Source organism: Nonomuraea turcica, from assembly GCF_030718205.1.
Classification (GTDB): domain Bacteria; phylum Actinomycetota; class Actinomycetes; order Streptosporangiales; family Streptosporangiaceae; genus Nonomuraea.
In genome coordinates this window covers 168,407-212,971 of the sequence record NZ_JAUZQF010000022.1, presented here as the reverse complement: position 1 = coordinate 212,971, position 44,565 = coordinate 168,407, and the positions used below count along the sequence as shown (strand labels likewise).

Genomic DNA, 44,565 nt, shown 5'->3' with positions numbered 1-44,565 from the left:
CCCGGCCCAGGACGTCCACCCGGGATCCCCAATCGCCGGCCCGCACCCCGCTACGACGTTGGCAAGACCGTCAAACGCGGCCGCACTCTCGCAGCCCTACAACAATCCGGAGGATAAAGAACAAGCTCAGCCTCGCCCGTCGAATCACCGAGCATCCGATACAAGTGCGTCGCACGCTCGAACAGCGCCAGCTCACGCGGATCCTCGCGCCGATCATTGAGAAACCGCGCGTGCAAGATCCGGCCCCGAGCCAAAACGAGATCAGCTTCGACCTTGTCCAGTTCCCGCTCCGCTTGCCCCAGCTCACCGACATCGCCGACGTAAACAGCGCGCTCATAGGACAGCTTGGCCTGCTCGATACGTCTCTCTATGCCTATCCCGCTCACCTCGTCCAGCCCTCCGGGCTCAGCGATGCCCTCGGTATGCGGTCCATGACACCGTACGCCAGCGATCTCAACAAGCTCTCGGGGCCGCCCAACCTTCGAGGGCACGAGCTCGAGGTTCGTTGTCATCGGGCAACCGGCGACCTTAAAACGCAAGCCTGCCACAGTCGAGATGTCTCGAATGTACGCCCGGACACATCTCCTCCCCGAGCTAGGCAAACGGAAGCTTCGGGATCTCTCCGTCGAAGACGTGGATCAGTGGTTGCAGCGCAAGACGAACGATCTCAGCACACGTTCCCTTAAGATCCTTCAGGGATGGCGATCAGTGGCCGAGATCGGTTGGGACCACAACGAGTTCGCCCTGCACGTCTGGCGTTCGGTGCGCAAGAAGGGCAGACCAAAACCCCGAAGTCCCGACGCAGCCTCGCTCTGCCCAAACGCTGCGTGGACGCACTCAAAGTCCTCAAGGAAACTCGGTCGTCACGGAGACGGTCTACCGGCAGTAGATACGGCCGATGATCCAAGAAGGCGCGACCGCGATGGACCGCATTTTCCCCAGGGCTGATGAGGCATAGCCGTGCAGCATGTCACTCAGTTTGTCACTCACGCCCCGTTTCCAAGATCGGAGACGGGGCGTTTTCGCAGGTGGGCGGTACTGGGTTCGAACCAGTGACCCCTCGCTTGTAAGGCGAGTGCTCTACCGCTGAGCTAACCGCCCCTGATCGGCACTACACCTTACGACACCAGGGGGGCCGATCGCACATCCACCGTCCAGTCAGGCCCCAGCTCGGGACGGCCGGCGGCGCGCCAGCCCAGGAGGGCGGCGCCGAGCATGCCGGCGTCCACACCCAGCGCGGCCGGGATCAGCGGGGGCGCCTCGCGGAAGGCCAGGCGCTTGACCAGGCGGGTGCGTACGGGGTCGAAGAGGGCGGGGCCGGCCTCGGCGAGGCCGCCGCCCAGGACGATGACCGAGGGGTCGAGCAGCAGCGTGTACGTGGCCAGGGCCAAGGACAGGGCCTCCACGGCCTCGTCCCATACCTCGATGGCGATGGGGTCGTCCGAGGTGACCACCTGCTCGGCCTTGACGCCTTCGACGCCCGCCCGCTGGCTGTAGCGGCGGCCCACCGAGGCGGCCGAGGCGTACGTCTCCAGGCAGCCGAACTGGCCGCAGGCGCACTGTTCGCCGTCAGGGAAGACGGGGGTGTGGCCGATCTCGCCGGCCCAGCCGGAAGAGCCGCCGTACGGTTCGCCGCGGATGATGGAGGCCCCGGCGATGCCCGTGCCGATGGGGAGGAAGAGGAAGTCGGACAGGCCGCGGCCGGCGCCCAGGATGCTTTCGGCGAGTCCGCCGGTGCGGACGTCGTGTCCCAGCATTACCGGAATGTCCAGGGTGGTGAAGTCGGTGGCGGGGACGTCGCGCCAGCCCAGGTTGGCCGCGTAGAGGGCGGCGTCTTCGGACACCAGGCCGGGCACGGCCAGGCCCACGCCGGCCGGGTCGCCGTCGCCTGCGGCGGCCAGGTGGCTGATGAAGTCGGAGATGGCGGTGACGACCGCCTCCGGGCCGTCCGCTCGCGGGGTGGGGCGCCGCTCACTCAGCAGCACCGCGCCGGAGTCGTTGACCAGGCCGCCCTTCATGGACGTGCCGCCGACGTCGAGCGCGACAACGAACGCACTGCTCGTAGTACCACTGCTACTGGTGCTGCTCACTACGGACACGGTAGGAGACGATAGCGCAGGTCAGCAGATGCCTGGAATGCACGATACGGCCGCACGCTTCCCCGTCCTCCCGGCGTCAGGGGCCGCGTCCTGTCCACGACGTCATGGGCTCGTGGCTCGGGGTCATGATGGGCGGCTTGGCTTGACGGCACCTGGCCACCTGTCCAGGACCCCGTGGCGGGTCAACGCACCATGGTCCCGCACATCTCGCGAGGCCTTCAGAGGCCCTCAGGCGCGTCCCAGCACCCGGTTGAGTGCCGCCTCCACCTCCGCCGACAACCCCGGCGGCGGCGGGGCCGTGGAGCCGGAGAGCGGGGTGTCCGAACGCGCCATCCACACGGCCCCGCAGGACCGGCACTCCACCTCGCCCAGCCGGCAGATCAGCGCCGTGGACCCACAGGTGCCGCAGGCGTCCAGGTCGAGGTCGTGCAGCCGTTGACAGTCCGGGCAGATCAGAACCTGGGACTCCTTGCGCACCCCGCGCTGCCACGGGCTGGCGCCGCGGACCGGGTCCGTCTGCCGGGCCCCGCACCGGTAGCAGGGCATCCTTCCCTCCGAAGTCAGTGAATGTCGGCGAGTGCCTTGACGTAGTCGGCGACGTCGCGTGCCGAAGAGATCGGATTGACCACCGACCACCGGATCACGCCCTCGCCGTCGATGATGAAGGTCCCCCGAAGCGCGAGCCCCTTCGCCTCATCGAACACACCGTACGCCTGCGCGACCTGTCCGTGTGGCCAGAAATCAGAGAGCAGAGGAAACGTGTAACCCTCGCGTTCCGCCCACGCACGGTGCGTGAACACCGAATCCACCGAAACCGTCAGCACTTGGGCGTCGTCGAACGGATGATCGCGCAGCGCGGACAGCTCGCTGTTGCAGACGCCGGTGAAGGCGAGCGGATAGAAGACCAGCACGACCTTCCTGCCCCGGAACTGGGACAGGCGCACCGGAGTGCCGTGCTGGTCCTGCAGCTCGAAATCCGGAGCCAGGGCGCCGACCTCGGCAGGATGTGCGTTCACGGGCATCATCCTGCCGCATGGCAGGCGCTCGGGCTCCCTACGGTCGGCCCATGTGCGACCCGATCTGCCGTCGACCCATGTGCGGCCCGATCTACCGTTTGCCCTTGGGCGTCACGAGCCTGGTCCCAGACCAGTCGGGCGCGGCGGAGATGCTGCTGGTCTGCGAGAGACCCGCAGTGGCGGCATCCTCCCCGATGTCGCTCGGCTCCACGTGGCCATCGCGTCCGGCCTTGGGAGTCAGCAGCCAGATCTGGCCGCCGTCGGCGAGTGCTCGCATGGCGTCGCTGAGAGCGTCGAAGAGGTCGCCGTCCCCGTCGCGCCACCACAGCAGCACCACGTCCACGACGTCGTCGCTCTCCTCGTCCAGCAGTTCGTTGCCGGTCAGTTCCTCGATGGAGTCGCGGAGCTCGTCGTCGACGTCCTCGTCCCAACCGATCTCCTGCACCACCTGACCCGGCTTGAGGCCGAGTCGTTCGGCCAGGCCGCGCTCGCTCTGCGCCTGACCCGCGGTCGCGCTCACGTTTATCCCTCCTGCTTGAGTGGCCGCATATGCGGTTTATCGCTTCGGCACAGTCCACACGCTGTGACCCTCAGTCGTCAACGGTCGCCACGGGTACGGCCCTAGTCGGCCATAATCAATCAGACAAAAACGACAGTCGAACCTGGCGTTGCGGGTTGTCGACGTTCAGATCCACGAGCGCCACCGACTGCCAGGTGCCCAGCGCCATCCGTCCATCCAGCACCGGGATGGTGGCGTACGGCGGGATCAGCGCAGGCATGACGTGCGACCTGCCGTGGCCGCGCGAGCCGTGGGCGTGACGCCACCGGTCGTCGGCGGGCAGAACGTCGCGCAAGGCGGCGAGCAGGTCGTCGTCACTGCCCGAGCCCAGCTCGAGCAAGGCGACGCCGGCGGTGGCATGCGGCACGAAAATGTGCAGCAACCCGTCCTCGCCTTCGCCTTGAGCGCGCACGAAATCGGCGCATTCGCCCGTGATGTCGTGCACCCTCTCTCGCGAACCCGTGGCCACAGAGATGATTTCAGATCTCACAAGGAAATCTTACTTATGCACCACCACGGCATCAGGGCCGGGAAACACCAGCCCGGTGTGCCCGTCGTCGAACCGCACCATGTAGGGAGGCTCGCCGTCAGGGCCCTTGACCTCCACGATTTCGCCTCCATGGTCCCTTTCACCCACGGTGCTCCCGTGCACCAGGAGGCGGTCGCCCACCGTCGCGTTCATATCTCCCACACTGGTACGCGGAATGCCCTACGAGAAGAGCGAATCCCGAGATCGGATGAATTTTGCCTCCCTCTTTCGGGGGAGGTCAGAAACATGACCAAAACGTTACGCGGCTCAGATGCGGCGTTTCGGGCTGCGTGGCCCCGATGGCGGCCTCGTACGTGCTGGTCACCGCCACAGCGGTGCTGCTGGTCGAGGCCGTGCTCGTGGCGGTCGTCCTGGTGCCGCCGGCCGATAGCTCGGACCTCGCGTCCCGCATAGCTCGGACCTGGCGTCCCGCGCGCCATCGCCTCGCAGACGCCGATCTCTCCGAGCAGCAGTGGCGCGACGGGCGGTTGCGGCAGGCGATCAGCGACCTGATCGACCTCGCCAACCAGCACGGCTGCGTCGGGATCGCGAACGGCTGCGGAGGATGGCGGCGCGGAGAGCTACCGGCCAGACCGCATCCCGCCCGCCGGCGCACGGGAGGTGAACCCGCCCAGGACCGCAGGCACGCCCCCGCGCGCGGCAAGACCCGCCGGAGCCCAGGCGACCGGCTCACGCTGTTCCCGCACCCAACACCGTTCGGGGTGCACCCGGACCCACCCCGGGCCCGGCTCATGGCGATTCGCTAATATCGGCAGCTCGCCAGGAGCGGTGATGATCTCCCCTCTTCGGGGATGCCATGGGTAGCCATCGGACACAGCGAGCGCAGCACGTAAAATTTCGTTCGTTTTCCCGTCTTGTTAAATTGGATCGGGGATGTAACCTGTGATGCGATTCGTCCTACCATCGGTGGTCTAGGCCATCGAAGATGGCCCTGCCAGCAGGGACACTCTGGTTACCAGCCAGTAGAGATGCGTTTTCTACGGCTAGCGACCAGGATGGAAGGCGACCCAGACCAGACATCAGTCATCCTCGGAAGGCGAGACCCAGTGGCTTCCGGACGCCAGCGATTCTCGATCATCAGCGACGGCCTACCCAGCCAGCTGCCTGATGTCGACCCCAGCGAGACCAACGAGTGGCTCGAGTCTCTCGACAACGTCGTCAAGACCGAAGGCCGCACCAGAGCCCGCTACCTCATGCTGCGCATGCTGGAGCGGGCCCGCGAGCATCAGGTCGGCGTGCCGGGCCTGCGCAGCACCGACTACATCAACACGATCCCGCCGGAGCGCGAGCCCTGGTTCCCCGGTGACGAGCACGTCGAGCGCCGCATCCGCGCCTACATCCGCTGGAACGCGGCGATCATGGTGTCGAGGGCCAACGCCCGCACCAACGTGGGCGGCCACATCGCCACCTACGCCTCGGCGGCCTCGCTCTACGAGGTGGGCTTCAACCACTTCTTCCGCGGCAAGGATCACGGCGAGTCGGGCGACCAGGTCTTCTTCCAGGGGCACGCGGCGCCGGGCATCTACGCCCGGGCCTTCCTCGAGGGGCGGCTCAACGAGAGCCAGCTCGACGCGTTCCGCCAGGAGCTGTCGCACGGCTTCCGCGGCCTGCCCTCCTACCCGCACCCGCGGCTCATGCCGGACTTCTGGGAGTTCCCCACGGTCTCCATGGGTCTGGGCCCGATCGGCGCGATCTATCAGGCGCGGTTCAACCGCTACCTGCTCAACCGCCAGATCAAGGACACCAGCCGCAGCCACGTATGGGCGTTCCTGGGCGACGGCGAGATGGACGAGCCCGAGTCGCTCGGCGCGATCGGCCTGGCCGCTCGTGAGGAGCTCGACAACCTCACGTTCGTGATCAACTGCAACCTGCAGCGGCTCGACGGCCCGGTACGCGGCAACGGCAAGATCATCCAGGAGCTGGAGTCGTACTTCCGCGGCGCCGGCTGGAACGTGATCAAGGTCGTGTGGGGCCGTGACTGGGACCCGCTGCTGGCGGCCGACGTGGACGGCGTGCTCGTCAACCAGATGAACACCACGCCGGACGGTCAGTTCCAGACCTACTCGGTCGAGTCGGGCGCCTACATCCGCGAGCACTTCTTCGGCTCCGACCCGCGCCTGCGCAAGATGGTCGAGCACCTGACCGACGACGACATCCGCAAGCTGTCGCGCGGCGGCCACGACTACCGCAAGGTCTTCGCGGCGTTCAAGGCGGCCCGCGAGCACGTCGGCCAGCCGACCGTGATCCTCGCCCAGACCATCAAGGGCTGGACGCTCGGCAAGGACTTCGAGGCGCGCAACGCCACGCACCAGATGAAGAAGCTCACCAAGGCCGAGCTGAAGGAGTTCCGCGACCGGCTCTACCTGCCGATCCCGGACTCGGCGCTGGAGGGCGACCTGCCGCCCTACTTCCACCCGGGCGAGAACGACCCCGAGATTCAATACATGAAGGAGCGCCGCGCCGCGCTCGGCGGCGTGCTGCCCAAGCGGGTCCTGCGCGCCAAGCAGATCAAGCTGCCGGGCGACGAGGTCTACGGCGGCTTCGCCAAGGGCTCGGGCAAGCAGCAGGTCGCCACCACGATGGCGTTCGTGCGGCTGCTCAAGGACCTCATGCGGGACAAGGAGATCGGGCACCGGTTCGTGCCGGTCATCCCGGACGAGGCCCGCACGTTCGGTCTGGACGCCATGTTCCCGACGGCGAAGATCTACTCGCCGCACGGCCAGACGTACGAGGCCGTCGACCGGGAGCTGCTGCTGTCGTACAAGGAGGCCGTGCAGGGGCAGATCCTGCACGAGGGCATCAGCGAGTCGGGATCCATGGCCTCGACCATCGCCGCCGGCACCTCCTACGCCACGCACGGCGAGCACATGATCCCGATCTACATCTTCTACTCGATGTTCGGCTGGCAGCGCACGGGCGACTCGATGTGGCAGATGGGCGACCAGATGGGCCGCGGCTTCCTGATCGGCGCCACCGCGGGCCGCACCACGCTCAACGGCGAGGGCCTGCAGCACGAGGACGGCCACACGCCGCTCATCGCCTCGACCAACCCGGCCGCGATCTCCTACGACCCGTCCTGGGCGTTCGAGGTGGCCTACATCGTCAAGGACGGCCTCAGGAGGATGTACGGCGACCAGCCGGAGAACGTCTTCTACTACCTGACCGTCTACAACGAGCCCTACCTGCAGCCGGCCCAGCCGGCGAACCTCGACGTGCAGGGCCTGCTCAAGGGCCTGTACAAGTTCGCCGACGGGCCGCAGACGCAGGGCCCGAAGGCCAACATCCTGTCCTCCGGCGTGGCGGGCCCGTGGGCGATGGAGGCGCAGCGGCTGCTGGCCGAGGACTGGGGCGTGTCGGCCGACGTGTGGTCGGCGACGTCATGGTCCGAGCTGCGCCGCGAGGCGCTGGCGTGCGACGAGCACAACCTGCTCAACCCCGACACCGAGCCGCGTGTCCCCTACGTCACCCAGGCGCTCTCCCAGGCCCAGGGGCCGATCGTGGGCGTCAGCGACTACATGAAGGCCGTGCAGGACCAGATCGCGCAGTGGGTGCCGGGCGACTGGTCCTCGCTGGGCACCGACGGGTTCGGCCTGTCCGACACCCGCTCGGCGCTGCGCCGCCACTTCCACGTGGACGCAGCCTCGATCACGCTGGCCGTGCTCACCCAGCTCGTCAAGCGCGGTGAGCTCGACGGCGAGGTGCTGCGCGAGGCCATCGCCCGCTACCACCTCAAGAACGGCGTCACCGAGGCCGGCGGCGCGGAGAGCAACGACACCCAGTCCATGGGAGTCTGACGTCGGCGCTGGTGAGGCGGCAGGTTACGTGCCGCCTCACCCTGTTTATGTGCGCCGTCGCGTATTGTGGGCACTACTTCCCCCCGGAGAGACTGAGGGGAAGTTTTGTGCCAATGCGACGCGTTCTAGCCGCCACCCTGCTCCTGGCGGCCGCCGGCTGTTCCAGTGTGCCCGCCGCCGAGCCCGCCACGGAGTCCGGCGGTGGGAGCCTTGCCCCTGTCGAGTGGGGGCCGTGCACCGACATCAAGCGCCCTGACGGCGAGCCGCCGGCCCGCCAGGACGCCTCGGTGCGCTGCGGGAAGCTCGAGGTGCCCCTCGACTACGCCCAGCCGGCCGGGGAGACGATCGACCTGGCGCTGATCAAGCTGCCGGCCACGGGCCAGCGGCTCGGGTCGGTGGTGTTCAACTTCGGCGGCCCGGGCGCCTCCGGGGTGGACACGCTCGATCAGGCCGCCAAGGCGCTCACCACACTGCGGGCCCGTTACGACCTGATCAGCTTCGACCCGCGCGGCGTCGAGCGCAGCTCCGGGGTGCGCTGCGGCAGCGGGGCCGATATGGACCGATTCACCTCGCTTGACACGCTGCCGCCCAACGAGGAGACGCACCAGCAGAGCGAAGCGGCCAACAAGGAGTTCGCCGCGCTCTGCCAGAAGAACTCCGGCAAGATCCTGCCGTACGTCGGCACCGTGAACGCCGCCCGCGACCTGGACCGCATCCGCGCCGCCCTGGGCGAGGCCAAGCTCAACTACGTCGGCATGTCGTACGGCACCCAGCTCGGCGGCGTCTACGCCACCCAGTTCCCCCAGAAGGTGGGCCGTATGGTGCTCGACGCGCCGCTCGACCCGACCGTCACGTTCGAGCAGCGGACGCTGGCCCAGACGCGTGGCTTTCAGCAGGCGTACGAGAGCTTCCTCAAGGCGTGCGTCAAGAACTCATGCACGATCGGCAAAGACCAGGCCACGGCCAACGCCAACGTCGAGAACCTGATGAACGAGCTGACGGCCAAACCGCTGAAGGTCGGCAACCGCGACCTCACTCAGGGGCTGGCCTCGACCGGCGTGGCCGCCGCGCTGTACTCGGAGATGACCTGGCCGTTCCTGGAGCAGGCGCTGAGCGATGCGCTCAAGGGCAAGGGCGGCGCGCTGATGTACTTGGCCGACTCCTACACCGGACGCAAACCGGACGGCACCTACTCGACGCAGATGACCAGCTTCCCGGCGATCACCTGCGTCGACACCGCCGAGCGGCCGACCCCGGCCGAATTGCGGCGCACCGAGCAGGCCGCGCTCAGGATCTCGCCGCTGTTCGGCAGCGAGGGCTCGGGCGGGCTGTGCCGGGTGTGGCCGGCACAGGGCAGCGACCAGGCGCGGCACGTGAACGCCACCGGGTCGGCGCCGATCCTGGTGGTGGGCGGCAAGGGCGACCCGGCCACGCCGTACGAGTGGGCGCCCAGGCTCACGGCCCAGCTCAAGACCGCCACGCTGGTCACGTACATGGGCGAAGGGCACGGGGCGTACCTGTCGGGCAGCAAATGCGTGCAGGGCCTCGTGGACGCGTACATGATCGACGGCAAGGTGCCGGAGAAGGGCGCCACGTGCCCGGCGGCCTAGTGTGTGGCGGGTGAAGGACTACGAGTCAGAGATCGAGACGGAGGCGGCACGCCTCGCGGAGTTGTCGGGCGACCTCTCGGTCCCGGTGCCCACGTGCCCAGGCTGGACGCTCGCCGAGCTGGTCACACACGTCGGCCAAACCCATCGGTGGGCGGTGCACGTGCTGCGCAACCGGGTGCAGGAGCGGGTCTGGTCGCGTCAGGTGCCCAGCGGGCTTGCCGAGGGTCAGAGCGGCGACGCCGCGTGGCTGCTGGCCGGAGCCGCGGAGCTGCTGCGAACCCTGCGCGAGACCGACCCGGAGCTGGCGGTGTGGACCTGGGGTCCCGACAAGCGGGCGTCCTGGTGGCCGCGGCGGATGGTGTTCGACCCGGTGATCCCGGCGGCGACCGCGGTGGACGGCATCGAGGAGTTCCTGCACAACCTGCCGTCCGCTGCCTGGGTCACCCGGGCCCTGGGCGAGCTCGGCGCGGAGGGGGCCACGATCCACCTCCACGCGAACGACGCCGAGGGCGAGTGGACGATCACGCAGGGACCCGCCGGGACGATCGCATGGGCCCGTGGCCACGCCAAGGGCGACACCGCCGTCCAGGGGCCGGTGCGCGACCTGCTCCTCATGCTGTACGGGCGGCGCTCCCCCGAAGCGCTCACCGTGTACGGCGACCACACGTTGCTGGAGCGCTGGCTGACCGCTGCCGCGTTCTGACCGGCGCCTGATCCCGAGCGGACCGGCGTCGGAGGCCGTCGCCTTGGATCGGGCCGGTTTCGCCGGCCGGAGCTGCCGGTCGTCGAGGCCCTGGGCGCGCCGCCGCTCGGCGATCGGCGGCGTGCCCAGGGCGAGGGGTGAACCGCTTCTGGGAAGCGGGCCCATGGCCTGCCGGGGTCGGCGGGGAAGGCGCTCTCCCCGGCCCGGCCACGGGTCATCACCTGCGGTGGAAGATCCCGAAGACACTGCCGGACGTGTCACGCAGATAGGCGAAGTCCGTGCCCGCGCCGTCGTCGATCACCTTCGTGATCACTTTGCCGCCGAGCGCCTCGCTCTGGGCGCAGGTCGCCTCGACGTCGGCCACGTGCACGTGGAAGATCGCGTGGTTGGGGAACTCGCCCTTGGTGTTGTAGAGCCCGCCCACCGGCTGCTCAACGCCCGGATGGCCGATCAGCCGATAGTCGATCGGGCCCTCGTCGCGCATGAACGTCCAGCCGAACAGCCCTCCATAGAACGTCTGAGCACCCTCGGGGTCGTCGGTCGCGACCTCGAACCACGTCACCGTGTTGTCCATCATTGTCTCCTTGCTTTCTCGAACAAGACAACGATGTAGCGTGTTGGCGACAACCCTATGTCGGTGTTTTCGATTGATTAATCGAGCACAGTGCCGTGCACGATCATCTCGGGCAGGTCGGTGGCGAAGCCCTCCAGCGGCCGGTCGGGGCAGCGCTCGGCGGTGACGGTGGCGGCCGCGATGCGGTCGAGGCGGAAGACGCGTACGTCGTCGCGCAGCCTGCACCACGCCACGAGATACCAGAAACCGCCGCGGCCACCCAGGAACACCCCTGGCTCGACATCGCGTGAGGTGAGGGCCCCCTTGGCGTCGGCGTATTCGAGCCTGAGCACCCGGCGGCGCAGCAACGCCTCCTCGATGGCCCGGGAGATGCCCTCGCCGCCGAGCGGCTGGATCGCGCTGCCCGGCTCCTCGGGCAGCCGCATGAGCTGCACCCGGCGGGCCAGCTCCCTGGCCAGATCGCCCTCGGGACCCGGCATGGCGGCGACCACCTTGCGTAAGGCGCTGCGGGCCTGCCGGCCGAACGGCTGGTCACCGGCCCGGCTGAGCGCCACCGCGATGGCCACCGCCTCGGCGGGCGTGAAGTTGAGGGGCGGCAGGGACATCTTCTTGTCGATGGCGTAACCGCCTTTGCGTCCCGGCTCGGCGTAGATCGGCACGCCCGACTCCTGCAGCGCGGTGATGTCGCGCTCGATCGTGCGCACGCTGACCTCGAACCGCTGAGCCAGCTCCCGCGCGGAACGGCGGCGGGGGGCGATGGCACGCAGGTCCTCGACGAGTGCGTAGAGCCGGTCGGTACGATTCACAGCCGTGACGCTACGCCGTGCCACCGACAATCGCCGGGGGCCCCGGCAGCCCCGAGATACCCTCCTCACTGCCGGGTCACACGGCTATCACGGTTTCGGCCAGTGTCCTGACGCCCCTGTGGCGCATCTCACACCGCCGCCTGAGCCCCGGACGGCGGAGCCCGCTTTCACGCCCGGCAAACGATCGCAGGTTTTTCCGCCGGTGATGTCAAAGAGGCCGCGCCGGCTCCGACCCGCTGACGACAGCATCCGAAAGAGGCAGGAGACCATGAAGTACATGATCATCATCTACGGCAACCAGGAACTGTGGGAGTCGTTCTCGGCTGAGGAGACGCAGAAGCACATCGCCGAGCAGGACGCGTTCAACCGCAAGTACGCCGAGACAGGCGAGCTGCTGGGCGCGTACGGCACCGCCGACGCCGTCCAGGCCAAGACCGTGCGGGTGCGCAACGGCCTGCCCGCCGTCACCGACGGCCCCTACCTGGAGTCGAAGGAATATCTGGCCAGCTGGTATCTGGTGGAGGTCGACGACGAGCAACGCGCTCTCGACCTCGCCGCCGAGCTGCCCTTCGCCTCGGTCGGCGCGGTCGAGGTCTGGCCGGTCCCGCACGAGGCCCCGGGCAACAAGATCTAGGCGCCGGCCCAGTCGAGCAGGCGGTCCAGCGGCCAGGTGTTGACGATGCGCTCGGCCTCGATGCCGCACCTGGCCGCCCGCTCGCACCCGTACCGCTGCCAGTCGAGCTGCCCGGGCGCGTGCGCGTCGGAGTCGATCGCGAACACGCAGCCCATCTCGTACGCCAGCCGCATCAGCCGCTTCGGCGGGTCGAGCCGATCGGGCCGGGAGTTGATCTCGACCGCCACCCCGAACCGCCGGCAGGCCTCGAAGACCAGCTCGGCCTCGAACTCCGACTCCGGCCGCTTGACGCCCCGCTTGCCGCCCGCCTGCACGACCCGCCCGGTGCAGTGCCCGAGCACGTCCACCAGCGGGTTGGCGATCGCGGTGACCATCCGCCGCGTCATCTCCTCCCCGCCCATGCGCAGCTTGGAGTGCACGCTGGCGACCACGACGTCCAGCCGCTCCAGCAACGCGGGATCCTGGTCGAGCGTGCCGTCCGTGTTGATGTCCACCTCGATGCCGGTGAGGATCCTGAACGGCGCCAGCCGCTCGTTGAGCTTCGCCACCACCTCCAGCTGCCGCTCCAGCCGCTCCGCCGACAGGCCCTTGGCCACGGTCAGCCGCGGCGAGTGGTCGGTCACCGCCACGTAGTCGTGACCGAGGCCGATGGCCGCCTCGGCCATCTCCTCGATCGGAGAGCCGCCGTCCGACCAGTCCGAGTGGCTGTGCAGGTCGCCTTTCAACGCGGCCCGCAACACGGCGGTCTCGGCGTCCAGCTCGACCTCGGCAGTGGCCCGCATCCTTCTCAAGTACGTAGGAACCTGGCCGTCCAGGCTTTCGTTCACAACAAGAGCGGTGACTTTCCCGATGCCGGGCAGGTCGCCGAGTCCGCCGGTGCGGGCCAACCGCACGAGCTCGTCCTGGGGGAGGTCGGCGACCACGGCGGCGGCGCGACGGAAGGCACGCACGCGGTAGGTGGGCTCGCCGGCGCGCTCCAGCAGGAAGGCGATCTCACGCAGCGCCTCAGTCGGTTCCATGCGTTAAGTCATACCCAAGCCAACGGCAATCGCGGGCCGCTACACATTGATCAGCGACGCGGGCCACCGCTAGGCTGATCGGCCCAGGAAAGCAGGAGTTGATGGCAAAACCGCCGCAGGCGCCCACGGGGCAGCCGCGCAAATCGTCGAAGGTCGTTCCACTGGTCGTCCTCGGGGTCCTATCCGTGATGGTGGTCGGATACTGCTCCGCTGTGCAGGACGACGACGAGGTCGCCGCGGACTGCGTCGTCCAGCTTGCGGACGGCACCTACGAGGTCGTCGACGACGACTACTGCGAGGACGACGACGGCCGCACGCACTATTACGGCGGCTCCCGCGGGGCGTACATCTGGTATTACGGCGGCCGCAGGGTGGGCAACCGGGTCGAGGGCGGCACCACCTACCGGCCCTCTGACGTCAACATCACCTCTCGTAACGGCAAGTCGATCCAGCGGGGCGGGTTCGGCAACAGCTGGAGCGGCGGGAGCTGAGACGTGCGCCGCGAACATGGAACTCCCAGGGACGACTGGGAGAAGACGATCGAAAGCCACGGCCTGGCCTACCACCGGGCCGCGCACCCCGAGGGCCTGAGCCGGCCCTACTGGGACGAGTCCGTGCACTACGTCTTCTCGATGGACGAGGTCGAGGCGCTGGAGGAGCAGGTCGAAGAGCTCCACGGCATGTGCCTGCGCACCGTCGAGCACGTGATCTCCACCGGGCGCTTCGCCGACTTCGCCATCCCCGAGTGGGCGTGGGAGGAAGTGGCGCGCTCGTGGGAGCGCCGCGATCCGCACCTGTACGGCCGCTTCGACCTGCGCTACGACGGCACCGGCCCGGCCAAGCTGCTGGAGTACAACGCCGACACGCCGACCTCGCTCGTGGAGTCGTCCGTCGTGCAGTGGTTCTGGCTGCAGGACACGCACCCGGACGACGACCAGTGGAACTCCGTGCACGAGCGGCTCATCGACCGCTGGCGCGAGTTGCGACTGCCGCCGGGGCCGGTGCACTTCTCGTTCACGAACGCGGACGAGACCGGCGAGGAGGCCATGACGGTGGCCTACCTGCAGGAGACCGCCGAACAGGCGGGACTGCAGACGGTCGCCATCGCCATGGAGGACATCGGCTGGGACTCGCTCAACATGCGCTTCGTCGACCTCGACGAGCAGATGATCCGCTCGGTGTTCAAGCTCTACCCCTGGGAGTGGATGCTGAGCGACGAGTTCGGCCGGCACGCGGTGCGGCACGCCACCTGGATCGAGCCGCTGTGGAAGGCGCTGCTGTCCAACAAGGCCCTGCTGGCCGTGTTGTGGGAGCTCTACCCGGGGCATCCCTCGCTGCTGCCCGCCTACCTGGACGGCCCGCGCGAGCTGACCTCCTACATCGCCAAGCCGTTGCTCGGCAGGGAGGGCGCCTCCATGCGGATCGTCACCCCGGAGGGCACTCAGGAGACGCCCGGCAGATACGGCCAGGAAGGTTACGTCTTCCAGGGCTTCGAGGCACTGCCCGTGTTCGAGGGGCAGCGGCCGGTGCTCGGCGCCTGGATGGTCGCCGACGAGTCCGCCGGGCTCGGCATCAGGGAGACGACCGGCCTGATCACCGACGACACCTCCTCCTTCGTCCCGCATCGCATCGCGGGCTGACACCCTCCACGTGATAGGAACTGACGTGACCCTTCTCGAAACCCTCGCCCGCGGCGCGGGTGCCATCGCTTCATACGCCGCCGTCGGCGTGATCCTGATGATCGTCGGCTTCTACGTGATCGACTGGGCCACCCCTGGCAAGCTGAGCGAGATCATCCGCAGCGAGCGCAATCCGAATGCCACCCTGCTGGCCACGTCCGCCCTGGCCGCCGTCGGCCTGATCGTGGCCGCCTCCATCTGGTCCTCCGGCGGCCGGCTCGCCGAGGGTCTGGCGGGCACGGCGGTGTTCGGCCTGGTCGGGATCGTGGTGCAGACCGTGGCGATGCTCATCTTCGACAAGATCGTCGGGATCTCGGTACGCGACCTGATCAAGGAGCAGCAGTTGCAGCCGGGCGCGCGGCTGCTGGCCGTGACGCATGTGGCGATCGGCCTGATCACCGCTGTCGCGGTCATCTGACGGGCGTCGCGTTCACCTGGGCCGAACTGGCACTCTAGAAGACGTGACAGACCGGACCCGGGAGGACACCACGCGCAGGCTCGAGCGGGCCATGGGCTCGCTCGGCACCGCGGCGATGGCACGCATGGACGACCAGTTGCCGTGGTTCCGCGCACTCAGCGCCGAGGACCGGTCATGGGTGGGGCTCGTGGCCCAGGCCGGCATCGCGGCGTTCGTGGAGTGGTTCTCGACCGCCGGGGAGGACCCGCCCACGCCGAGCATCGAGTTCTTCGGCACCGCCCCGCGCGAGCTGAAGCGCTCCATCTCGCTCCAGCAGACCGTCGACATCGTCAGGGTCGTGGTCGAGATCGTCGAGGCCCGCACCCACGAGCTTGCCTCCCCCGGCGGCGAGGACCAGCTGCAGCAGGCCATGCTCCGCTACACCCGGGACGTCGCCTTCGCCGCCGCCCACGTCTACGCCCGCGAGGCCGAGGCCAGGGGCTCGTGGGACGCCCGGCTTGAGGCGCTGATCGTGGACGCCCTCGTGCGCGGCGAGGTGGACGACGGGCTGCACTCGTGGGCCGCCGCGCTCGGCTGGACCTCCTCCCCCGTGGTCGTCATCGCCGGCCACGCCCCCGAAGGCGACCCCCGCTCCGTGATCGACGGCCTGCGGGAGAAGGGCCGGCGCATCGGCATGGACCTGCTGGCCGGCGTGCAGGCCGACCGGCTGATCGTGATCGTCGGCGGCGCGCAGAGCGTTGACGACGCTGCCAAACAGGTCGTGGCCCGCTTCGGCATCGGGCCCATCGTGATCGGCCCCGAGGTCCCCGACCTGCACGCGGCCGCCAGGTCGGCCAGGGCCGCGCTGGCCGGGCTGAAGGCGTCCGCCGGGTGGCCGGACGCGCCCCGCCCGGTGCACGCCGAGGACCTCCTGGCCGAGCGAGCGCTCGACGGCGACGACGACGCCAGGCAGCAGCTCATCGAGCACGTCTACCTGCCGCTCGCCGGAACTCCGCTGCTCGACACGCTGGCGACGTACCTGGAGCAGGGCACCTCGCTGGAGGCGACGGCACGGCTGCTGTTCGTCCACCCCAACACCGTCCGCTACCGGCTCAAGAAGATCACCGAGCTCACCGGATACCTGCCGACGGAAGGCCGGTCCGCCTTCACGCTCCAGGTCGGCCTGATTTTGGGCAGGCTCGCGGAGAGCGCCGTAACTTGGCGGCCCTAACGTAATGGCGCCGAAATCCCCACTGTAGGCTTCCTACAAATCGCCGTGGACAAAGTTCGTACGGATCTCTATCCGCGTGTCGGAGTTCTACAGGGCAAGGTGGATTTCGTGCTTGTAGTCGTCGCTCCGGGCCAAGGTGCCCAAACCCCAGGCTTCCTGACCCCGTGGCTCGAGCTGCCCGGTCTCGCTGACCGGCTCGGCGCCTGGTCCGAGGTCGCCGGGATCGACCTGATCGCCTACGGGACCACCGCCGACGCCGACGAGATCCGCGACACCGCCGTCGCCCAGCCGCTGCTCGTGGCCGCCGCCCTGGCCTCCGCCGAGGCGCTCGGTGTGGCCCCCGACGTGCTCGCGGGCCACAGCGTGGGCGAGTTCGCCGCGGCCGCGCTGGCCGGGGTGCTCACCCCGGAGCAGGCGCTCACCCTCGTACGCGAGCGCGCCCAGGCCATGGCCAAGGCCGCCGCCATCACCGCGACCGGCATGACCGCCGTGCTCGGCGGCGTGGAGGACGAGGTGCTCGCCGCCATCGAGCGGCACGGCCTGACGCCCGCCAACATCAACGGCGCCGGCCAGATCGTGGCCGGCGGCACGACGGAGCAGCTGGCCGCGTTCAAGGACGACGCGCCGGCCCGCGCCCGGCTCATCCCGCTGTCGGTGGCGGGCGCGTTCCACACGCACCACATGGCACCGGCCGTGGAGAGCCTGCGCGAGGCCGCCAGGGCCATCGTGCCCGGCGACCCGCGGGTCACGCTGCTGTCCAACTCCGACGGCAAGCCCGTCGCCACCGGCGCCGAGTTCGTGGAGCGGCTGGTCAAGCAGGTCAGCAGCCCCGTCAGATGGGACGCCTGCGCGGAGACCATGGCCGCGCTCGGGGTCACCACGATGATCGAGCTACTACCCGGCGGCACGCTGACCGGCCTGGCCAGGCGTGGCCTGCGCGGCGTGCAGACCGTGGCGCTGAAGACTCCGGACGACCTCGACGCGGCCAGGGAGCTGATCAAATGAGGATCCCCGACATCGCCCCCGGCGGCAGGGTGCTGGCGCTCGGCCACTACCAGCCGGCCAACGTCGTCACCAACGACGACCTGGCCAAGACCATGGACACCAACGACGAGTGGATCCAGTCGCGCGTCGGCATCAAAGAGCGTAGGGTCGCTCCCGACAGCGAGTCGCTCGAGGACATGGCCACCATGGCCGGTGGCAAGGCGCTGGCCGCGAGCGGCCTGTCGCCCGAGGACATCGACCTGGTCATCGTCGCCACCTGCACGCTCGAGTCGCAGATCCCCAACGCCTCCGCCATCGTGGCACACCGCCTCGGCATCAAGGCGCCGGGCGCGTTCGACGTCAACGCCGCCTGCGCCGGCTTCTGCTACGCGCTCGGCACCGCCGACGCCGCCGTACGCGCGGGCTCGGCCAAGCACGTGCTGGTCATCGGCGCGGAGAAGTTGTCGCAGTGGGTCGACTGGACCGACCGGGCCACCGCCGTGATCTTCGCCGACGGCGCCGGAGCCGCGGTGGTGGGCCCCTCCGACACACCCGGCATCGGGCCCGTCGTCTGGGGCAGCGCCGGCGACAAGGCCGAGGCCATCCGCATCGACGACCGCACGACGTTCCTGCACCAGGAGGGGCAGACCGTCTTCCGCTGGGCCACCACCGCGCTCTATCCGGTGGCACTGGAAGCCTGCTCCCGAGCGGGGGTGGACCCGGCCGAGTTGGCGGCGTTCATCCCCCACCAGGCCAACCTGCGCATCATCGAGGCCATCGCCCGCAAGCTGGGCGCCGACAAGGCCGTCGTGGCGCGTGACATCGTCACCGCCGGCAACACCTCCGCCGCGTCCATCCCGCTCGCGCTGTCGCGCATGCTGGAGCGCGGCGAGGTCCGCTCGGGCGGCCTCGCGCTCATGCTCGGTTTCGGCGCGGGGCTCACCTACGCGGGCCAAGTGATCGAGATTCCGTAGGATCTCGCCCGTACCACTCACAGGCTTGTGCGGCGCGGCCGCACAGAACCCAGGAAACCAAAGGAGAACCAATAACATGGCAGCCAGCGAGCAGGAGATCCTCGAAGGCCTCGGCAAGATCATCAACGAGATCACCGGCATTCCGGCCTCCGACGTGACGCCCGAGAAGAGCTTCGTGGACGACCTCGACATCGACTCCCTGTCCATGGTCGAGATCGCCGTGGCCGCCCAGGACGAGTTCGGCGTCGAGATTCCCGACGACCAGCTCAAGAACCTGAAGACGGTCAAGGACGTTCTCACCTTCATCCAGGCCTAGAGATCACCCTTTCTGACTAGCAAGGAGCGCGAAACGTGAGTGCGAACCGGGTACGTGTCGTCGTCACCGGGCTTGGAGCGACGACGCCCGTCGGTGGAGACGTCACCTCGACCTGGACGGCGCTCCTCGCCGGTCAGTCGGGTGTCGAGACGCTCACCGCGGACTGGATCGACACCGTCCCCGTGAAGTTCGCGGGGACGGCCGCGGTGGATCCGGCAGAGGTGCTGCCGCGGCCCGAGGCCCGCAGGCTCGACCGCAGCGAGCAGTTCGCGATGGTCGCCTCCCGGGAGGCCTGGCAGGACGCCGGCGCCCCCGAGGTGGCGCCCGAGCGGCTCGGCGTGGTGGTCTCCAGCGGCATCGGCGGCATCAACACCACGCTGGCCGCCTACGACACCTACCGGGAGCGCGGCTGGAACCGGCTGTCGCCCTTCACGGTGCCGATGCTCATGCCCAACGGCCCGGCCGCCTGGATCGGCCTCGACCGGGGCGCCCAGGCAGGCGTGCACGCCACCGTGTCGGCCTGCGCGTCCGGGGCCGAGGCCATCGGCTACGCCATGGACATGATCAGGGCAGGGCGCGCCGACGTGGTGGTCGCCGGCGGCACGGAGGCGGCGATCCACGGGCTCAACTTGGCGGCCTTCGCCGCCGCGCGGGCCATGTCCACCCGCAACGACGACCCTGCGGGCGCGTCCCGGCCGTGGGACCGCGACCGTGACGGGTTCGTGCTCGGCGAGGGCGCCGGGATCGTCGTACTGGAGTCGGAGGAGCACGCCAAGGCGCGCGGCGCCCGGATCTACGCCTACTGCGCCGGCGTGGGCTACTCCGCCGACGCCCACCACATCACCCAGCCTGAGCCCGAGGGCCGGGGCATCATCATGGCGATGACCCACGCGCTCAACGACGCGGGCATCACCGGCCTCGACGTCAAGCACGTCAACGCACACGCCACCTCGACCCCCGCGGGCGACGTCGGCGAGGTCCAGGCGGTGGCGAAGGCCATCGGCACCCACCCGCTGGTGACCTCCACCAAGTCCATGACCGGGCACCTGCTCGGCGGCGCGGGCGGCATCGAGTCCGTCTTCACGATCAAGGCGCTGCAGGAGCGGATCGTCCCCGCCACCATCAACCTCGACAACATCGACGACGGCATCGAGGTGGACCTCGTCTACGGCAAGAACCGTACGCTGCCGCAAGGCGATATCGCCGCCGTCAACAACTCGTTCGGATTCGGCGGGCACAACGTGTCCGTCGTGTTCAAGGGAGCCTGAATGAACGTGCTCGGCAACCGGGGGTGACGCCCGGCTCCGATCAGGAGCCGACCGATCCCCGCGATCCTGCCGTCCGCCTGGCCGCGATGGGCCGCCTCGAAGGCGCGCCAGCCATCGTCCAAGGCGGCGGGCAGTGAGGGTTGCGAGCACAGCGTCCACGTGTATGACGTGGTCGTCCGTGAACGGGTGCCGGCCATCAGGATCCGGCACTCCGGCGGTGCGCGACTCGCCGAAGGCGTCGAGTCGCCGCACGCCGACGTCAAGGCGCTGCACGCCGCCGTCGAGGCGCGCCAGTTCGCCACGCCGCTGAGCCGCCTCGGCGGCCGGACGGTCGGTGTGATCGCCGGCAAACCGATGCGGCTCGGCGGCTGCCTCGACGCCACGTCCGCCGAGAAAGCCGCCCGCTTCGTACGTATGTGTGACGCATTCGGCGTGCCTTTGGTTGTCGTGCCTTTGGTTGTCAGGCCTCAGGCGACGGACCCGTACGCGGGCTTGCCCGCCCACTCGTACGTGACGTACACGACGCCGGCGTCGGTGGCAGACGACCCGGTGAGCTTCAGGCCGGCCGGCATGGCGCCTTCGGCGAAGAGCCGCTTTCCTTGGCCGAGGACGACGGGGAAGACCAGCAGGTGGTACTCGTCGACCAGCTCGGCCTGCTGCAGCGTCCGGAGCAGGTCGCTGCTGCCCTGGACGAGGATCACGCCGTCGGTGCGCTGCTTGAGCTCGGCGACCGTCTGGGCGGCCTCTCCCACCAGGACCTCGGTGTTGCGCCACTCGGCCGTCATCGGCGACCGCGTGGTGACGTACTTTCGCATGTTGTTGATCTGGGCGCCGCCCTCCTCGTCCGGCACGCTGGGCCAGTGCGAGGCGAGGATGTCGTACGACTTGCGGCCCAGGAGCATGGCGTCCGCGCGGTCCAGCAGGGGACCCATGATGCGGCCGAACCCCTCGTCCAGGTGCGGGGGCAACCAGCCTTCGTGCGGGAAACCGTTGGACGGGTCCTCTCCGGGCCCGCCGGGAGCCTGCATGATCCCGTCCAGCGTCACGAACGTTCCGACCACGAGCTTGCTGGCCATCTGTCGATCCTTCTCTCGAGGTGAGGGTGCTTTCTTACCTGCGCCTTCAGCCTCGCAACACCCCGTTACGGAATCCTTAATGCTTTCCTACGGAGCAACGAGCAGGGTCCGCGGGCGGCAGCACCGCGTAACCAACGAGGGCCCGTCGGGAGTGCGACCATAGACACGGGCAACGAGCAGGGTCCGCGGGCGGCAGCACCGCGTAACCAACGAGGGCCCGTCGGGAGTGCGACCATAGACACGGGCAACGAGCAGGGTCCGAGGGCGGCAGCACCGCGTAACCAACGAGGGCCCGTCGGCACGGGACCGGGTCAGACGGCCGCGTGCAGCCAGCGGACCGGGGCGCCGTCGCCGGCGTACCTGAACGGCTCCAGCTCCTCGTCCCACGGGCGCCCGAGCATCTTGTCGATCTCCTCCTCCAGCACGCACCGCCCCTGGCCCGCCATCATCATGGCCGCGCGGAGCCGGTCCTCGGGGATCATGATGTCGCCGGAGACGCCGATGACCGCGGTGAAGGCGCCGAGCGTCGGCGTATAGGCATGCCGGGAGCCGTCCACCCCGGGTGAGGCGTCCTCCGTGATCTCGAACCTGAGGCGCTGCCAGCCCATCAGCGAGGAGGCGATGGCCGCCGCGATGCCGGGACGGCCCTCCCACTCCGCCTGCGCCCGCACGACATTGGGCGCGGCGGGTTGCGGAGTCCACGTCAGATCTACGGGCACGCCAAGGACACCCGCGACTGCCCATTCGATGTGAGGGCACAGCGCGGGCTGAGCCGAGTGGACGTAAAGGACGCCACGAGCAGACACCGGACCTCCCGTTTCGGTACGAGGTGCGCCTTCCCCAACGGCCTCGTCCCGGGATGATCACAAGTGACTAGGGAGAGACTACCGTCGGTCGCTACTCGACACCAGAGGGGGGCCATACCAAGTTGGTGCGTGACACCTGATACAGGCGGGATACATACCCGGCCATGGAAATGCAATCTGTCGGCGAGGCCTTCATCCGGCCAGGTCAGCTGCTCATCGACCGCAGTGCCCTGTCCGCGACGGCCCGCTGGACCCAGGCCGTCTCCGAGGCGGACGGGGTCTGCGTCGTCCACCTGGCGCCCGGCGTCGATCCCTGCGAGCTCACGGCCGAGCTGCGCGGGCAGGGGCTCAGAGCGTCGCCGAACCATGTCCTCCGCGGCCAGCCGCTGTTCTTCGGCGGTCCGGCGTCCAGGCCGTTCCCCGCCCCGCCCATCTCGTACAAACCGGGCAGGACCCGGTCGGAGGTGACGGTGGGCCTGCTCGACACCGGCATCGCCAAGCACCCGTGGTGGTCGGGCACCGACTGGTACGGCCAGGTCGGCCCGGACGAGGCCGACGCGTCCGAGGGTCAGCAGGCCGGGCACGGGACGTTCCTCGCCGGCCTGCTGACGCGCAGCGCGCCCGGCGCGGCCCTGCGGGTGGGGCGGGTGCTGGACGGCGACGGCATCGGCGATGAGGCGTCCATCGTGCGCGCGCTCCACCGCCTGCGGGAGCGCCCCCCTCAGGTGCTCAACCTGTCCTTCGGCGGCCACACCTTCGACGACCGCACGCCGCCGCTGCTGGCCGACGCCATCGCCGGGCTGACCGACACCGTGACGGTGGCCTGCGCCGGCAACACCGCCTCCGATCGGCCGTTCTGGCCGGGTGCACTGCCCAGCGTGGTCGGCGTGGCGGCGCTGGACGCCGCGCAGGCCGGCCGGGCCCCCTACTCCGGTTACGGCACATGGGTGGACGCCTGCGCCCGGGGCGACTGGCTGACCAGCAGCTATCTCGACACGGAGGACTTCGGTGGCTTCGCGGCGTGGAGCGGCACGTCGTTCGCCACCGCCCTGGTGGCGGGGACCATCGCGGACGCGGCCAGGAACGAACCGGCGAAGGAGGTCGTCCGCCGGCTTCTCGACGGCGAGGGCACCCGGCAAATTCCGGATCTGGGAGTGCTCATCCCGTCGAGTCTGTAGAGTTTACGCTCAGTTCCCAGTCGATCACGGATGGGCATCATCGCCTCTCCGTGCCGGGTGAGAGGAGGCCGCGTGCAGCGCGATCCGGCGGAGCTCGTCCACGCCGCGGCCGAGGGCGACCGGTCGGCGTGGGAGGAGCTCGAGTCCAGGTTCGGGCCGCTCATGTGGGCCGTGGCCCGCGCGTGCGGCCTGAGCCCGGCCGATGCGGCGGACGCGGTCCAGGGCTCCTGGCTGCGTCTGCTCCAGCACCTGGACGGCATCAAGGACCCGGCGGGGGTGGGCGGGTGGCTCGCGACCACCGTGCGCCGCGAGGCGCTGCTGCTCTTGCGCAAGGACCGCCCGCGGGTCCTCTCCCCCGCAGTCGTCGAAGACCCCGACCCGGCCACCGCCGTTCTGGAGACGGACGGCAGGCAGCTGCTCTGGAAGTCGGTCTCCGCCCTGCACGAGCCCTGCCGCACGCTGCTCCAGCTGGTCGCGATCGATCTCGGGACCCGGCAGACGGCGATGCGGCTCGGACTGCCCATGGGCAGCGTCGGCCCGACCAGGGCCCGCTGCCTGGAGAGACTGCGCACTTTGATCTCGGCACAGGAGACGGCGCGATGATCAACGACGAATACTTTCTGGCCGCACTCCGGCTCGCCGCCGGCAACGACCCCATCCCGAGCCATGTGTCGGCCGCCGCGCGGGACGTCTACGGGCTCCGGGTTCCCCGGGCGCGGACCGCCGGCCCCGTCGAGTGCGCAGGGGTCCGCAGGAGCTCGGGCACACGCGACGACGACGGCTCGCACGTGATGCGCTTCGTCACGGGCGGTCTCACCTTCGATCTGGAGATGACGGTGGGCGACGGGCTCATCGACGTCGCCGGGCAGGTCGTCCCCCACCCGGGCGAGGGCACCCTCGTCGATGTGAAGACCCCGCATCTCACGCTGACCACGCGCATCACCCACAACGGCCAGTTCGCCGCCACCGGCCTGCCTCCCGGCTGGGTCAGCGTGGTGTGCCACCGGCCCGGCCACGTGCCCGTGCAGACCATGTGGGTGCGCATCAGGCCCTGACCGCCCCCGTGACCGGGACTCCCGGCCGTTTCGATCAAGGCCCGCCCATGAGGGACACCTCGGAGGAACTCGACCCGCTCGTCGCGGCGGCCGAGGCCGCCATGCTGCGTTCACTGGTCGATCCCGGTCACGCCATGCACGCGGGCCGCGTCGTGCTCGCGGCGGCCCGCCGTACCGGATCTTCCGACGCCGCGGCGATCGCGCTCAGGGCGATGGCGCTGGCCGCCCGCGAGCTGGGCGATCTCGAGGGCGCCGAGCGGCACCTCCGGCAGGCCATCGCCACCCCGGGAGCCTCGCGGGAGCGGGTGGCGCAGGCCCGGCTGTCCCTCGTCACCGTGCGCACCGAGCGCGGTCATCCTGTCCAGGCCCTGCGCGTGGCCGCTCTGGCGTGGGCCTACCTGTCCCCGCTCGACCGTGCCAAGCTCGATACCCAGCGCGCCGTTGCGCTGGCCCACCTCGGCCGGCTACAGGAGGCCGTCGCCGCGTGCGACCGCGCGCTGCGAGCCCTGGCGGGCGCGCCCGGCACCCTCGACAACCGCAGGTTCCTGGCGGGCGGCCTGCTCAACCGCGGCCTCGTCCACTCCTACCGGGGCGACTGGAATGCCGCCATGCGCGATCTCACCGCCTGCCTGCAGATCTCCCAGCATGCCGGGCTGCGTCACCTGGCCCGCCTGTCCGCCGCCAACCTGCCGTTCCTCGCGGTACGGCGGGGCGACATCGCCGAGGCGTTCCACCACTACCGGGAGGCCGAGGACACCCTCTTCGGCTATCCCGAGCGGCTGGCCACCATGCGGGCCGACTTCGCCGGCGCCCTGCTGGCCGCCCACCTGCCCGGCGAGGCCAGGGCCATGCTGGACCTCGCCGTGCCCGATCTGGAGACCTGCGGGGCCCGGGCGGCGCTGGCCGAGGCGCGGCTGAAGCTCGCCCAGGTGGAGCTGCTGATCGGCGACCCGCACCGAGCGCGAGCGGTGGCCGAGCAGGCGGCGGGCGAGCTGGCCGCGCAGGGCCGCACCTCGTGGCTGCCACTGGCCAGGGAGGTCGTGCTGCGCTCGCGCCTGGCACTCGAACCCGTCACGCCCGCACTGGTCGCCGAGCTGATCGCGGGCGCGGACGAGCTGGAGGACGGAGGCGCCCACCTGGCGGGTGCGGCGGCATTGCGCCTGGTGGCGGCCGAGGCGGCACTCTCCGTCGATGATCATCCGACGGCCTCCGCGCAGCTGGCCCGCCTCACCCGGCACGCCGAGCTCCCCGGGCGCGGCGAGCGGTGGGCGCCCGCGGGCGCCCGGCTGACCTCGCTCGCGTCGGAGCCGCAGGCCAGGCAGCTGGCGCGGGCGTCGCAGATCCCGGTCCCCGTACGCCAGCACGCGCTCGCGATGGAGGCGGCGCTGCAGGAGGACATCCCCGGAGCCTTCCTGGCCGTCCGCGACGGGCTGGTCGAGGTGAGCGTGCAGGTGGAGACGTTCGCCGACCCGTCGCTGCGGGCGCACGTCGCCAGGGCCGGGGAGCGGCTTGCGGCGTTCGGGCTGGGGCTGGCGGTACGCGCCGGCGGGCCGTGCGACGTGTTCGAATGGGCCGAGCGATGGCGGGCCGTCACGGCGCCCGCCCATGCCTGTGCGCTGGCGGACCCCGAACGGGTGCGGGCCGAGCTGGGGCGGCGGACTCTGGTGGAGTTCGTGGTGGACGGGGACTCGCTGCTGGCGGTCATGATCGCCGGGGAGCGGGTGGTGCTGCGGCGGCTGGGGGCCGTGCGGGCGGTCGAGGAGGCGATCGTCCGGCTGCGTTACGCCGTCCGCAGGCGGTCGGAGGCGCGAGAGCGGCCGGATCTGCGGCGCGACAAGGATCTCCAGATCGTGGCCGGGGAGCTCGAGCAGCTGGTGTTCCGGCCTCTGGCGGCCGACCTGGGCGACGCGCCGCTGGTGGTGGTGCCGGTGGGCGCACTGCACACGCTTCCGTGGGGTGCGCTGCCGTTCCTGCGCGGGCGCCCCGTGAGCGTGGCGGCCAGCGCGGCCTCCTGGGTGCGGGCACGGGAAGGCGCTCGCGGGGCCGGGCCTCCCGCCGTGGCCGCGGCGGCCGGACCGGCGCTGGCCCACGCGCAGGCCGAGGTGGCGCACGTGCTGGCCTGCCATCCGCGCGGGCGCGAGGTGCCGGGGCGCACCGAGCCGGTGCTGAACGCGCTGGCGGTCGCGGATGTGCTGCATCTGGCGGCGCACGGGGTGTTCCACGCCCGTAGTCCGCTGGTGTCCGGGATCACGCTGGAGGACGGGTCGCTCATGGCGTACGACCTGCTGAACGTGACGCGATCGCCGGAGCTCGTGGTGCTTTCCGCCTGCAATTCGGGCATGTCACGAACGCCGATGGAGGGGGCTCCGCTGGGGCTGCCGGGGACATTCCTGGCCAAGGGGTCGTCGTGCGTGATCGCGGGCATGGTGCCGGTGCAGGACGAGGCGGCGCGGGCGGTGATGAGCATGTTCCACGAGCTCGTCGCGGCCGGGCAGCCGCCGGACGCGGCACTGGCGCACGCCTCGGCCAAGACCGGGGTGTACGAGTTCACGTGCTTCGGAGCCGGCGACCGCCCGCTGTATCAGCCGGTGGCGACAGGTCTCGAAGGATCGGCGACCCAGTTGGACCAGGAGCCCACGTAGAGGGCGGCGGGCAGGCCCGCCACCTCCAGCGCGAGCACCTCGTGGGCGGCTGTCACCCCGGAGCCGCAGTAGGCCCCCGCCCGGACCCCCTCACCCACGCCCAGCTCCGCGAACCTGGCCCGAAGCACGGCGGCATCGAGGAATCTGCCGTCGGGCCCGACGTTCTCCGTGGTGGGCGCGCTGACGGCCCCGGGAACATGCCCGGCCACGGGATCGACCGGCTCCACGTCGCCCCGATACCGTTCCGCCGCCCTGGCGTCGAGCAGCACGCCCTCGGCTGCCACGTCGGCCGCCTCGCCGGCGGTCAGCACCGGCATGCCGCCCGGCCGCGCCGTGAAGTCGCCCTCCTTCACCGCCGGCGCCTCCTTCGTGATCGGCAGGCCGGCCGCGCTCCACGCGGACAACGCGCCGTCCAGCACGCGGACGTCCTGGTGACCGAAATACCGCAGCGCCCACCAGGCCCTGGCGGCGACGGTGGAGCCGACGTCGTCATAGACCACCACCGGCCGGTCCTCGCGGACCCCGAGGCGGCGCATCGCGCTCTGGAACGCGTCCGGCGCAGGCAGCGGGTGACGTCCGTCCGCGCCGGGAGGGGCCGCCAGATCGGTGTCGAGGTCGCAGTAGACGGCGCCCGGGATGTGGCCTTCCCGGTAGAGCTCAATCCCGGGCGGGCCGCCCAGCCGCCAGCGAACGTCCAACAACGCCACGTCGCCGAGCGCCGCGAGCCCGTCCGGGCTGATCAGCGGACTCGGCGGCGAGCCGGTCGGGCTCGTGGGCGGATTGGTCGGCGAGCTCGTCACGTGCGTACCTCCAACAGCGGGATGTTCTGCTCGGCCGGCGTCATCGAACCGTGGTAGCCGGTGAAGAGGGCCTCGATCGGGTTCGCGCTCGGCGCGATGATGGCCAGGCCGGTGTAGGGGACGGCCACGACGTCGCCGATGCGCTCCAGCCACGCCTCGCGCACCCGCGGCCCGAACCAGCCGGACTCGGCCGCCTCCTGCCTGGACACTACCCATGCCTTGCCCTGGAAGACCTCGCGCCACGCCTCCAGCACGTGCGGCGCGGCGCCGGGCTCGGCGTAGATGTGCCTGGCCCTGGCCTCGCCGCCGATCAGCGCCACGCCTTCGGCCAGCTCGGGCGTGGTCTCCGCGTCGACCTTCTCGGTGGCGTTGACCATGCCGTGGTCGGCCGTGATGTAGAGGGCCGAGCCGGGTGGCAGTCCTTCGGCCAGCCGCTGGGCCATGTCGTCCACGATGGCGAGCTGCCGCAGCCATTCCTCGCTGCCCCAGCCTGCCAGGTGCCCGGCGGAGTCCAGATCGCCGTAGTAGACCGTGACGTGCGCGGGCCGCTCGCGCATCGCCTGGTGCGTCCGGGCGACGCGCTCGTCCACGGTGTCGGCCGCCACGTAGCGCACGCCCCGGTAGACGGCCCTGGTGAGGCCGGTGCCCTCGAACTCGGCGGGGGCGACGTAGGCGGGCTCGATGCCGGCCCGGGCGGCCCGCTGGTAGACGGTCGGAGCCGGCTGCCACTGCTCGGGGTCCATCGTGAGGCCGTCGGGCATCGTCCACCGCAGGCAGTTGAACAGATGTCCGGTGCCCGGCACGGCCAGCGTCAAGCCCAGCATGCCGTGCTCGCCCGGCGGCAGGCCGGTGCCCAGTGAGCAGAGGCTGGTCACGGTGGTGGCGGGGAATCCGGCCGTGAGCGTCCTGCTCTTCAGCCCGGACAGGAACGGCGCCGCCCCGGCGTGCGCCCGCAACAGCTCCGCTCCCAGGCCGTCCACCAGGAACAGGCAGATCCGCTCAGCGGGCGCCAGGACGAGGGGCGAATTCAGCGTGCCGGGCGTGCCGGGCTCGTTCGGCGTGGTCGGAACGCTGGGAACGGACTCAGGAACGCTCGGGTCGCCGTCGTGCACTCCCAGCGCGGCCAGCAGCGCACCAGGCAGATCCGCCAGCGACCCGCCGCCATATCCTGGCACCAGCATGCCCCTCATCCTAGGCATCTGTCCGTGTTCAGGGGGATCGCGGGCCTCTCCGTTTTCGCCGGGGATCTCGCCCGCTTCTTTACGGCCGGCCAGGTTACCCGCACTCGCCGTCGCCGGTTTCCGCCTGTCATGGCCGGTCGTGAAGGCTCACGGGGTGCTCGCCGTGACGAGCGCATGCTTGACCTGCGTCTTCGCTGACATCTTGGCCATCGTCTTCGTGTCCGCCCGGCTGACGGGCGTGGTGGCGCAGGCGGCCGCGCCCGGCCGGAACGCGTCCGGCGCCGGAGGAGAGCGGGTCAGGCGGCGGCGCGGGCGGTGGCCTCGGAGAGGGACTTGGCGAAGGACAGGACGTGGGTGACCGCTTCCGGGCCGTCGGCCGCCTCACTGACCCTGAGGGACAGGTCATCGGCGGTGATCGCCCCCGTGTAACCGTGGTCGGCCTCGCAGTTTTCGTCGCCGCACGTGGCCGGCTCCAGGTCCACGTGGGAGATCGCACCCCAGCCGATGGTCAGCGTGACTTCCGTGGGCGGCACGCCCGGGACGTAGGAGGCGGGGTCGGGCACGACGCGGGTGACAGCGACCGATTGGATGCGGCTCAGGCGCACGGCCTCCGTGGTCGTGGAGGCGTGGGACGTCGAGACGCCCTCCACCGCGGGGTGCTCGTCGGTGTGGCAGACCAGCAGCCGTGTCGTGGTCAGCACCAGCACGGTGACGTGCCTGCGCACCTCCATCGCAGGATCGAACGTGGCCTCATGGTGGACCACGAACGCGGTCACAGCTTCCTTGCCCAGCGCGGATTCGACCGCATCGGTGACGAGGTCGGGATAGTAGCCGCTGCGCTCGATCGCTTCACGCAGGCCCGCGGCTGAGACTCGGGTTTCCCTCATGGGTCCATCCTGCCAGGGCCGGGCAGTACACTCACCCGCCGGATATAACGCTCTATAACGTCTTTAGATTGGTAACAAAGGCCACTTCGGAGCACTGGCCTCACTTTGCCTTCACCTCCGGGGCGCGGTCATGACAGGCGGCGCGGGCCGCCGTCCAGGCGCGGGCCCGCCGGTGTGCGGAGGGTGGCGCGGGCGCCGAGGATCATGGCGTCGGACTCCCCTACGAGCACCTGGTCCAGGTCCAGGCGGGCCACCTCAGGCAGGTCGTTGGCCAGTCGGCCGACGCGTACGAGCAGCTCCTCCAGGGCGTCGACCGCCACCGGCGGGTAGCCGTATTCGCCGAAGAGCAGCGGCGTGGCGCGTACGGAGCGCACCAGCGCGGCGGCGTCCTCCCTCGTCAGCGGCGCGAGGCGGAACCCCTGGTCGAGGAGGAGCCGTGCGGTCACCTCACCCAGCCCGAACGACACCACCGGGCCGAACGCCGGATCCTCGATGACGCCCACCACGGTGGGCACAGCCGGTTGCGGCGCCATGCGCTGGACGGCCAGCCGCACCTTCTCGCCCAGCTGGTCGGCGAACTCGGCGTACGCGTGGCGCACCATCTCCGGGCCCGCCAACCCCAGACGCACGGTGCCCGCGCGGCGCGAGGCGCCCGGGTCGGCGACCTTCAAGACCACGGGCCACCCGAGGCGCTCCGCGGCGGCCACGGCCTCGTCGGGCGAGCGCACTACCTCGGCGGGCCATACGGTGAGGCCGTAGCAGGACAGCAGCTCCGTTGCGTCGATCTCGACCGGCGGTCCCGGCTCCGCGAAGACCACCGGCCGCGGGCGCGCGGCGGCGGCCCGGTCCGCTCTCGCCGGCGCTGGCGCCGGGTCGGCAGCAGCCGTCTCACCAGTCCCGCCGGCCCCTGTGGCCGCGCCCGCCGACGCCCCGCCGACCTTTTCGGGCGACGCCCCGCGAGCCTCTTCCGCCGATGCCCCGCCGGCTCCTTCCGGCGACGCGCTCGCGGGGCCGGAAGCGCCATACGACGCGACCGCCGGCGCGCTCGCCTGTTCCTGCAGTCCGCCCACGGGACCGGAGGCTGCGCCCGACGCCGGCTGACCAGCCGCCTTGTCCGTTGGGGCGGTGCCCGAGGCGGGCGTCGCCTGGGCGGGCGCCAGAGTGTCCGGATCCGCTGGGGTGGTCGTCAGGAGGGTGTGGACCAGGGAGCGGGCGCGGTCGGTGTCGATGTCGTCGAGCTCCGGCGGCGGCATCGCCGGTTGCGCGCGCCACGTGGCGTACCGCACCACGTGGGCCAGCGCCCGGACCGCCTCCTCGGGGGCCGCGTAGGAGGGGATGGATCCCCGCCCGGGCGTGGCCTGCGTACCGGCAGGGCCTTCCAGCCGCAGCGCCGGATGCATGCCCAGATGGCCGCGGAACGTCGTCAGCACCGGCTTGGGGACGTCCTTCGACACCCGTACCAGCTCGGCCGCCACCGCCTCGGTGTCACCGGCAAGGGGCGGCATGTAGATCACGACGGCGGCGTCCACGTCGGGCGAGGCGAGCTCGCCGGCGAGCGCCGTACCGAACTCCGAGGCTCCCGCGGCCGGCCCCAGGTTGACCGGCGGCCGGGGTTCGAGCCCGGCGGCGCGGCAGACGTCGGCGGCGAGCAGCCCGAGCGCGTCGGAGTTGGTCACGAGCGCGACCCTGGGCCCGGCGGGCAGCGGCTGGTAGGCCAGCAACTGCCCCACGTCGAACAGCTGGATGAGGTCGTCCACCCTGATCAGCCCGGCCTGCGCGAACAGGGAGCTGATCGCGGAGTCCGGCAGCCCGAGCTCCTCCGCCGAGTGCCCCGACGGGGTGCCGCCGCTCTTGACCACCACGATGGGCTTGCTCCGCGCGATGCGCCTGGCCAGCCGGGTGAACTTGCGCGGGTTACCCAGCGATTCGAGGTAAAGCAGGATCACCTCGGTGGCGTCGTCCTCCTCCCAGTACTGCAGGAGGTCGTTGCCTGACACATCGGCACGGTTGCCGGCGGAGACGAACGACGAAATGCCCATGCCGCGCTGCGCCACCCGCTGCAGCAACGCGGTGCCGAGCGCGCCCGACTGGCTGAAGAAGCCGACCTTGCCCCGCCCCGGCACCGTGGCGGCGAGCGTGGCGTTGAGCCGGACGGTGGGGTCGGTGTTGGCGATGCCGAGACAGTTGGGGCCGACCACGCGAAGGCCGTAGGAACGCGCGATGCGGGCCAGCTCGTCCTGCCTGGCCCGGCCGGGCGCGCCCGTCTCGCCGAAGCCGGAGGAGACCACGACCAGCCCGTGCACACCCTTCTCCGCACACTCCTTGACCACGTCGAGCACGCCCTCAGCGGGCACGGCGACCACGGCCAGGTCGACGTCGCCGTCGATGGCGGTGACGCTCGGGTAGGCCCGCACGCCCGCCACCGCGCGCACCTCCCGGTGCACCGGGTAGACGGGACCGGTGAAGTCGGCGGCCAGCAGGTTGCGCAGGACGGTCTGGCCGACCCCGCCGGGCTCGCGGGAGGCGCCGATGACCGCGACCGAGCCCGGGGTCAGCAGCCTGGCGATCGACCTGGACTCGGCCCGGTGCTCGCGGGCCGCCGTCACCTCGGCGGAGGTCTCGGTGGGGGTGAGGTCGAGCGTCATGCGGACGACGCCGTCGGCGAACTGGCTCTGGGCGGTGTAGCCGGCCTGGCGCAGCAGGCCCATCATGCGCATGTTGGCGGGCAGGACATCGGCGATGAAACGCTCGATGCCGTGCTCGCGGGCGGTGGCGGCCAGGTGCTCCAGGAGCACGGAGGCCACTCCCCTGCCCTGGTGGGCGTCCTCGACGAGAAAGGCCACCTCGGCCTCGCCCGGCCCGGTGCGGTCGTAGCGGATCACGGCGACCATCTCGGTGCCGATGGTGGCGATCAGGGCGACCCTGTGGAGATAGTCGACATTGGTGAACCGCTCGACGTCGCGGTCGGACAACCGCGGCCGCGGCCCAAAGAACCGGAAATAGATCGACTCGTCCGACAGTCGCGAGTAAAAGGCACGGAGGCGGTCCGCGTCGGCGGGCCTGATCGGGCGTACGTGCGCCGTGCCGCCGTCGGCCAGGACGACGTCGGCCTCCCAATGAGCCGGATATTGTGCCTCCACAGTCTCGAGCGTAAACCCGCATCCCACATGCCAAGACCCGGGGCCCAGTTGGGCAACGCTTGTGCATCGACTCCAGCTTGGTGTGATGGGTCCGCCCCACGAGCAGCCCGGAAGCTGTTAGTTTTGCCGTGGCCAGGGTGGACTGAAGGCAGCAAGGTGGTGACATCATGACGCGGGTCGTCGTGGTGGGCGATCTCATGACCGACGCGGTCGCGCGCGCCCGTTATGCGCTCGCCAGGGCGAGCGACACCCCGGCGATCGTGACGATGCACGGTGGCGGCTCGGGTGCGAACATCGCCTCGTGGCTCGCCGTCGAGGGTGCGGAAGTGGCCTTCATCGGCCGCAGAGGCGCCGACATCACCGGGCGAAACCGCGACATGGAGTTGATGGGCTACGGCGTGGACGCGCGGCTCGTCATGGATCCCGAGCGGCCCACCGGCACCTGCGTGGTGCTGGTCACACACAAGGGCGAGCGCACGATGCTCTCCGACCCCGGCGCCAACGCCGCGCTGTCGCCTGAGGACTTGCCGCGCGACCTGTTCACCTCGGGCTCGCACCTGCATCTTTCGGGCTACACGCTGATCAACGAGGGCTCGCGCGACGCCGGTCTCGCGGCGCTCGACATGGCCAGGCGCGGTGGGATGTCGATCTCGGTGGACTGCGCCTCGTCCGCGCCGCTCGAGCGTACCGGGGCCGAGCCGTTCCTGGAGTGGACCAACGGCGTCAAGCTGCTGTTCGCCAATGCCGACCAGGCGAAGGTGCTGACCGGCCGCGATGACCCGGAGGCCGCGGCCAAGGTGCTGACGGCGTGGTTCCCGCAGGTCGTGATCAAGCAGAACGCCGAGGGCGCGCTGTGGTTCAGCAACGGCCGCCCCGAGCCGGTCCACGTGGCCGCCGAGCCGGTCGACAAGATCGTTGACGGCACGGGGGCGGGCGACGCGTTCTCCGCCGGCTTCCTGCCGCCGTGGCTGGAGGGCAAGCCGCCGGCCGAAGCGCTGGCCTCGGGATGCCGGCTGGCGGCCAAGGCGATCATGCATTTGGGCGCTCGTCCGCCCTTCTAGACAGCTCGTCCTAGACAGGACGCCGGGCGTGCTGAACGCCGGCGTCAGCTGACGGTCGCCAGGGCCAGCGGCAGCACGGCCGGAGCGCCGGCGTGGCGGACGAGGGCGGTGGCCAGCGTCATCGTCCACCCGGTGTCGACCCGGTCGTCCACGAGCAGGACGGGCCCGCCGCACTGGGCGATCTGGGCGCCGAGGTCCTTGGGCATGGCCAGGGTGCCTCTGACCGCCTGGACCCGCTTGGCGCTGTTGAACTGCTGTCCGGGCGAGCCGGCCCGATAGCCCAGCTCCCCGAGGTTGGTCAGCCGCCCGACCTGTGCCAGCCGCTCGGCGAACGAGCGCACGAGCTTCGGCCGCGTCGCGGACGGAACGCTGACCACGGCCACCGGCCGCTCACGCCAGTCCCAGGCGGACAGCACCCGTACGACGGCCGCGAACATGTCGTCGGCCATCGGCCCGTCGTCGCCGTTGAACAGCTCTCGCAGCCGGTTGCCCCACCCGATGTCGGTCAGCCGCCCGAGCGCCCGGCCCGGCTCCGCGCCCAGCTCCGGCTTGATCCGCCCGGACAGGTCGGCCAGGCCGGTCGGCCACTGTTTGCGGGCCTCGATCTCGACACCGGGCCTGCTCAACCGCTCGCGGGCGGTTTCCACGGCCTGCGCGGCGATCTCCGGCGAGCGGTGCCTGCCCGTGCAGTTGTCGCAGCGGCCGCAGGGCCGGGCGGTCTCGTCGTCGAGGTGCCTGCGCAGGTAGTGCTCCCTGCACTCGGTCGTGGTCAGGTAGCCGAGCATGGCCTCCTGCTCGGCCCTGCGCTCGGCGGCGATGCGGGTGTAACGCTCGGTGTCGTACGCCCACGGCTCCCCGGTGGCCTCCCAGCCGCCCTTGACCCGCCGGACGGCGCCGTCCACGTCGAGGACCTTGAGCATCATCTCCAGGCGGCTGCGGCTCAGATCGACGGCGGTCTCGAGCGCGGGGGTGGACATGACACCGCCGCGTTCTTCGAGGGTCTGGAGCGTGGCGCGGACGACGGGTTCGGGCGGGAACGCCAGCGAGGCGAAATAGGCCCAGATGTCGCGGTCCTCGACACCGGGCAGCAGGATCACCTCGGCCCGCTCCACCCCGCGTCCGGCCCGGCCGACCTGCTGGTAGTAGGCGACCGGCGACTGCGGCGCCCCCACGTGCACGACGAATCCCAGGTCGGGCTTGTCGAAGCCCATCCCGAGCGCGCTCGTGGCCACCAACGCCTTGATCTTGTTGCTGAGCAGTGCTTCCTCGGCCGCCAGCCGCTCGGCCGGGTCGGTCTGACCGGAGTAGGCGGCCACCTCGTGCCCCTGCTCGCGCAGGTAGCCCGCGATCTCGTGGGCGGCGGCCACGGTCAGCGTGTAGACGATGCCGGAGCCGGGCAGCTCACGCAGCGTCTGGGCCAGCCACGCCAGCCGTTGCTCGGCCGTGGGCAGGCGTACGACGGACAGGTGCAGGCTCTCGCGCTCCAGCGGCCCACGCAGCACGAGCGTGTCGTCCCCGTCGGGCCGCAGCTCCGCGGGGAGGCGCATCTGCTCGGCCACGTCGCGGGTGACGCGGGCGTTGGCGGTGGCGGTGGTGGCCAGGACGGGGATGCCGGGCGGCAGGTCCTCGAACAGCCGCGCCAGCCTGCGGTAGTCGGGCCTGAAGTCGTGGCCCCAGTCGGAGATGCAGTGCGCCTCGTCGACCACCACGAGCCCGGCGCTCTCGGCCAGCTCGGGCAGCACGTTGTCGCGGAAGTCGGGGTTGTTGAGCCGCTCGGGACTGACCAGCAGCACGTCCACCATGCCGTCGGCGACCTGGCCGTAGATCTCCTCCCACGCCTCCGGGTTGGCGGAGTTGATCGTGACGGCCCTGATGCCGGCCCGCTCGGCGGCGGCGATCTGGTTGCGCATCAGCGCCAGCAGCGGCGAGACGATGACCGTGGGGCCCTCACCCAGCTCCCGCAGGAGCGCGGTGGCCACGAAGTAGACGGCCGACTTGCCCCAGCCGGTGCGCTGCACGACCAGCACCCTGCGCCGGTCGAGGACGAGGGCCTCGATGGCCGCCCACTGGTCGTCGCGGAGCCTCGCGTGCGCTCCGGCCAGCGCTTGAAGGCGTTCCTCGGCCTCTTGCCGCAGCATCCCGGCATCTGGGGCGTCAATCATGCACCCTTGTTACCACCTTTCCCGCCGTGGTTCGCGCTCCTCCTGGTGAAACCCCATCCTGTACGGCTGCGCCGACTGGGCTCCACCCGCCGCACGGGGCCGGGCCCCGTCCAGGGGAACGCTCCTCCGGTTCACCGAGCCGGGCGCCGATACGTGCGCCTCGTGGGCCGGCCGCGTGGTGAATCGCGAGCCGGCACAACGGGCAGGGCGGACGTTCGGAACCGCACTCAGGACGGATCCCCGTGCTCCGGGAAGGCGTTGATCGTGACCCGGTGCATGCGGCGGCGCTCGGTGTAGTCGGCCACCGCGTAGTGCTGGGTCGGCCGGTTGTCCCAGAAGGCCAGGGTGCCGGGCCGCCACCGCAGGCGGCACTGGTACTCCGGCGAGCGGATGTGATCGATTAGGAACGGCAGCAGCGCCTCGTTCTCCCGGTCCGACAGGCCGACCAGGCGCGTCGTCGAGGACCGGTTAACGAACAGGGCCTTCCTGCCCGTCTCCGCGTGCACGCGCACCACCGGGCGCTCGATCGGCGGCCACTTGGCCTGGATCTCGGCCAGGTCGAACGGATGCCCCTTGGCGATCGCCTTCTTCATCGACATCGTGATGTCGTGCACGGCCGTCAGCTCGTCACACAACCGCTGCAGCGACGGGGACAACGTTTCGTACGCCAGGTAGGTGTTCGCCCAGCACGTGTCACCGCCCACGCTGGGCAGCTGGACGCAGCGCAACAGCGAGCCCATGGGCGGCGTGGGCTCGAAGGTGTTGTCGCTGTGCCACTCGTCGCCCCCCTCGCCCTTGGGTGAGGTCTGGTCGAGCACATGGATGGGGCTGGCGGAGTCCTTCTTGAAGGCCGGGTGGTTGAGCGTGCCGAAGTTCAGGGCGAACTGCAGGTGCTGCTCGTCGTCGATGTGCTGGTCGCGGAAGAACAGCACGAGGTGCTTGAGCCAGCCCTCCCGCAGAGTCGCGACCTCTTCCTGCGACAGCGGCTTGCGCAGATCGACCCCGGTGACCTCGGCGCCGATGTGCTTGGTCACGGGATGAAACTCGATCATGACGCCTCCGGGAACGCGGAATCCTCGTCGGCAAAGTAACACCAAGCAATTGCTTGGTCAACCAGAGATACGCTATCGAACAAGCCTGCGATAAGTGGCCGGCATCGAGTACCATCGTGGTTCGGGCACGATGTTCGCCGTCATACCTTTCCCGGCTTCCCTGCCGGGTGGATGACCAGCTCAGTCATCGGCGAGGAGGCGTCTTCCATGGCTGGATATGCCACAGGGGACCCGGCTCGTGCCATCATCTCCAAAGGCGAACACACCGGAACCCCTACTGGTCGCGCGACGGCACGCGCCTCTGGCCGCCATCGCCTCGCGACCGGGACGGGTGACGTCGACGCCTCACACGCCGATCTGACGCTTCTCCAGCGAGCTGACGGCTACGGTTACAGCACGAGAGCAGAAGGAGGATGCGCTTCCCCTCGGCGCGACGGCCGAGGCAGCCGCGCAGCACAAGATGGCCCGACGTACGACTGCACCCCCGCCTGAGGACTTTGAGGAGCGGATCGTCGACATCGACGTCTCCTCCGAAATGCGCACGAGCTTTCTCGAGTACGCCTACTCGGTGATCTACCAGCGGGCCCTGCCCGACGCGCGTGACGGCCTCAAGCCCGTGCAGCGGCGCATCCTCTACTCCATGAGCGAGATGGGCCTGCGCCCCGACCGCGGGCACGTCAAGTCCTCACGCGTCGTCGGCGACGTCATGGGCAAGCTGCACCCGCACGGCGACTCCGCCATCTATGACGCGCTGGTGCGGCTGGCGCAGCCGTTCTCCATGCGGCTGCCGCTGGTGGACGGCCACGGCAACTTCGGCTCGCCCGACGATCTGCCCGCCGCCATGCGATACACCGAGGCCAGGCTGGCCCCGGCCGCCATGCTCATGGTGGAGTCGCTCGACGAGGAGACCGTCGACTTCAAGCCCAACTACGACGGGCAGGAGACCGAGCCCGGCGTCATGCCGTCGGCGTTCCCCAACCTGCTGGTCAACGGCACGAGCGGCATCGCGGTCGGCATGGCGACCAACATGGCGCCGCACAACCTCACCGAGGTCGTGGCGGCCGCCCGGCATCTGATCAAGAAGCCGGACGCGACGCTGGACGAGCTGATGAGGTTCGTGCCCGGTCCCGACCTGCCGACCGGCGGCTCGATCATCGGGCTGCAGGGCGTGCGGGACGCATACGAGACCGGGCGTGGCACGTTCCGGATGCGGGCCAAGTGCGCCGTCGAGCAGATCACCCCGCGCCGCAAGGGCATCATCGTCACCGAGCTGCCCTACAACGTCGGCCCCGAGCGCGTGGTCACCAAGATCAAGGAGCTGGTCACCTCCAAGAAGCTCCAGGGCATCGCCGACCTGAAGGATCTCACCGACCGGCACAAGGGCCTGCAGCTGGTCATCGAGATCAAAAACGGTTTCATCCCCGAGGCCGTCCTGGAGGAGCTCTACCGGCTGACGCCGATGGAGGAGACGTTCGGCATCAACAACGTCGCCCTGGTGGACGGCGAGCCGCGCACGCTGGGCCTGCGCGAGCTGCTCCAGGTCTACGTCGACCACCGGCTCGAGGTGGTGCGCCGCAGGTCGGAATACCGGCGCCGCAAGCGCGAAGAACGCCTGCACCTGGTCGACGGCCTGATTATCGCGCTGCTCAACATCGACGAGGTCATCCAGGTCATCCGTGCCTCCGACGACTCGGCGCAGGCGCGCACGCGGTTGATGGACGTGTTCGACCTGACCGAGATCCAGGCCGCCTACATCCTCGACACGCCGCTGCGCCGCCTGACCCGCTACGACAAGCTGGAGCTGGACCGGGAGAAGGAGACGCTGAGCGACGAGATCGCCAAGCTGACCGAGATCCTGTCCTCGGAGGCCAAGATGCGCCAGGTCGTCTCGGGCGAGCTGGCCGACGTGGCCAAGAAATACGGCACGCCGCGCCGCACGGTCCTGCTGGAGGCCCCCGGCGTGGCCCGGACCCCCGTTGTCTCGCTCCAGGTGGCCGACGACCCGTGCCTGGCGCTGCTGTCGTCGACCGGCCTGCTGGCCCGCACCTCCGACGCGACGCCGCTGCCGGGCGAGGGCGAACGTTCGGCCCATGACGTGCTGGTCTCGGCGGTACGCACCTCGGTGCGGGGCGAGGTCGGCGTGGTGACGTCGCTGGGCCGGCTGATCCGGGTGCAGGTTGTGGACCTGCCGACTCTGCCGTCCACGGCCAACCCGCCGTCGCTGTCCGGCGGTCACCCGGTCTCCGAATACGTCTCACTGCAGCCCGACGAGCAGGTCATCGGGCTGGGCTCGCTGGATCCCGACGGGCCCGGGCTGACCCTGGGCACGGCGCAGGGCGTGGTCAAGCGGGTGGTGCCCGACTACCCTGCCAACCGCGACGACTTCGAAGTGATCACCTTGAAGGACGGCGACACCGTGGTGGGCGCGGTCGAGCTGGTGTCCGAGTCGCACGACCTGGTGTTCATCGCCTCCAACGCCCAGTTGCTGCGATTCCCGGCCTCGCTGGTGCGACCGCAGGGGCGGCCGGCGGGCGGCATGGCGGGGATCCGGCTGGAGGACGGGGCCAGGGTGATCTGGTTCGGCGTGGTCGATCCTGAGCTGCCCGCGCACGTGGTCACGATCGCCGGGTCATCGACGGCCCTGCCGGGCACGCAGGTGGGCGGTGGCAAGGTGTCCGACTACGCCGAGTTCCCCGCCAAGGGGCGGGCCACCGGTGGGGTAAGGGCACAGCGGTTCTTGAAGGGCGAGGACGAGTTGCTGCTGGCGTGGGCGGGGCCTGCGCCGGCCAAGGCGGTGTCCGGGGTCGGCAAGCCGGTGCCGTTGCCGGAGGAGATCGGCCGGCGGGACGGCTCAGGCGTCCGCCTGACGCACACCATCGGCGCCATCGGCGGCGCCCTCGGCTCCGGCCCGGAAGCCCTCCCGCCCGCCGTCGAGTCCTCGGCCTCGCCGCCCGAAGACGAGTAGCCACACCCTCCGACGCCCCCGGCAAGCCCCGGGGGCGTCGGAGTCTACGGCCTAGCGTTGGAGTGGGGCCGGCTTGGTAGCAGGGACCGGGAGTGGGTCAGTCCCGGCAGAGGCAGAACGGGTGCCCGGCCGGATCGAGGAACACCCGGAAGCTGTCGTCCTCGCTGGGCTGGTACTCATGCTTGACGGCGCCGATCTCGAGCGCCCGCTTCTCCGCCTCCTCCATGTCGTCCACGCTGAGATCGAGATGGAACTGCTGGGGCCGCTCGGGGTCGGGCCAGGTCGACGGCCGGAAGTCAGGTGCGAGCTGGAACGCCAGCCGCCGGGGCGGCCCTCCGTCGGTCACCACCACCCAATCGTCCTCGACCGACGTGATCGGCCAGCCGAGCAGCCGGGAGTAGAACTCGGCCAGCCCTTGGGGATCGGGCGTGTCGAGGACGACGCTCCGGAATTCCGCGATGCCCCTCATCATTCACCTCTCTCTGACGTGGTTGCGAGAATGGGTGCCATGGCTGTCAACTCGTTCATGGTTCCGCTCGGCGCTCCCGCGCCCGACTTCGATCTCACCGCTATCGACGGCGGCAGCGTCTCGCTGGAAGACCTCAAAGACTCTCCCGCCACACTGGTGGTCTTCCTCTCCAACCACTGCCCCTACGTGCGGCACATCGAGAAGGGCCTGGGCGCGCTGGCCGCGGACTACGGCGCCCGGCTGTCGATCGTCGCCATCTGCAGCAACGACAGCGTTAATTACCCGGACGACGATCCCACACACCTGGCCGAGCAGGCCGCCAGAGCCGGGTTCACGTTCCCGTACCTGCTGGACGACACCCAGGAGGTGGCCAAGGCATACAAGGCCGCCTGCACGCCCGACTTCTTCCTGTACGACTCCCGGCTCAAGCTCGTCTACCGGGGAGAATTCGACGGCTCCCGCCCTGGCAACTCGGTGCCGGTGACCGGCGCGTCGCTGCGGGCGGCCATCGACGCCCTGCTGGAGGGCGGCGAGGTGCCCGTGGAGCAGAGCCCGTCGCTCGGCTGCAGCATCAAGTGGAAGCCGGGCAACGAGCCCGCCTGAACGGCACTGAACGCTTGCGCCTGACCCCGCTCGGCATGCCCAGACCACCGGGGCTGGGCATGCCCGCGACGGCCCGATACCGGCGTTTACGGCGAGCCCAGCGGGCCGAAGGCACGCAGTGCGGCGTCCAGCCCGAGGGGGTTGCCCAAAAGATCTTTTGCCCTTGAAGACGGCGCGCACCCGGCCGCCCCGCGCTTGAAGACGGCGCGTCACCCGTGGATATGGCGCGCACCTGTGGGATGGCGGCGCGGATGGCGAGCACGGGTGACGGCGCGGATGGCGAGCACAGGTGACGGCGCGGATGGCGAGCACAGGTGACGGCGCGGATGGCGAGCACAGGTGACGGCGCGGATGGCGAGCACAGGTGACGGCGCGGATGGCGAGCACAGGTGGCGAGCACGAGTGGCGAGCGAGGATGACGGGATCGGGTGGTGGGGTCGGTCAGCGGGTGGAGGCGGAGATCGCCGTCGGGAGCGCGAGTAGGAGCTCGTGCGGCTGGCCGCCCTGCCAGTGCCGGATCAGCCGGGCGCCCGCGTCCCCGGGATCGAACTCCTCACACCCCAATGGCCCGAAGCAGCCCGCCTGGTCCAGCATCAGGATGAGCGGATCGTCATCGGGCAGGCTGGCGGCGTAGGCGGCGGTGTCGATGAGGGCCAGCGCGCACCTGGCGTTGCGACCGTCGTCGTTGGACTCCACGCGGTCAAGGCGGCGCCAGGCTTGAGCACGGAGATACGCGGCGAGCGATTCGGACCTGGTCACGACTGAAACCTTCTTAGATCACGTACATGCGGCTACGACATCATCACGCAAGGTGACGTGCTTTCGTGGGACCTTTGCCAACTCCCGCCTGTCGCCACCCCGGGAGCAGCCACTTTTGAGGGTGGTGTCATCATCTGGGACATGAGTGCGTTCGACGACCTGTATGCCGCCAACGCTAAGTTTGCGAAAGACTTCGGGAGCTCCGAGCTCACCGGCCGGGCAGCCCGCAGGCTGGCGGTCGTGACCTGCATGGACTCGCGCATCGACCCGCTCGGCCTGCTCGGGTTGCAGGCGGGGGACGCCAAGATTCTCCGCAACGCCGGCGCCCGCGTGACTGATGACGTGCTGCGGACGCTGGTACTGGCCGTTTACCTGCTCGGGGTCGAGCGCGTGCTGGTCATGCCGCACACGGACTGCGGCATGGCCAAGGTGACGGACGCGGACGTGCACGCTCTCACCAGTGAGCGCGGGGTGGACACCCGCAGCCTGGAGTTTCATACGGTGCCCGACCAGTACGAGGCGCTGCGCCACGATCTGACCCGTATCCGCACCAGCCCGTTCCTGCCCGCGGACATGCCGGTGGCCGGTGCGGTCTACGACGTCCGGACGGGCCGCCTGACCGCGTCCGAGTTCTGAAGCGGCGAGGCAGGGCGCACCAGCTCCAGATAGGCCTAGGACGGCCTCAGGAATGCGCCCAGACGGCTCTTAGGCCCCCTGCACCTCGAACATGGTGCAGGAGGGACGGAACGCCGTCTGGTGGCCTCTAGGCGTCGATGTGGTCGCGGTCGACCTCGGCGGCGCTGTTGACGATGAACTCCCGCCGCGGCGCCACATCGCTCCCCATGAGCAGGTTGAAGATGCCCTCGGCGCCTTCGGCGTCCTCGATGCGCACCCGGCGCAGGATCCGGTGCCGTGGGTCCATCGTGGTCTCGGCCAGCTGGTCGGCGTCCATCTCGCCCAGACCCTTGTAGCGCTGCACAGGGTCCTTCCACCGCTTGCCGCGCCGCTCCAGGTCCCGCAGCACCCGCTGCAGCTCGGCGTCGGAGTAGCAGTAGATGTATTTCTCTTTGCCCTTGCCGGGGTTGGTGAGCTCGATGCGGTGCAGCGGCGGCACGGCCGCGAACACCCGCCCGGCCTCCAGCATCGGCCGCATGTAGCGGTGGAAGAGCGTCAGCAGCAGGGTGCGGATGTGGGCGCCGTCCACGTCGGCGTCGGCCATGAGGATGACCTTGCCGTAGCGGGCCGCCTCGATGTCGAACGAGCGCCCGGAGCCGGCGCCGACGACCTGGATGATGGCGGCGCATTCGGCGTTTTTGAGCATGTCGCTCACGGACGCCTTCTGGACGTTGAGGATCTTGCCCCGGATCGGCAGCAGCGCCTGGAACTCCGAGTCGCGGGCCAGTTTGGCGGTGCCCAGCGCCGAGTCGCCCTCGACGATGAACAGCTCGCTGCGGTCCACGCCTTCGCTGCGGCAGTCGACGAGCTTGGCGGGCAGCGCGGAGCTTTCCAACGCACTCTTGCGCCGCTGGTTGTCGCGGTGCTCGCGGGCCGCGATGCGGGCCTTGGCGGCGGCGACGATCTTCTCCAGAACGGCTCGCAGCGGCTGCTTGTAGCCGCGCGGCGGGTTGGTGAAGATCTCCTTGAGCTCGCGCGAGACGACATGGGAGACGATGCGGGTGGCCGCCGAGGTGCCCAGCACCTCCTTGGTCTGCCCCTCGAACTGCGGCTCGGGCACTCTGACCGTGACCACGCCGGTCAGGCCTTCGGAGATGTCGTCCTTGGTGACGGGGTCGTCGCCGTTTTTCAGCAGGCGGGTCTCGCGCAGCAGCTCGTTGACCGTGCGCACCAGGCCACGCTCGAATCCGCTCAGGTGGGTGCCGCCCTTGGGGGTGGCGATCACGTTGACGAACGACCGCACGGTGGACTCGTAGCCCTTGCCCCAGCGGACCGCCACGTCCACGGTCAGCTCGCGCTGCACCTCGGTGGGCGTCATGTGGCCCTGGTCGTCGAGGACCGGCACGGTCTCGTGGAAGTGGCCCACGCCCTGCAGCCGCAGCACGTCGCAGACGGGCTCGTCACGGGCCAGGAACTCGGTGAACTCGGAGATGCCGCCGTCGAAGCGGAACTCCTCCTCCACGCGCTCCTCGTGCCTGCTGTCGTAGACGGCCAGGGTCAGCCCGGGCACCAGGAACGCGGTCTGCCGCAGGCGCACGTGGATCTCGTCCATCGAGACCTCGGCCTCGGGCAGGAAGATCTGCTTGTCGGCCCAGAAGCGCACCCGGGTGCCGGTGACCTTGCGCGGGAGCGTGGCGCCGACCCGCAGCCCGGACTTCTTCTTGAACTTCGCCGTCGGCCCGTCACCGTCGAAGATGCCGGGGACGCCGCGGCGAAAGCTGATCTCGTGAACCCGCCCGTCCCTGTCCACCTCGACGTCGAGCCTCGCCGACAGGGCGTTGACCACGGACGCGCCCACGCCGTGCAGGCCGCCGGACGCGCCGTAGGAGCCGCCGCCGAAC

Annotated in this window: 43 protein-coding genes, 1 tRNA gene and 1 pseudogene (1 of these 45 running past the window's edge); 23 read left to right on the top strand and 22 right to left on the bottom strand. The window is 70.2% G+C overall.

Going from position 1 to position 44,565, the window contains the following annotated elements:
- Positions 1 to 50 precede the first annotated feature (50 nt).
- Complete coding sequence (locus Q9G87_RS44200) at positions 51 to 512, bottom strand: hypothetical protein (protein ID WP_305922608.1); 462 nt, start codon at positions 510 to 512, stop codon at positions 51 to 53.
- On the opposite strand from Q9G87_RS44200, the gene Q9G87_RS60960 reads away from it, so the two are divergent.
- Positions 451 to 948, top strand: a complete 498-nt coding sequence (locus Q9G87_RS60960; protein WP_371825920.1) for a tyrosine-type recombinase/integrase — start codon at positions 451 to 453, stop codon at positions 946 to 948. The two genes, Q9G87_RS44200 and Q9G87_RS60960, sit on opposite strands and share 62 nt — an antisense overlap.
- Before the next feature lie 81 nt (positions 949 to 1,029).
- On the opposite strand, the gene Q9G87_RS44195 is transcribed toward Q9G87_RS60960, so the two are convergent.
- The 7 genes from Q9G87_RS44195 to Q9G87_RS44165 form a co-directional block, all read right to left on the bottom strand.
- A tRNA-Val gene (locus Q9G87_RS44195) sits at positions 1,030 to 1,101 on the bottom strand.
- Positions 1,102 to 1,118: 17 nt separating this feature from the next.
- Positions 1,119 to 2,090, bottom strand: a complete 972-nt coding sequence (locus Q9G87_RS44190) for an ROK family protein (RefSeq protein WP_305922607.1) — start codon at positions 2,088 to 2,090, stop codon at positions 1,119 to 1,121.
- 237 nt (positions 2,091 to 2,327) lie between these two features.
- Positions 2,328 to 2,645, bottom strand: a complete 318-nt coding sequence (locus Q9G87_RS44185) for a hypothetical protein (protein WP_305922606.1) — start codon at positions 2,643 to 2,645, stop codon at positions 2,328 to 2,330.
- Positions 2,646 to 2,659: 14 nt separating this feature from the next.
- The gene (locus Q9G87_RS44180) at positions 2,660 to 3,121 is read right to left on the bottom strand and encodes a peroxiredoxin (RefSeq protein ID WP_305922618.1); all 462 of its coding nucleotides are present in this window, start codon (positions 3,119 to 3,121) and stop codon (positions 2,660 to 2,662) included.
- A gap of 85 nt (positions 3,122 to 3,206) precedes the next feature.
- Positions 3,207 to 3,635, bottom strand: coding sequence for a DUF3052 domain-containing protein (locus Q9G87_RS44175; protein ID WP_305922605.1), 429 nt, complete (start codon positions 3,633 to 3,635; stop codon positions 3,207 to 3,209).
- A gap of 115 nt (positions 3,636 to 3,750) precedes the next feature.
- On the bottom strand, positions 3,751 to 4,164 hold the full coding sequence (locus Q9G87_RS44170) for a secondary thiamine-phosphate synthase enzyme YjbQ (RefSeq protein ID WP_305922604.1): 414 nt from the start codon (positions 4,162 to 4,164) through the stop codon (positions 3,751 to 3,753).
- Between the two features lie 9 nt (positions 4,165 to 4,173).
- On the bottom strand, positions 4,174 to 4,356 hold the full coding sequence (locus Q9G87_RS44165) for a DUF1918 domain-containing protein (RefSeq protein ID WP_127935293.1): 183 nt from the start codon (positions 4,354 to 4,356) through the stop codon (positions 4,174 to 4,176).
- Between the two features lie 146 nt (positions 4,357 to 4,502).
- Between Q9G87_RS44165 and Q9G87_RS44160 the strand changes: the two genes are divergently transcribed.
- From Q9G87_RS44160 to Q9G87_RS44145, 4 genes are all read left to right on the top strand, one after another.
- Entirely contained in the window at positions 4,503 to 4,970 is a 468-nt protein-coding gene (locus Q9G87_RS44160) for a hypothetical protein (RefSeq protein ID WP_305922603.1), read from the top strand.
- 300 nt (positions 4,971 to 5,270) lie between these two features.
- Positions 5,271 to 8,018 carry a pyruvate dehydrogenase (acetyl-transferring), homodimeric type gene (gene aceE / locus Q9G87_RS44155; RefSeq protein WP_371825919.1) on the top strand — a complete coding sequence of 916 codons (2,748 nt, stop codon included), beginning with the start codon at positions 5,271 to 5,273 and terminating at the stop codon, positions 8,016 to 8,018.
- 113 nt (positions 8,019 to 8,131) lie between these two features.
- Complete coding sequence (locus Q9G87_RS44150; RefSeq protein ID WP_305922602.1) at positions 8,132 to 9,628, top strand: alpha/beta hydrolase; 1,497 nt, start codon at positions 8,132 to 8,134, stop codon at positions 9,626 to 9,628.
- Positions 9,629 to 9,638: 10 nt separating this feature from the next.
- Positions 9,639 to 10,331, top strand: coding sequence for a maleylpyruvate isomerase family mycothiol-dependent enzyme (locus Q9G87_RS44145; protein ID WP_305922601.1), 693 nt, complete (start codon positions 9,639 to 9,641; stop codon positions 10,329 to 10,331).
- 217 nt (positions 10,332 to 10,548) lie between these two features.
- On the opposite strand, the gene Q9G87_RS44140 is transcribed toward Q9G87_RS44145, so the two are convergent.
- Both Q9G87_RS44140 and Q9G87_RS44135 read right to left on the bottom strand, forming a co-directional pair.
- A complete protein-coding gene (locus tag Q9G87_RS44140; RefSeq protein ID WP_305922600.1) occupies positions 10,549 to 10,908 on the bottom strand; it encodes a VOC family protein in 360 nt (119 codons plus the stop codon).
- Positions 10,909 to 10,982: 74 nt separating this feature from the next.
- A complete protein-coding gene (locus tag Q9G87_RS44135; protein ID WP_305922599.1) occupies positions 10,983 to 11,711 on the bottom strand; it encodes a helix-turn-helix transcriptional regulator in 729 nt (242 codons plus the stop codon).
- Positions 11,712 to 11,979: 268 nt separating this feature from the next.
- Between Q9G87_RS44135 and Q9G87_RS44130 the strand changes: the two genes are divergently transcribed.
- Positions 11,980 to 12,345 (top strand): YciI family protein, encoded by a 366-nt coding sequence (locus tag Q9G87_RS44130; protein WP_305922598.1) that lies wholly within the window; start codon positions 11,980 to 11,982, stop codon positions 12,343 to 12,345.
- Here the strand turns inward: Q9G87_RS44130 and Q9G87_RS44125 are convergent.
- Positions 12,342 to 13,364: a PHP domain-containing protein gene (locus Q9G87_RS44125; RefSeq protein ID WP_305922597.1), complete on the bottom strand. Its 1,023-nt coding sequence runs from the start codon at positions 13,362 to 13,364 to the stop codon at positions 12,342 to 12,344. The two genes, Q9G87_RS44130 and Q9G87_RS44125, sit on opposite strands and share 4 nt — an antisense overlap.
- A gap of 101 nt (positions 13,365 to 13,465) precedes the next feature.
- Here Q9G87_RS44125 and Q9G87_RS44120 point away from each other — a divergent pair, with 101 nt between their 5' ends.
- The 9 genes and pseudogenes from Q9G87_RS44120 to Q9G87_RS61385 form a co-directional block, all read left to right on the top strand.
- Positions 13,466 to 13,855 (top strand): hypothetical protein, encoded by a 390-nt coding sequence (locus Q9G87_RS44120; RefSeq protein WP_305922596.1) that lies wholly within the window; start codon positions 13,466 to 13,468, stop codon positions 13,853 to 13,855.
- A gap of 3 nt (positions 13,856 to 13,858) precedes the next feature.
- Positions 13,859 to 15,004 carry a glutathionylspermidine synthase family protein gene (locus tag Q9G87_RS44115; RefSeq protein WP_305922595.1) on the top strand — a complete coding sequence of 382 codons (1,146 nt, stop codon included), beginning with the start codon at positions 13,859 to 13,861 and terminating at the stop codon, positions 15,002 to 15,004.
- Between the two features lie 25 nt (positions 15,005 to 15,029).
- Positions 15,030 to 15,461 (top strand): DUF350 domain-containing protein, encoded by a 432-nt coding sequence (locus tag Q9G87_RS44110; RefSeq protein ID WP_138670780.1) that lies wholly within the window; start codon positions 15,030 to 15,032, stop codon positions 15,459 to 15,461.
- A 91-nt stretch (positions 15,462 to 15,552) separates the two neighbouring features.
- Complete coding sequence (locus Q9G87_RS44105; RefSeq protein WP_305922616.1) at positions 15,553 to 16,671, top strand: PucR family transcriptional regulator; 1,119 nt, start codon at positions 15,553 to 15,555, stop codon at positions 16,669 to 16,671.
- Positions 16,672 to 16,779: 108 nt separating this feature from the next.
- Positions 16,780 to 17,676, top strand: a complete 897-nt coding sequence (locus Q9G87_RS44100) for an ACP S-malonyltransferase (protein WP_305922594.1) — start codon at positions 16,780 to 16,782, stop codon at positions 17,674 to 17,676.
- On the top strand, positions 17,673 to 18,629 hold the full coding sequence (locus Q9G87_RS44095) for a beta-ketoacyl-ACP synthase III (protein ID WP_305922593.1): 957 nt from the start codon (positions 17,673 to 17,675) through the stop codon (positions 18,627 to 18,629). The genes Q9G87_RS44100 and Q9G87_RS44095 overlap by 4 nt, the downstream gene beginning before the upstream one ends.
- A gap of 76 nt (positions 18,630 to 18,705) precedes the next feature.
- A complete protein-coding gene (locus Q9G87_RS44090) occupies positions 18,706 to 18,945 on the top strand; it encodes an acyl carrier protein (RefSeq protein WP_127935306.1) in 240 nt (79 codons plus the stop codon).
- 35 nt (positions 18,946 to 18,980) lie between these two features.
- Entirely contained in the window at positions 18,981 to 20,213 is a 1,233-nt protein-coding gene (gene fabF / locus Q9G87_RS44085; protein WP_305922592.1) for a beta-ketoacyl-ACP synthase II, read from the top strand.
- 159 nt (positions 20,214 to 20,372) lie between these two features.
- A pseudogene (locus tag Q9G87_RS61385) lies at positions 20,373 to 20,663 on the top strand (carboxyl transferase domain-containing protein); the annotation flags it as partial.
- A gap of 17 nt (positions 20,664 to 20,680) precedes the next feature.
- Here the strand turns inward: Q9G87_RS61385 and Q9G87_RS44075 are convergent.
- The gene (locus Q9G87_RS44075; RefSeq protein WP_305922591.1) at positions 20,681 to 21,289 is read right to left on the bottom strand and encodes a dihydrofolate reductase family protein; all 609 of its coding nucleotides are present in this window, start codon (positions 21,287 to 21,289) and stop codon (positions 20,681 to 20,683) included.
- A 311-nt stretch (positions 21,290 to 21,600) separates the two neighbouring features.
- Positions 21,601 to 22,095: a DUF3145 domain-containing protein gene (locus tag Q9G87_RS44070; protein ID WP_305922590.1), complete on the bottom strand. Its 495-nt coding sequence runs from the start codon at positions 22,093 to 22,095 to the stop codon at positions 21,601 to 21,603.
- 164 nt (positions 22,096 to 22,259) lie between these two features.
- Here Q9G87_RS44070 and Q9G87_RS44065 point away from each other — a divergent pair, with 164 nt between their 5' ends.
- From Q9G87_RS44065 to Q9G87_RS44050, 4 genes are all read left to right on the top strand, one after another.
- Positions 22,260 to 23,273 (top strand): S8 family peptidase, encoded by a 1,014-nt coding sequence (locus Q9G87_RS44065; protein ID WP_305922589.1) that lies wholly within the window; start codon positions 22,260 to 22,262, stop codon positions 23,271 to 23,273.
- 72 nt (positions 23,274 to 23,345) lie between these two features.
- Entirely contained in the window at positions 23,346 to 23,876 is a 531-nt protein-coding gene (locus tag Q9G87_RS44060; RefSeq protein WP_305922588.1) for an RNA polymerase sigma factor, read from the top strand.
- Positions 23,873 to 24,328, top strand: a complete 456-nt coding sequence (locus tag Q9G87_RS44055; RefSeq protein ID WP_305922587.1) for a hypothetical protein — start codon at positions 23,873 to 23,875, stop codon at positions 24,326 to 24,328. Before Q9G87_RS44060 ends, Q9G87_RS44055 begins: the two co-directional genes overlap by 4 nt.
- 47 nt (positions 24,329 to 24,375) lie before the next feature.
- Positions 24,376 to 26,970 carry a CHAT domain-containing protein gene (locus Q9G87_RS44050; protein ID WP_305922586.1) on the top strand — a complete coding sequence of 865 codons (2,595 nt, stop codon included), beginning with the start codon at positions 24,376 to 24,378 and terminating at the stop codon, positions 26,968 to 26,970.
- Here the strand turns inward: Q9G87_RS44050 and Q9G87_RS44045 are convergent.
- The 4 genes from Q9G87_RS44045 to Q9G87_RS44030 form a co-directional block, all read right to left on the bottom strand.
- Positions 26,910 to 27,770 carry a sulfurtransferase gene (locus Q9G87_RS44045; RefSeq protein WP_305922585.1) on the bottom strand — a complete coding sequence of 287 codons (861 nt, stop codon included), beginning with the start codon at positions 27,768 to 27,770 and terminating at the stop codon, positions 26,910 to 26,912. The two genes, Q9G87_RS44050 and Q9G87_RS44045, sit on opposite strands and share 61 nt — an antisense overlap.
- Positions 27,767 to 28,951, bottom strand: coding sequence for an alkaline phosphatase family protein (locus tag Q9G87_RS44040; RefSeq protein ID WP_305922584.1), 1,185 nt, complete (start codon positions 28,949 to 28,951; stop codon positions 27,767 to 27,769). Before Q9G87_RS44040 ends, Q9G87_RS44045 begins: the two co-directional genes overlap by 4 nt.
- Before the next feature lie 296 nt (positions 28,952 to 29,247).
- Complete coding sequence (locus Q9G87_RS44035) at positions 29,248 to 29,838, bottom strand: DUF5998 family protein (protein ID WP_305922583.1); 591 nt, start codon at positions 29,836 to 29,838, stop codon at positions 29,248 to 29,250.
- Positions 29,839 to 29,966: 128 nt separating this feature from the next.
- Positions 29,967 to 32,978, bottom strand: coding sequence for a bifunctional acetate--CoA ligase family protein/GNAT family N-acetyltransferase (locus Q9G87_RS44030; RefSeq protein WP_305922582.1), 3,012 nt, complete (start codon positions 32,976 to 32,978; stop codon positions 29,967 to 29,969).
- A 167-nt stretch (positions 32,979 to 33,145) separates the two neighbouring features.
- On the opposite strand from Q9G87_RS44030, the gene Q9G87_RS44025 reads away from it, so the two are divergent.
- Positions 33,146 to 34,039 carry a carbohydrate kinase family protein gene (locus tag Q9G87_RS44025; RefSeq protein WP_305922581.1) on the top strand — a complete coding sequence of 298 codons (894 nt, stop codon included), beginning with the start codon at positions 33,146 to 33,148 and terminating at the stop codon, positions 34,037 to 34,039.
- 44 nt (positions 34,040 to 34,083) lie between these two features.
- Here the strand turns inward: Q9G87_RS44025 and Q9G87_RS44020 are convergent, their stop codons facing one another.
- Positions 34,084 to 36,201, bottom strand: coding sequence for a RecQ family ATP-dependent DNA helicase (locus Q9G87_RS44020; RefSeq protein WP_305922580.1), 2,118 nt, complete (start codon positions 36,199 to 36,201; stop codon positions 34,084 to 34,086).
- Between the two features lie 227 nt (positions 36,202 to 36,428).
- Positions 36,429 to 37,253: a TauD/TfdA dioxygenase family protein gene (locus Q9G87_RS44015; RefSeq protein ID WP_305922579.1), complete on the bottom strand. Its 825-nt coding sequence runs from the start codon at positions 37,251 to 37,253 to the stop codon at positions 36,429 to 36,431.
- A 460-nt stretch (positions 37,254 to 37,713) separates the two neighbouring features.
- Between Q9G87_RS44015 and Q9G87_RS44010 the strand changes: the two genes are divergently transcribed.
- Entirely contained in the window at positions 37,714 to 40,218 is a 2,505-nt protein-coding gene (locus tag Q9G87_RS44010) for a DNA gyrase/topoisomerase IV subunit A (RefSeq protein WP_305922578.1), read from the top strand.
- Positions 40,219 to 40,315: 97 nt separating this feature from the next.
- On the opposite strand, the gene Q9G87_RS44005 is transcribed toward Q9G87_RS44010, so the two are convergent.
- Positions 40,316 to 40,687 (bottom strand): VOC family protein, encoded by a 372-nt coding sequence (locus Q9G87_RS44005; RefSeq protein WP_305922615.1) that lies wholly within the window; start codon positions 40,685 to 40,687, stop codon positions 40,316 to 40,318.
- A 39-nt stretch (positions 40,688 to 40,726) separates the two neighbouring features.
- Between Q9G87_RS44005 and Q9G87_RS44000 the strand changes: the two genes are divergently transcribed.
- Positions 40,727 to 41,290, top strand: a complete 564-nt coding sequence (locus Q9G87_RS44000; protein ID WP_305922577.1) for a thioredoxin family protein — start codon at positions 40,727 to 40,729, stop codon at positions 41,288 to 41,290.
- A gap of 441 nt (positions 41,291 to 41,731) precedes the next feature.
- Here Q9G87_RS44000 and Q9G87_RS43995 read toward each other — a convergent pair whose 3' ends face one another.
- Positions 41,732 to 42,049 carry a hypothetical protein gene (locus Q9G87_RS43995; protein WP_305922576.1) on the bottom strand — a complete coding sequence of 106 codons (318 nt, stop codon included), beginning with the start codon at positions 42,047 to 42,049 and terminating at the stop codon, positions 41,732 to 41,734.
- A gap of 141 nt (positions 42,050 to 42,190) precedes the next feature.
- Here Q9G87_RS43995 and Q9G87_RS43990 point away from each other — a divergent pair, with 141 nt between their 5' ends.
- Positions 42,191 to 42,685, top strand: coding sequence for a beta-class carbonic anhydrase (locus tag Q9G87_RS43990; RefSeq protein WP_305922575.1), 495 nt, complete (start codon positions 42,191 to 42,193; stop codon positions 42,683 to 42,685).
- Positions 42,686 to 42,812: 127 nt separating this feature from the next.
- Here Q9G87_RS43990 and Q9G87_RS43985 read toward each other — a convergent pair whose 3' ends face one another.
- Positions 42,813 to 44,565, bottom strand: partial view of a DNA gyrase/topoisomerase IV subunit B gene (locus Q9G87_RS43985; RefSeq protein ID WP_305922574.1) — the 3' portion only. The gene runs 314 nt beyond the window's last position; 1,753 of the gene's 2,067 nt are visible here — the last part of the coding sequence; the start codon falls outside the window, past its right edge; the stop codon is at positions 42,813 to 42,815.

What these genes read in the sequence shown, in the direction of transcription:
- Q9G87_RS44065 (WP_305922589.1), top strand. Translation starts at nt 22,260, where the DNA reads ATGGAAATGCAATCTGTCGGCGAGGCCTTCATCCGGCCAGGTCAGCTG.
- Q9G87_RS44000 (WP_305922577.1), top strand. Translation starts at nt 40,727, where the DNA reads ATGGCTGTCAACTCGTTCATGGTTCCGCTCGGCGCTCCCGCGCCCGAC.
- Q9G87_RS44075 (WP_305922591.1), bottom strand. Translation starts at nt 21,289, where the DNA reads ATGGCCAGCAAGCTCGTGGTCGGAACGTTCGTGACGCTGGACGGGATC.
- Q9G87_RS44160 (WP_305922603.1), top strand. Translation starts at nt 4,503, where the DNA reads ATGGCGGCCTCGTACGTGCTGGTCACCGCCACAGCGGTGCTGCTGGTC.
- Q9G87_RS44050 (WP_305922586.1), top strand. Translation starts at nt 24,376, where the DNA reads ATGAGGGACACCTCGGAGGAACTCGACCCGCTCGTCGCGGCGGCCGAG.
- Q9G87_RS44005 (WP_305922615.1), bottom strand. Translation starts at nt 40,687, where the DNA reads ATGAGGGGCATCGCGGAATTCCGGAGCGTCGTCCTCGACACGCCCGAT.
- Q9G87_RS44130 (WP_305922598.1), top strand. Translation starts at nt 11,980, where the DNA reads ATGAAGTACATGATCATCATCTACGGCAACCAGGAACTGTGGGAGTCG.
- Q9G87_RS44140 (WP_305922600.1), bottom strand. Translation starts at nt 10,908, where the DNA reads ATGATGGACAACACGGTGACGTGGTTCGAGGTCGCGACCGACGACCCC.
- Q9G87_RS44150 (WP_305922602.1), top strand. Translation starts at nt 8,132, where the DNA reads ATGCGACGCGTTCTAGCCGCCACCCTGCTCCTGGCGGCCGCCGGCTGT.
- Q9G87_RS44020 (WP_305922580.1), bottom strand. Translation starts at nt 36,201, where the DNA reads ATGATTGACGCCCCAGATGCCGGGATGCTGCGGCAAGAGGCCGAGGAA.
- Q9G87_RS44035 (WP_305922583.1), bottom strand. Translation starts at nt 29,838, where the DNA reads ATGAGGGAAACCCGAGTCTCAGCCGCGGGCCTGCGTGAAGCGATCGAG.
- Q9G87_RS44055 (WP_305922587.1), top strand. Translation starts at nt 23,873, where the DNA reads ATGATCAACGACGAATACTTTCTGGCCGCACTCCGGCTCGCCGCCGGC.
- Q9G87_RS44015 (WP_305922579.1), bottom strand. Translation starts at nt 37,253, where the DNA reads ATGATCGAGTTTCATCCCGTGACCAAGCACATCGGCGCCGAGGTCACC.
- Q9G87_RS44040 (WP_305922584.1), bottom strand. Translation starts at nt 28,951, where the DNA reads ATGCTGGTGCCAGGATATGGCGGCGGGTCGCTGGCGGATCTGCCTGGT.
- Q9G87_RS43990 (WP_305922575.1), top strand. Translation starts at nt 42,191, where the DNA reads ATGAGTGCGTTCGACGACCTGTATGCCGCCAACGCTAAGTTTGCGAAA.
- Q9G87_RS44120 (WP_305922596.1), top strand. Translation starts at nt 13,466, where the DNA reads ATGGCAAAACCGCCGCAGGCGCCCACGGGGCAGCCGCGCAAATCGTCG.
- Q9G87_RS44165 (WP_127935293.1), bottom strand. Translation starts at nt 4,356, where the DNA reads ATGAACGCGACGGTGGGCGACCGCCTCCTGGTGCACGGGAGCACCGTG.
- Q9G87_RS44185 (WP_305922606.1), bottom strand. Translation starts at nt 2,645, where the DNA reads ATGCCCTGCTACCGGTGCGGGGCCCGGCAGACGGACCCGGTCCGCGGC.
- Q9G87_RS44125 (WP_305922597.1), bottom strand. Translation starts at nt 13,364, where the DNA reads ATGGAACCGACTGAGGCGCTGCGTGAGATCGCCTTCCTGCTGGAGCGC.
- Q9G87_RS44180 (WP_305922618.1), bottom strand. Translation starts at nt 3,121, where the DNA reads ATGCCCGTGAACGCACATCCTGCCGAGGTCGGCGCCCTGGCTCCGGAT.
- Q9G87_RS44090 (WP_127935306.1), top strand. Translation starts at nt 18,706, where the DNA reads ATGGCAGCCAGCGAGCAGGAGATCCTCGAAGGCCTCGGCAAGATCATC.
- Q9G87_RS44200 (WP_305922608.1), bottom strand. Translation starts at nt 512, where the DNA reads ATGACAACGAACCTCGAGCTCGTGCCCTCGAAGGTTGGGCGGCCCCGA.
- Q9G87_RS44095 (WP_305922593.1), top strand. Translation starts at nt 17,673, where the DNA reads ATGAGGATCCCCGACATCGCCCCCGGCGGCAGGGTGCTGGCGCTCGGC.
- Q9G87_RS44010 (WP_305922578.1), top strand. Translation starts at nt 37,714, where the DNA reads ATGGCCCGACGTACGACTGCACCCCCGCCTGAGGACTTTGAGGAGCGG.
- Q9G87_RS44105 (WP_305922616.1), top strand. Translation starts at nt 15,553, where the DNA reads ATGGGCTCGCTCGGCACCGCGGCGATGGCACGCATGGACGACCAGTTG.
- Q9G87_RS44025 (WP_305922581.1), top strand. Translation starts at nt 33,146, where the DNA reads ATGACGCGGGTCGTCGTGGTGGGCGATCTCATGACCGACGCGGTCGCG.